At 32.7% G+C, this 57,671-nt stretch carries 50 protein-coding genes and 1 tRNA gene (1 of these 51 running past the window's edge); 22 read left to right on the top strand and 29 right to left on the bottom strand.

The genetic code is table 11. The features are described 5' to 3' along the window. Positions 1–623 carry the 5' end (the start) of an SRPBCC family protein gene (locus tag HNP99_RS15295; RefSeq protein ID WP_173854275.1) on the bottom strand. It extends 652 nt beyond the left edge of the window, so 623 of the gene's 1,275 nt are visible here — the first part of the coding sequence; its start codon is at positions 621–623; its stop codon lies off the left edge, out of view. A 317-nt stretch (positions 624–940) separates the two neighbouring features. Here HNP99_RS15295 and HNP99_RS15290 point away from each other — a divergent pair, with 317 nt between their 5' ends. Both HNP99_RS15290 and HNP99_RS15285 read left to right on the top strand, forming a co-directional pair. Next, the gene (locus tag HNP99_RS15290) at positions 941–2,980 is read left to right on the top strand and encodes a dipeptidyl-peptidase 3 family protein (RefSeq protein WP_173854273.1); all 2,040 of its coding nucleotides are present in this window, start codon (positions 941–943) and stop codon (positions 2,978–2,980) included. A gap of 343 nt (positions 2,981–3,323) precedes the next feature. Then, entirely contained in the window at positions 3,324–3,710 is a 387-nt protein-coding gene (locus HNP99_RS15285) for a pyrophosphohydrolase domain-containing protein (RefSeq protein WP_173854271.1), read from the top strand. A 75-nt stretch (positions 3,711–3,785) separates the two neighbouring features. On the opposite strand, the gene HNP99_RS15280 is transcribed toward HNP99_RS15285, so the two are convergent. After that, positions 3,786–4,853 (bottom strand): branched-chain amino acid aminotransferase, encoded by a 1,068-nt coding sequence (locus HNP99_RS15280; protein ID WP_173854269.1) that lies wholly within the window; start codon positions 4,851–4,853, stop codon positions 3,786–3,788. Between the two features lie 521 nt (positions 4,854–5,374). Here HNP99_RS15280 and mnmC2 point away from each other — a divergent pair. The 3 genes from mnmC2 (at position 5,375) to HNP99_RS15265 (ending at position 6,803) form a co-directional block, all read left to right on the top strand. Continuing rightward, positions 5,375–6,040, top strand: a complete 666-nt coding sequence (mnmC2, locus tag HNP99_RS15275) for a tRNA (5-methylaminomethyl-2-thiouridine)(34)-methyltransferase MnmC2 (RefSeq protein WP_173854267.1) — start codon at positions 5,375–5,377, stop codon at positions 6,038–6,040. A gap of 154 nt (positions 6,041–6,194) precedes the next feature. After that, positions 6,195–6,392: a hypothetical protein gene (locus HNP99_RS15270; RefSeq protein WP_173854265.1), complete on the top strand. Its 198-nt coding sequence runs from the start codon at positions 6,195–6,197 to the stop codon at positions 6,390–6,392. A gap of 213 nt (positions 6,393–6,605) precedes the next feature. After that, entirely contained in the window at positions 6,606–6,803 is a 198-nt protein-coding gene (locus HNP99_RS15265; protein ID WP_173854263.1) for a hypothetical protein, read from the top strand. Here the strand turns inward: HNP99_RS15265 and HNP99_RS15260 are convergent, their stop codons facing one another. Then, the gene (locus tag HNP99_RS15260) at positions 6,804–7,751 is read right to left on the bottom strand and encodes a LysR substrate-binding domain-containing protein (RefSeq protein WP_173854262.1); all 948 of its coding nucleotides are present in this window, start codon (positions 7,749–7,751) and stop codon (positions 6,804–6,806) included. Positions 7,752–7,846: 95 nt separating this feature from the next. Here HNP99_RS15260 and HNP99_RS15255 point away from each other — a divergent pair, with 95 nt between their 5' ends. Further along, positions 7,847–8,320, top strand: coding sequence for a Dps family protein (locus HNP99_RS15255; protein WP_173854260.1), 474 nt, complete (start codon positions 7,847–7,849; stop codon positions 8,318–8,320). A gap of 287 nt (positions 8,321–8,607) precedes the next feature. On the opposite strand, the gene HNP99_RS15250 is transcribed toward HNP99_RS15255, so the two are convergent. Continuing rightward, positions 8,608–8,769: a hypothetical protein gene (locus HNP99_RS15250; RefSeq protein WP_173854258.1), complete on the bottom strand. Its 162-nt coding sequence runs from the start codon at positions 8,767–8,769 to the stop codon at positions 8,608–8,610. Between the two features lie 53 nt (positions 8,770–8,822). On the opposite strand from HNP99_RS15250, the gene HNP99_RS15245 reads away from it, so the two are divergent. Beyond that, a complete protein-coding gene (locus tag HNP99_RS15245) occupies positions 8,823–10,481 on the top strand; it encodes a SulP family inorganic anion transporter (protein ID WP_173854256.1) in 1,659 nt (552 codons plus the stop codon). 78 nt (positions 10,482–10,559) lie between these two features. Next, a complete protein-coding gene (can, locus tag HNP99_RS15240; protein ID WP_173854255.1) occupies positions 10,560–11,195 on the top strand; it encodes a carbonate dehydratase in 636 nt (211 codons plus the stop codon). Positions 11,196–11,237: 42 nt separating this feature from the next. Here the strand turns inward: can and HNP99_RS15235 are convergent, their stop codons facing one another. Together HNP99_RS15235 and HNP99_RS15230 are read right to left on the bottom strand one after the other, a co-directional pair. Further along, on the bottom strand, positions 11,238–12,440 hold the full coding sequence (locus tag HNP99_RS15235; RefSeq protein WP_173854325.1) for an LETM1-related biofilm-associated protein: 1,203 nt from the start codon (positions 12,438–12,440) through the stop codon (positions 11,238–11,240). Between the two features lie 121 nt (positions 12,441–12,561). Next, positions 12,562–13,089, bottom strand: a complete 528-nt coding sequence (locus HNP99_RS15230) for a superoxide dismutase family protein (protein ID WP_173854253.1) — start codon at positions 13,087–13,089, stop codon at positions 12,562–12,564. Positions 13,090–13,675: 586 nt separating this feature from the next. On the opposite strand from HNP99_RS15230, the gene HNP99_RS15225 reads away from it, so the two are divergent. Further along, entirely contained in the window at positions 13,676–15,706 is a 2,031-nt protein-coding gene (locus tag HNP99_RS15225) for a BCCT family transporter (RefSeq protein WP_173854251.1), read from the top strand. Between the two features lie 239 nt (positions 15,707–15,945). Here HNP99_RS15225 and HNP99_RS15220 read toward each other — a convergent pair whose 3' ends face one another. The 7 genes from HNP99_RS15220 to HNP99_RS15190 all read right to left on the bottom strand — a co-directional run bounded on the left by HNP99_RS15220 (position 15,946) and on the right by HNP99_RS15190 (position 26,882). After that, the gene (locus tag HNP99_RS15220; RefSeq protein ID WP_173854250.1) at positions 15,946–17,736 is read right to left on the bottom strand and encodes an acyl-CoA dehydrogenase family protein; all 1,791 of its coding nucleotides are present in this window, start codon (positions 17,734–17,736) and stop codon (positions 15,946–15,948) included. A gap of 167 nt (positions 17,737–17,903) precedes the next feature. Next, on the bottom strand, positions 17,904–19,085 hold the full coding sequence (locus tag HNP99_RS15215; RefSeq protein WP_173854248.1) for an acetyl-CoA C-acyltransferase: 1,182 nt from the start codon (positions 19,083–19,085) through the stop codon (positions 17,904–17,906). Positions 19,086–19,178: 93 nt separating this feature from the next. Continuing rightward, positions 19,179–21,569 carry a 3-hydroxyacyl-CoA dehydrogenase/enoyl-CoA hydratase family protein gene (locus HNP99_RS15210; protein WP_173854247.1) on the bottom strand — a complete coding sequence of 797 codons (2,391 nt, stop codon included), beginning with the start codon at positions 21,567–21,569 and terminating at the stop codon, positions 19,179–19,181. Positions 21,570–21,687: 118 nt separating this feature from the next. Further along, a complete protein-coding gene (locus HNP99_RS15205) occupies positions 21,688–22,167 on the bottom strand; it encodes a MarR family winged helix-turn-helix transcriptional regulator (protein ID WP_173854246.1) in 480 nt (159 codons plus the stop codon). A gap of 295 nt (positions 22,168–22,462) precedes the next feature. Continuing rightward, positions 22,463–24,238, bottom strand: coding sequence for an AMP-dependent synthetase/ligase (locus HNP99_RS15200; RefSeq protein WP_173854245.1), 1,776 nt, complete (start codon positions 24,236–24,238; stop codon positions 22,463–22,465). Between the two features lie 1,285 nt (positions 24,239–25,523). Next, positions 25,524–26,102, bottom strand: a complete 579-nt coding sequence (locus tag HNP99_RS15195) for a hypothetical protein (RefSeq protein ID WP_173854244.1) — start codon at positions 26,100–26,102, stop codon at positions 25,524–25,526. A 246-nt stretch (positions 26,103–26,348) separates the two neighbouring features. Further along, positions 26,349–26,882, bottom strand: a complete 534-nt coding sequence (locus HNP99_RS15190; RefSeq protein ID WP_173854243.1) for a PaaI family thioesterase — start codon at positions 26,880–26,882, stop codon at positions 26,349–26,351. Between the two features lie 309 nt (positions 26,883–27,191). Here HNP99_RS15190 and HNP99_RS15185 point away from each other — a divergent pair, with 309 nt between their 5' ends. Further along, on the top strand, positions 27,192–27,713 hold the full coding sequence (locus HNP99_RS15185) for a complement C1q domain-containing protein (protein ID WP_173854242.1): 522 nt from the start codon (positions 27,192–27,194) through the stop codon (positions 27,711–27,713). A gap of 203 nt (positions 27,714–27,916) precedes the next feature. Then, positions 27,917–28,408 (top strand): DUF4920 domain-containing protein, encoded by a 492-nt coding sequence (locus tag HNP99_RS15180; protein ID WP_173854241.1) that lies wholly within the window; start codon positions 27,917–27,919, stop codon positions 28,406–28,408. A gap of 208 nt (positions 28,409–28,616) precedes the next feature. Here the strand turns inward: HNP99_RS15180 and HNP99_RS15175 are convergent, their stop codons facing one another. From HNP99_RS15175 to HNP99_RS15160, 4 genes are all read right to left on the bottom strand, one after another. Continuing rightward, a complete protein-coding gene (locus HNP99_RS15175; protein WP_173854240.1) occupies positions 28,617–29,390 on the bottom strand; it encodes a DUF3667 domain-containing protein in 774 nt (257 codons plus the stop codon). A 119-nt stretch (positions 29,391–29,509) separates the two neighbouring features. Beyond that, a complete protein-coding gene (gene purL / locus HNP99_RS15170) occupies positions 29,510–33,178 on the bottom strand; it encodes a phosphoribosylformylglycinamidine synthase (RefSeq protein WP_173854239.1) in 3,669 nt (1,222 codons plus the stop codon). 112 nt (positions 33,179–33,290) lie between these two features. Next, on the bottom strand, positions 33,291–34,865 hold the full coding sequence (locus HNP99_RS15165; RefSeq protein ID WP_173854238.1) for an endonuclease: 1,575 nt from the start codon (positions 34,863–34,865) through the stop codon (positions 33,291–33,293). A gap of 285 nt (positions 34,866–35,150) precedes the next feature. Further along, positions 35,151–36,668: a hypothetical protein gene (locus HNP99_RS15160; RefSeq protein ID WP_173854237.1), complete on the bottom strand. Its 1,518-nt coding sequence runs from the start codon at positions 36,666–36,668 to the stop codon at positions 35,151–35,153. A gap of 117 nt (positions 36,669–36,785) precedes the next feature. On the opposite strand from HNP99_RS15160, the gene HNP99_RS15155 reads away from it, so the two are divergent. The 4 genes from HNP99_RS15155 to HNP99_RS15140 all read left to right on the top strand — a co-directional run bounded on the left by HNP99_RS15155 (position 36,786) and on the right by HNP99_RS15140 (position 39,256). Beyond that, positions 36,786–37,217, top strand: coding sequence for a PaaI family thioesterase (locus HNP99_RS15155; protein ID WP_173854236.1), 432 nt, complete (start codon positions 36,786–36,788; stop codon positions 37,215–37,217). A 39-nt stretch (positions 37,218–37,256) separates the two neighbouring features. Then, complete coding sequence (locus tag HNP99_RS15150; protein ID WP_173854235.1) at positions 37,257–38,339, top strand: isochorismate synthase; 1,083 nt, start codon at positions 37,257–37,259, stop codon at positions 38,337–38,339. Between the two features lie 48 nt (positions 38,340–38,387). Next, positions 38,388–39,104 carry a bacillithiol biosynthesis deacetylase BshB1 gene (gene bshB1, locus HNP99_RS15145; RefSeq protein WP_173854234.1) on the top strand — a complete coding sequence of 239 codons (717 nt, stop codon included), beginning with the start codon at positions 38,388–38,390 and terminating at the stop codon, positions 39,102–39,104. A 76-nt stretch (positions 39,105–39,180) separates the two neighbouring features. Continuing rightward, positions 39,181–39,256: transfer RNA gene (locus HNP99_RS15140), tRNA-His, on the top strand. A 209-nt stretch (positions 39,257–39,465) separates the two neighbouring features. On the opposite strand, the gene HNP99_RS15135 is transcribed toward HNP99_RS15140, so the two are convergent. The 3 genes from HNP99_RS15135 to HNP99_RS15125 form a co-directional block, all read right to left on the bottom strand. After that, entirely contained in the window at positions 39,466–40,485 is a 1,020-nt protein-coding gene (locus HNP99_RS15135; protein WP_173854233.1) for a M28 family peptidase, read from the bottom strand. A 21-nt stretch (positions 40,486–40,506) separates the two neighbouring features. Then, a complete protein-coding gene (locus tag HNP99_RS15130) occupies positions 40,507–41,280 on the bottom strand; it encodes a dienelactone hydrolase family protein (RefSeq protein WP_173854232.1) in 774 nt (257 codons plus the stop codon). 109 nt (positions 41,281–41,389) lie between these two features. Then, entirely contained in the window at positions 41,390–41,842 is a 453-nt protein-coding gene (locus HNP99_RS15125) for an Lrp/AsnC family transcriptional regulator (RefSeq protein ID WP_173854231.1), read from the bottom strand. 230 nt (positions 41,843–42,072) lie between these two features. On the opposite strand from HNP99_RS15125, the gene rocD reads away from it, so the two are divergent. From rocD to HNP99_RS15090, 7 genes are all read left to right on the top strand, one after another. Further along, positions 42,073–43,356 carry an ornithine--oxo-acid transaminase gene (gene rocD / locus HNP99_RS15120; protein WP_173854230.1) on the top strand — a complete coding sequence of 428 codons (1,284 nt, stop codon included), beginning with the start codon at positions 42,073–42,075 and terminating at the stop codon, positions 43,354–43,356. Between the two features lie 12 nt (positions 43,357–43,368). Then, complete coding sequence (rocF, locus tag HNP99_RS15115; RefSeq protein ID WP_173854229.1) at positions 43,369–44,331, top strand: arginase; 963 nt, start codon at positions 43,369–43,371, stop codon at positions 44,329–44,331. 584 nt (positions 44,332–44,915) lie between these two features. Then, positions 44,916–45,515: a hypothetical protein gene (locus HNP99_RS15110; RefSeq protein WP_173854228.1), complete on the top strand. Its 600-nt coding sequence runs from the start codon at positions 44,916–44,918 to the stop codon at positions 45,513–45,515. A gap of 255 nt (positions 45,516–45,770) precedes the next feature. After that, complete coding sequence (locus tag HNP99_RS15105; protein ID WP_217424435.1) at positions 45,771–46,529, top strand: toxin-antitoxin system YwqK family antitoxin; 759 nt, start codon at positions 45,771–45,773, stop codon at positions 46,527–46,529. 125 nt (positions 46,530–46,654) lie between these two features. Further along, complete coding sequence (locus HNP99_RS15100; protein WP_173854227.1) at positions 46,655–47,209, top strand: hypothetical protein; 555 nt, start codon at positions 46,655–46,657, stop codon at positions 47,207–47,209. Positions 47,210–47,390: 181 nt separating this feature from the next. Further along, positions 47,391–47,753 (top strand): DUF3997 domain-containing protein, encoded by a 363-nt coding sequence (locus tag HNP99_RS17860; RefSeq protein ID WP_173854321.1) that lies wholly within the window; start codon positions 47,391–47,393, stop codon positions 47,751–47,753. 476 nt (positions 47,754–48,229) lie between these two features. Beyond that, positions 48,230–49,534, top strand: coding sequence for a M28 family peptidase (locus HNP99_RS15090; protein WP_173854226.1), 1,305 nt, complete (start codon positions 48,230–48,232; stop codon positions 49,532–49,534). A gap of 616 nt (positions 49,535–50,150) precedes the next feature. On the opposite strand, the gene HNP99_RS15085 is transcribed toward HNP99_RS15090, so the two are convergent. From HNP99_RS15085 to HNP99_RS15050, 9 genes are all read right to left on the bottom strand, one after another. After that, on the bottom strand, positions 50,151–50,501 hold the full coding sequence (locus HNP99_RS15085) for a hypothetical protein (protein ID WP_173854225.1): 351 nt from the start codon (positions 50,499–50,501) through the stop codon (positions 50,151–50,153). An 85-nt stretch (positions 50,502–50,586) separates the two neighbouring features. Continuing rightward, positions 50,587–51,162, bottom strand: a complete 576-nt coding sequence (locus tag HNP99_RS15080; RefSeq protein WP_173854224.1) for a Crp/Fnr family transcriptional regulator — start codon at positions 51,160–51,162, stop codon at positions 50,587–50,589. Further along, positions 51,163–51,825, bottom strand: coding sequence for a 3,4-dihydroxy-2-butanone-4-phosphate synthase (ribB, locus tag HNP99_RS15075; RefSeq protein ID WP_173854223.1), 663 nt, complete (start codon positions 51,823–51,825; stop codon positions 51,163–51,165). 260 nt (positions 51,826–52,085) lie between these two features. Further along, on the bottom strand, positions 52,086–52,556 hold the full coding sequence (locus tag HNP99_RS15070; protein ID WP_173854222.1) for a hypothetical protein: 471 nt from the start codon (positions 52,554–52,556) through the stop codon (positions 52,086–52,088). Positions 52,557–53,016: 460 nt separating this feature from the next. Beyond that, on the bottom strand, positions 53,017–53,358 hold the full coding sequence (locus HNP99_RS15065; protein WP_173854221.1) for a hypothetical protein: 342 nt from the start codon (positions 53,356–53,358) through the stop codon (positions 53,017–53,019). Between the two features lie 241 nt (positions 53,359–53,599). Further along, the gene (locus tag HNP99_RS15060) at positions 53,600–54,226 is read right to left on the bottom strand and encodes a hypothetical protein (RefSeq protein WP_173854220.1); all 627 of its coding nucleotides are present in this window, start codon (positions 54,224–54,226) and stop codon (positions 53,600–53,602) included. Positions 54,227–54,600: 374 nt separating this feature from the next. Further along, positions 54,601–55,188 (bottom strand): DUF4202 domain-containing protein, encoded by a 588-nt coding sequence (locus HNP99_RS15055; RefSeq protein WP_173854219.1) that lies wholly within the window; start codon positions 55,186–55,188, stop codon positions 54,601–54,603. A gap of 237 nt (positions 55,189–55,425) precedes the next feature. Then, positions 55,426–55,551: a hypothetical protein gene (locus HNP99_RS17795; protein WP_255505325.1), complete on the bottom strand. Its 126-nt coding sequence runs from the start codon at positions 55,549–55,551 to the stop codon at positions 55,426–55,428. Positions 55,552–56,379: 828 nt separating this feature from the next. Next, positions 56,380–57,330 (bottom strand): hypothetical protein, encoded by a 951-nt coding sequence (locus HNP99_RS15050; RefSeq protein WP_173854218.1) that lies wholly within the window; start codon positions 57,328–57,330, stop codon positions 56,380–56,382. Between the last annotated feature and the right edge of the window lie 341 nt (positions 57,331–57,671).

The raw sequence follows: 57,671 nt of genomic DNA, 5'->3' as shown, positions 1-57,671 counted from the left end.
TTTTTATTGATTTTCGAAATCTCCGTTGTAAATGTTTGTCCTAAATAATAGGTCATAGGTTTTTGTACTAATCCATCTACTTTTACATTAAAAGTATTGATTTCGTATACTAATGATTTGTCTAGGTTCTCAAGACTTTTTTCGAACATACTTCCTATAACTCGATCGACCCCTCCATTTAAAGCGGTATATACCTTGAAAGCAAAACTCATTTTACCTTTAATATTCCACGTAACTTTTGTGCCGCCTTTTGCATCTTTAAATGTCCAATAAACAGAAGATAAAGTTCCGTTGTAATTCATTTTTTGAGAAATGCTGTCGTTTTCTTTAGCAAAAAGAGTTTTCATGTCACCATCACCATCTTTAGATTCCCAAGAATATGCAGCTCCTTTACCAATGGTGTTTTCAGGGAAAATCATTTTTATTTCAGGATCTTCAGTTGCCCAAGAACCAAACTCGCTCCAGTTTTTATAATCATTTACATAGCTAAAGACTACAGCTTTAGGAGAATTTATAATTTTACTTCTTTCCACTTGAAAATCCCCTTTTTGCGTAGCAATAAATATGGACAAGGCTACTAAACTTAGTAAAAATAAAAGAAATATATATTTTAAAATTCTCATGTTAAGTGGTTTATTTGGTGTTGTAAAGTTAGAAATTTTATTAATATGCTATACTAAGTATAGAAAAAATATAAAATGCCTGCTTTTTTAATTTGTTGAGCGCATTTATAATCTTATAATGGTAAAAAAGCTTGCGATAACAGACGCTTTTCGCGTAATAAAAGTACTATGATTGTAATTCAATGAAAGCTTGTTTTTGACTGATGTTTTAATAATTCGGCAATTTATAACGCTTGCGTATGTTGATTTTTATAACTTCTTTAAAGAATATGTATATTTGTCAATAATAATATATTGAAAACTAAATACCATTAATAATGAAATTACAAAAAATAGCTGGATTAATCCTTACGGCTGGAGTTTTTGTTGCTTGTAATACACAAAAACCTGCAGCGAGCACTGCTACTGCAAAGCAAGATGTAAAAGCGTTTGATAATCTTGTAGAGCAATTTGCCGACATTAAAGTGTTGCGTTACCAAATTCCAGGTTGGGAAAATCTAACCTTAAAAGAGCAAAAATTAGTTTACTACCTTACACAAGCAGGAACTTCTGGACGTGATATTATGTGGGATCAAAACTATAGAAATAACTTAAAAATTAGAAAAGCACTTGAAAATATTTATCAAAATTATGCTGGAGATAAAGAAAGTAAAGACTGGGCTAATTTTGAAATCTATTTAAAAAGAGTGTGGTTTTCTAACGGAATACACCACCATTATTCAAATGATAAAATTAAACCTGAATTTAATCAGGCGTATTTTGCTGATTTAATGAAAACAACTAATACTGTTTTAGAAGCAGCTGTTGTAGACGTTCTTTTTAATGATGTAGATGATAAAAAAGTGAATCTTGATGAGTCAAAAGGATTGTTAGCTGGTTCAGCAATTAACTTTTATGATAAAGGGATCACGCTTAAAGAAGCAGAAGATTTTTACGCTAAAAAAACAAATGCAGATCCTAAAAAGCCACTTTCCTATGGTTTGAACTCTAAGTTAGTTCGTAATGCTAATGGTGAATTAGAAGAGAAAGTATGGAAAAGTAACGGAATGTATGGTGCGGCAATCGACAAAATTATTTTTTGGTTAGAGAAAGCTAAAGGAGTTGCTGAAAATCAAAAACAAGCCGATGCTTTAGGATTGTTGATTAAATATTACCAAACAGGAGATTTGAAAACATGGGATGAATACAACATTGCATGGCTTGACGCTACAGAGGGGAATATTGATTACATCAATAGTTTTATAGAAGTATATAATGATCCTTTAGGATATAGAGGTTCTTATGAAGGTGTGGTGCAAATTAAGGATTTTGATATGTCTAAAAAAATGGCTGTGGTTTCTGAAAGTGCACAGTGGTTTGAGGATAATTCTCCTTTAATGCCAGAACATAAAAAGAAAAATGTAGTAGGAGTTTCATACAAAACTGTTATTGTTGCTGGTGAGTCAGGAGATTCTTCTCCTAGTACGCCTATTGGTGTGAACTTGCCTAATGCTGACTGGATTCGCGCAGAGCATGGTTCTAAGTCTGTTTCTTTAGGGAATATCATTGATGCTTACTCTAATGCAGGTGGAAAAGGAAAGTTACAAGAATTTGCAAATGATGCTGAAGAAATTGCTTTGGCTGAAAAATATGCTGAAATAGGTGATAAATTACACACTGCTTTACATGAAGTTGTAGGTCATGCTTCTGGGCAAATTAACGAAGGTGTGGGTACGCCAAAAGAAACTTTAAAAAGTTATGCTTCTACTTTAGAAGAAGGAAGAGCTGATTTAGTTGGTTTGTACTATTTATACAATCCTAAAATTCAAGAACTAGGATTAGTTGATGACTGGAAAAAAACAGGAATGGAATCTTATGATAGCTACATTCGTAATGGATTAATGACGCAATTAGTTCGTTTAGACTTAGGTGCAAATATTGAAGAAGCACACATGAGAAACCGTCAGTGGGTGAGTGCATGGGCTTTTGAAAAAGGAAAGAAAGATAACGTTATTGAGAAATTAACTCGCAACGGAAAAACCTATTTCAATATTACTGATTACGTAAAATTACATGCCATCTTTGGAGATTTATTGCGTGAAGTGCAACGCATCAAGTCAGAGGGAGATTATGAAGCTGGAAAAGCTTTAGTAGAAAACTACGGTGTAAAAGTAGATCAAAAGTTACATGCTGAGGTTTTAGCACGTAACAAGCAGTTTGCTTCGGCTCCTTATAGTGGTTTTGTAAATCCAGTTTTAGTTCCAAAAATGGATGCGAAAGGAAATATTATTTCTATTTCTGTAGAGCAACCTAAATCATTTGAAGAGCAAATGCTTAATTACTCAAAAGATTTTAGTTTTTTACCTTTAGAAAATTAATACTCGAATAATTTACTGCATAAAAAAAGCCTGCTTTGTAGCGGGCTTTTTTATGCATTGAAACGAGTGAATTAACGTTTGAAAAATATTTTTATCAAAAATAAAATTCCAATAAAAAGTAAAAAACCCAATAGGATTTTATAATTCCCTTTGTAAAATTCTCTGTGTGTATTTATATCTTTTCTATAAGCAATTACCATTGCGATAACAAAAGCAATAAAAAAACAGCCAGCAAATATCAATTGTCCTTGACTAAACATAGTGTAAATTATTTTTAGCAAATTTAGTTAATAGTTTACCAATAGTTGCTAATTTGCCGTTTCATTTCTTAAAATAAAAAATCATGCAAAAACAAATCAATGCCGTCAAGGAGTTTCATACTGCATTTAAAATAGGACATAGCGAAGAACCGAAAGCCAATTTAGGCGCCGAAAAAAATAATCTTCGGTATGAATTAATGAAGGAGGAAAATGAAGAATATCATGAAGCAGTAAAAAATGAGGATTTGATCGAAATAGCTGATGCTTTAGGCGATATGATGTATATTTTATGCGGAACAATTATAGAACACGGACTGCAAGATAAAATAGAAGCTGTTTTTGATGAAATTCAGCGTAGTAATATGAGCAAATTAGATGAAAACGGAAATCCTATTTATAGAGAAGATGGGAAAGTACTAAAAGGGCCTAATTATTTTAAGCCGGATTTTTCTAAAATTTTAGCAGGCTAGTACATTTAAAAAAAAAGGCATAAAAAAAGCGATTTTCAATATATTGAAAATCGCTTTTTTGTATATTATAACGAACTATACTTTCACAGTCCAACCAAAAGTATCTTCGGTAAGTTTGTTTTGTAAGTTGGTTAATTTAGTTTTTAATTGTGCAGCGTATGAATTTGCTGTTTTAGGCAATTCGTAGTAAACATCTTGGTAAGAAAAACCAGCTATAGTACTCACTACAGCAGCTGTTCCAGCACCAAAAATTTCTTTCAAAGAACCGTCTTTTGCAGCAGCAACCAATTCAGAAACTAATACCGGACGCACATCAACTTCGATTCCGTCTTTTTTAGCCATTTCGATTAAACTTTTACGAGTGATTCCGTCAAGGATTCTTTCGCTAGTTGGTGCTGTATATAAGGTATCGTTAATTCTAAAAAACACATTCATTGTACCTGCTTCTTCAAGCATAGTATGTGTAGCATCATCCGTCCAGATCACTTGTTGGAACCCTTCTTTATTAGCTAAGCTTGTAGGGTAGAATTGTGCAGCGTAGTTTCCTGCTGCCTTTGCAGCTCCAATACCACCATTTGCCGCTCTACTAAAATGCTCTGCGATAAGTACTTTTACCTCACCAGAATAATATGCTTTTGCTGGAGATAAAAGAATCATGAATTTATAATTATCAGATGGATTAGCCATAACGCCGGTTCCAGTAGCAATCATAAAGGGTCTAATGTATAAAGAACTTCCGTCTCCTTTTTTAATCCAAGCTTCATCAATTTTTAATAATTGGTGTAAACCATTCATAAAAACATTTTCAGGTACTTCAGGCATTGCCATACGTGTTGCTGAATTATTGAAACGCTTGTAGTTTTCATCAGGTCTAAAAAGCCAAATAGCATCTTGTTCATCTTTATAGGCTTTCATACCTTCAAAAATTGCTTGACCGTAATGAAAAACGCGAGAAGAAGGATCCATTAAAAACGGCGCGTAAGGCTTGATAACTGGAGTTTGCCATTGACCATCAATATAGTCACATTCAAATAAATGATCTGTAAATACAGAACCAAAAGTTAAGTTGTCAAAATCTACTTCGTTTATCTTAGACGAAGCGGCTTTAGTGATGTCAATTTGTTGATTTTGAGTAGTACTCATAATAATATTTTATTTGTTTCGCTTTTAACGATGGTTATTTTTGGTATAAAAAGGGTCTACTTAATTATATTAGAATAAAGAAGTTTGGCTTCTGCAAAATTAAATAAAAATCAGTAATTTCCTTGCTAAAACACCATTAATTACCGCTTTTAATTCTGATTTATTGATATTATAACAAACTAAATTAAAATAGTATGTTTTATGTTAAATATGTAATATTATAAAGGCTATTTTAAACTAACTATAAAACCTTTAAGGGTAATTTAGTTAAATGTAATTTTGGTGGTTTTTAAGTCCAATAAAATAAATGCGTATACATTGTTAGGAGATTTATAAGGGATTGTTTTTGATGTAAATCCACTTTTTTCACTATTATTTTTATCGAAAATTACACTTGCAAGCAATAAATTAGAAGTAAAAAACTAATTGAGTCTAAGCGCTTTTGTATAGTTGTTTTTGAGTATTTTTGACCTAATCTAATCGCTAATTCAGTTGTTAGAGTTTTAAAAAATAAAACTATTTTGAAAAGAGAAATTATACAAACACTAGACGGGTCCACTACAATCCATATTCCGGAGTGGGATGAGTCATACCATTCTAAGCATGGAGCAATACAAGAAGCACAACATGTATTTATAAAAAACGGACTATCGTTGTTCAAGGATAAAGAATTGGCTATTTTAGAAATAGGTTTTGGAACCGGCTTGAATGCTTTTATAACCTATTTAGAAGGTGCTAAAATGAATCAAATTATCGATTATGTAGGAGTAGAGGCGTACCCAATATCATCAGAAGAGCTTGTTTCAATGAATTACGTAGCAGAATTAAATGCTTTAGATCAAGAAAATATTTTTGATCAAATGCACGGTTCGGCCTGGAATGAGAAAACCATTTTAAGTAATAGGTTCACCTTAACTAAGAGGCAGCAGTTTTTTGCAGACATAGAAGATAAAAATAAATTTGATTTGATATACTTTGATGCTTTTGGATACAGAGTACAACCAGAATTATGGAGTACTGAAATTTTTCAAAAAATGTATGACGCACTCAAGGATGATGGGGTTTTAGTAACTTATGCCGCTCGTGGAGTTGTGAAAAGAAGCATGATAGAAGTAGGGTTTGTTGTTGAAAAACTAGCTGGGCCTCCAGGTAAAAGAGAAATGTTTAGAGCTAAAAAAATCAGTTAATTTATAAAGTTAAGCAATTGATTAATAGTTAAATGTTTTATTTATGTAAAATATTTATCAAAAATATACGTTAAATTTTAATCATACATTTTTTAAATAGTGTATTTTTACAACAGTAGAAAATCAAAAAATAACCTGAAATTCTTATTTTATTATGTCTAAAATCATGTTTGATTACACAAAATCCATATTAGAAAGAGTTAGCTTTGATCCTAGTCTTTTTTGTAAAGAATTAGAAAAAGCAATTAGAACTTTATTACCATATGAAATTGAGCAATTACGAGAATGGTTGTTTGATTTTACTTTCGAAAAACCGGAATTAAAGCAATGTTTACTTATCGTAAATTCATAAATAAAAAGGAACCCATGTTTTAGGTTCCTTTTTTTATATTTAAAACTCAGCTTAAGTAATTAGTGGTATAAAAGAAGAGGGAGTAATACCGTTTTTCTTATTTTATGACAATCCGTCGATACTTTAACGTAGTTTGGCTTATATTTTGCATTATATAAAGTAACTATTTATATATTTACTTTATTATTAAAACAACCTACTAAACAAAGTGCCATGTCTAGATTGATCTATTTTTACACTAAGGATTCTCTTGAAAAAGTCAGTTTTAATCCTGATTTATTTACTAAGGAATTAAGAAAAGCAATGCGTAATTTATTGCCTTATGAAATGGAACACCTTAAAAACTGGCTTAATTTCTACACTAGTAAAAAGCCAGAGTTAAAGAAGTGTCTTATTGTTGTGGAGGATTAATTAATTTCGGCTTTTTGCCAAAGGGCTAATTACTTCTACATTTTGAAATACAATAGCGCCTTTTATAACACCAGTAATTGTACTTCTTAAAGCATCAATTATTTGAATTTTCAATTCACTTTTTGGGTAAATTAAACTTACTTCTCTAGCAGGTTTAGGCTCTTTAAAATGTCTTAACTTTAATTTGTCTGCTTCTTTTAGATCCAGTGTGTGTAAGAATGGCAACAATGTAGTTCCTAACCCTTCATCGGCTAGTTTGATTAATGTTTCAAAACTACCGCTTTCTATTTGAAAATGACTGAATTCATTTTTAGGATTGTTCTTGCATAAATTCAAAATCCCATCTCTAAAGCAATGACCGTCTTGTAATAATAAGATTTCATCTAAATTTAAGTCGGATATCTCAATTTCTTTTTTATCAAAATGTTCGTGACTTTCAGGAATGTAAGCCATGAAAGGTTCGAAGTATAAAACAATTTCTTTGATTTTTTCTTCTTGCAAAGGCGTTGCAGCTATGGCAGCATCAAGATGACCGTTGTTTAACTTGACAATAATTTCCTCAGTATTTAATTCTTCTATAATTAATTTTACTTTAGGGTATTTCTTAATGAAATTATTTAAGAACATAGGTAATAGGGTAGGCATGATAGTAGGAATGATTCCTAGCCTAAATTCACCACCTATAAAGCCTTTTTGTTGCTCAACGATATCTTGAATTCGATCAGCTTCATTAACGATATTTTTAGCCTGATTCACTATTTTTTGGCCAATTTCCGTTAGTTGGATTGGTTTTTTTGATCGATCAAAAATCAGAATACTTAATTCTTCTTCAATTTTCTGGATTTGCATACTCAATGTAGGTTGAGTTACAAAACACTTCTCAGCAGCTAGCGTGAAATTCTTATGCTCAGCTACAGCTAGTACATATTTTAATTGAGTAATTGTCATCTATAGTATTTTATGATACAAAGATAAAAACAATCAATTTGTTTTATAGTTTATTTCTAGCTTTGTTTTTTAAATTTGTATAAAAATTAACGATTATGAAAACGAATATTTTAGGATTACCAGTAAAAGAATCAGAATTAATTGTAAACGAATTGAATACATTGTTAGCAAACTTTCAAGTTTATTATCAAAATTTAAGAGGAATTCACTGGAATATTAGAGGGAAACGTTTCTTTGATTTACACGTGAAATTTGAAGAGTTATATAACGACTCTCAATTAAAAATTGATTTGATTGCTGAGCGTGTTCTAACATTAGGAGGGACGCCACTGCATACTTTTGAGGATTACATTGCAAACAATCAATTAGTAGTAGGAAAAGATATTTCTAAAGATGAAAAAGCAATTCACCTTATTGTTGCTTCTTTATCAGAACTACTAAAAATTGAAAGAATAATTTTAGATAAAGCAGCCGCTATTAATGATGAAGGTACTAATAGTATGATGAGTGATTTTATTGCTGAGCAAGAAAAAACAATATGGATGATGCAAGCTTGGTTAGAGGAATAATGGTATTATTATAATATAAAGTAAGCGCCAGATTATTAATGTATTAATAGTCTGGCGTTTTTTTTTAATGTTAAATTTTTATAAATTTTCTGCACTTGTTTTTGTTTTAACAAGTTAAACCATATTTTTGCATTAATGAAAGTAATTGCAAGTATCTTTTTATTCTTATTCATAGCCTTTTTGGCTACGCCACCTATTGTGACGATAATAGAAAAGTCATGCGATACCACATTAATTTTCAGTCTCTCTGAAGAAGAACACACCCAAAAAGAAATTAAAGTTTTTACTTACCATGAAGAAGTTCTTCCTGAGCTTTTAATAGGTAAATACAATAAAACTACATTAATACTATCTGAGAACTTGTCTAAACATGATAAGATTACTCGCAGTATTTTTTCGCCTCCTCCTGACATAGCATAGTACATACCGTTTTTTATAAATTTAAACATGAATTTGCATATCTTTATGCTTCAGTGTTTTGTATATTAATTATTATTGTATTATGACAAAGAAAATCAATCTTTTTGCTAACCTTAAATCAGATTTTGCTTCTGGTTTAGTTGTTTTTTTGGTGGCGCTACCTTTATGTTTAGGAATTGCATTAGCTTCTGGTGCACCACCATTAGCCGGGATTATCTCTGGTATTATTGGAGGACTTGTTGTGGGGTATTTAAGTAAATCACACCTTAGTGTTTCTGGACCTGCAGCTGGTTTAACAGCAATTATATTGACAGCCATCACTGATTTTGGGGCTTTCGATATTTTTTTAACAGCAGTGCTTATTGCTGGATTCGTACAGCTAGCTTTAGGTTTTATTAAAGCAGGTAGTATTTCAAACTATTTTCCTACTAATGTAATCGAAGGAATGCTAGCAGGTATTGGGGTAATTATTATCCTAAAACAATTGCCTCATGCTTTTGGTTATGATGCTGATTTTGAAGGCGATCAATCATTTGCTCAGGAAAATGGAAATAACACTTTTTCATCTTTATTTGAAGTATTTAACCACGTTCAACTTGGAGCTATTATTATAACAATAGTTTCATTGGCAATTTTAATCTCTTGGGATAAAGTTCCTTTTTTTAAGAAATTAAAATTAGTACCAGGTGCTTTAATTGCTGTTGCATCAGGAATTATATTAAATGAGATTTTTATCTCTTCTGGAAGTTCTCTTGCAATTTCAAAAGAGCATTTAGTTTCATTACCTGTTCCTACTTCTTTTGAAGAATTAAAAGGAATTATTGTTACTCCAAATTTTTCTGGATTTACAAATCCTAAAGTATGGGTTGTAGGTTTGACTATTGCTATTGTAGCTTCTATTGAAACTTTATTATGCATCGAAGCTTCAGATAGGATGGATGAGCAAAAAAGATATACAGACACTAATATTGAGCTTAAAGCACAAGGAATTGGTAATATTTTAAGTGCATTAATTGGTGGTTTACCTATGACATCTGTTGTAGTGCGTACCTCTGCAAATAATGCGGCTGGAGCCAAATCAAAAATGTCGGCTATCATTCACGGAGTATTATTACTTATAAGTGTATTGGCTATTCCAGTTATTCTAAATAAAATTCCATTAGCTACTCTAGCTACGATTTTAATCTTAGTTGGATATAAATTAGCTAAACCAGCAACTTTTTTACATTTCTGGGAAAAAGGAAAATACCAGTTCATCCCTTTTATCGCTACCTTGATTGCAGTAGTTACTACTGATTTACTTAAAGGTGTTGCATTAGGAATTGTAATTAGTATTATTTTTATCTTAAAAGGAAACCTAAAAAGAGCGTATAGTTTTAAAAAGGAAGAATATGAAGACGGAGATATTATTCATATTGATCTTGCACAAGAAGTTTCTTTTTTAAATAAAGCAGCTATAAAAAGCACTTTAAATGACATTCCAGAAAACAGTAAAGTAATCATTAATGCACAAGATACTGTTTATATTGCGCATGATATTTTGGATTTAATTAAAGAGTTTAAAGGAACTCGTGCTAAAGAAGAAAATATAAAGGTAAAACTTAAAGGATTCAAGGACGCATACGATTTAGAAAACACACCTGAAAATGCTAATCATGTTTCATTTGAGCATTATTATGATGTGGCAAAAAGAAAGATGGTTAAAAAAGAATCGGTAACAGAGACATTAGAAAATAATTAAAAAATAACTGTAGATTAATTAACGCATTTGATTTCAATAAATTTTATCGTTAGTTAGTCACTTTAAAACTTAAAAAAAATGAGTGATTTTTATAAAAAAATACTAGATAATAATAAACAATGGGTTGTTGATGCTTTAGAAAAAGACCCTAACTTTTTTGCCGACTTAGCTAAAGGACAAACGCCACCATTATTATGGATTGGATGTTCAGATAGCCGTGTTCCTGCAAATGAAATCATTGGCGCTAAGCCTGGAGAGGTTTTTGTACATAGAAACATTGCTAACATGGTTGTACACTCTGACATGAATATGTTAAGTGTTTTAGATTATGCGGTTAACGTATTAAAAGTGAAACATGTAATTGTATGTGGACATTATGGTTGTGGTGGAGTTAAAGCTGCAATGGGTAATCAGTCTATTGGAATTATTGACAATTGGATTCGTCATATTAAAGACGTGTACCGTTTACACAATACTTATTTAGACTCTATTGAAGATGAAACAGAACGTTTTAATGCTTTTGTTGAAATCAATATTAAAGAGCAAGTTTTTGATTTATCTAAAACCTCTATCGTTCAAGCAGCTTGGAAAAGCGGACAAGCTCTTAGTATTCATGGTTGGGTGTATGGATTGAATTCAGGATTTGTAACTGACTTAGAAGTAAATATCAGTTCGAATACAGATTTAGATGAAGTATTTCAATTGCAATTTTAAATATTAAATAAAAAAGCCACTTTATAAAAAGTGGCTTTTTTTTTATTCATTTTCATCTAGATTTTCATTAAATGCTGATGGTAACATCTTTGGGATAAATTTTATTAATATTGGGAGTAATAAACTACCTCCAGGTAAGAGAAAGATAGTCAATGATGGCACCGATTTACAGATGTCTAACAATTGCTTTTTAACCTTTTTCTTTTCTTTTTCGTCTAAATCTCTTCTAGTTGATAATGCTAGCAAAACCATCAATTCTTTACTTTGAACGATCTCTTTTACAAGTCGGTTCTTATTGCGAGTAATCAAAGTAATCACACTTTGTGTCGTCTGGTCATAAAAATGTTTAACAGGATTGGAATAGTTAAAATAGGCAATATCTTTTTTATTTAACGATATAAAAGAATTGGTACTATCAATGCTTTCAGTAACAAAATCGTCTGACACTGCAACTGATTGAGCAACCTTATGTAAAAAATAAGCCTCTTCGTTTTCTATTTTTCCATCGCTCCACAAAGCCATTCCTGCCATATCTATCAGATAATACTTCTCTAATTCAGAGGTAAAGTAACTCAAATTTAAATGTTCTAGATTTTGAACATTAACTTTTGAAAACTTACTGTAACGTACTGATGCCTCAAATAGCTTGATGAGCAAATCATCATAATTAGATTTTTGAGTTTTTGTTTTAAGGGATAATGAAACTAAGCTAATAACCGCTTCTTCTATCTTTTTTAAATATTTTTCGGGTATTTCACCGTGAATCAAGTATTGTCTAAAGGCTAAGATATCTACAAATAGCAGTGCATTAGTCATAATGTGAGAGAAGTTCTTACTTATAATGTCAATATTAGTTTGAACACGCTCATCAATAATTTTCTCTAGATTTAACGAGGCGGTACCATTAGGTAAAACTTTCTTAAACAAGTTGAATCCCTGCGGATGCATCTCATTGTAAAAATCGACTGCTTTATTTATAAAGGCAGTAGCATTATTTTCTTGTGATGTTAATTTGTAAACAGCATGCAAGGTATTCAGTAAAGCAACTTTTGGAATCTCATTTTGAACCCATCCTTTTGTTTGTATTGGTGTAGTAGTTTCAAACGAAATTACGTGTCCGTATATGAAACCTGTTTGTCGAATCTTGTAATAAAAATCTTCAGGACTGCTAAAAACTGTTTGAGGAACAGTACTTTGCATGCTAAAGTATTTTTCGATCCAGCCTGATGCTGATGGATTAATCATTGTGGTTATTTGAGGTGACAAAGCTAGTTATTTTTATCGCTTTGTTCATTAAATTTAAATTAAATAAGCATACACTATTTGTAAACAGCTAGTGTACGCTTATTAAAAGTATTGGGCAAAATTATTTTATAATTGCAGAGCAGGCTACTCTAGCTCCTGCATCTCCTGAAGGTTGCGATACAAAATCATCTGTTCCTTGGTGCACAATCAATCCTTTTCCAAGAATATCTTTTGTAGGATCACCTGAACCAATATTCCATTCATTAGTAGTCATGGTTATCATTCCGTTTCCATTTGCGTCAGCAGTGAAATTTCCAATATCTCCTTTGTGGTACTCACCAACACCCCATTTTCCATGCTTTTTAAAAGTAGGATTCCAGTGTCCTCCTGCTGAACTTCCATCTGCAGCTGAACAATCTGATTTTTCATGAATGTGTATTGCATGCACGCCTGGTTGCAATCCTGCTAACTTTGCGGTGAAGGTTACCATACCATTTTTTTCTACAAATGTTGCGGTACCAGAAACGTTGCTGTTACTTTTGGATTCAAAATCAATTTTTAAGTTTTTTGTATTAGCCGAATCACTATTTGTTTTACAGCCTACTACAACAGCTGCTAATATCATACAAGAAATAAGTATTTTTTTCATGGTTTAAGTATTAGTTATAAAAGCATAAAATTAGGGATTAAAGTGGTCATGTTTTATCAAAATTTTTAACAAAAGATACAACATTATGATGTAGTTGCTTTTATCTAATGTTGTAAAAGTATCTTGCGGTCATTATTCTGGTGCTCAAAATGGCAAGCTTATTTGGCAAATAAAAAACTGCATCACTAATAAATTCAGTATTTCATTGACTATTTGCTTGATAGATTGAGTAATCCAACATAATGAGCTGTTTTTTGTCAATTTTTGTTAGTTTTGCAAACCAATTTGCAATTTTTTTGATTCTTTATTTTATTTCTGTTTTAAAATGTAATACAATCAAGATAGCGATAAGTTGCAATATTTTCAAAACTACAATGGCTTTTGTCATTCAATTTTCACTGGAACTCTTTACAGGGTTCTTAGCGTATCATCAATTATTTTATGATGATTACTCAGTGAGCTAAATTTATTTTTAGCAATTAAACATCATTTTTGGGTTTGGTTTTATATTCTAAAGCAGAATTGAGCAGACTATTTTTAATACTGTGAACAAGCATTGTTTGCAGTTAACTTTATTTAACTATTTATGAATAAACTATTATCTTTTTTAGAACAGAAGTATAATTTTAAAACTGATTTCACAAAGTCAGTTGCCTTACCTAGTCTTACGATTATCATCGTAATTTCTCTTTTTTGTGGAATTTTCTCTGTAGAGGCAGAACAATTTTTTAATGTCGTTAAAGGAGTAATTTTCAAAAATTTAGGTTGGCTCTATGTGTTAATTGTTACTGTTTTTGTAATTTTCTTAATAGGTCTGGCAGTTAGTAAACTAGGTAAGATCAAGTTAGGGGCTGATGATACTAAACCAGAGTATTCCTTCTTCTCCTGGGTAGCCATGCTTTTTGCTGCTGGTATGGGAATTGGTTTAATGTACTTTGGTGTTGCCGAAACTATGGCTCATTTTGCTAATCCTGCGATCAGCAATCTTGATGTAAGTTTAAGAGCAAAGGAGGCGCAGTTGTATACGTTCTTTCACTGGGGTTTTCATGCTTGGTCAATTTATGGTGTGGTAGGATTATCTATGGCATATTTTGCGTATCGTCATAATTTGCCTATTGCTATTCGTAGTGGGTTTTACCCAATGTTGAAAGATAAAATACATGGACGTTTTGGTGATATTGTTGACGTTTTTGCTTTGTGTAGTACGTTCTTTGGTATTGCTACTACCTTAGGCTTTGGTGTTTTGCAATTAAGTGCCGGACTTGAAAGTTTAGGTGTGATTCCTAATACTAGCTTCGAGTATCAAGTAGGAATTGTAGTTGTCGTGATGTTGATTGCCATTATATCTGCTACAAGTGGATTAGGAAAAGGAGTTAAAAAACTAAGTGAAATCAATATCATAATGGCGGGTGCGCTAATGCTGTTTGTTTTAATTGCAGGGCCAACCATTTATATATTAAGTACCTTAACAGAAGGAATTGGACATTATGTAAGTAACTTTATGTCATTGACTTTTAATACATACGCTTTCGAAAAAGACAGTCAAGAGTGGTTTTCTAATTGGACGATACTGTATTGGGCTTGGTGGATTTCATGGGCTCCTTACGTAGGACTGTTCATTGCTAAAATTTCTAAAGGTAGAACAATACGTGAGTTTATATTAGCTGTTCTATTCATACCAGCACTTTTCAACTTTGTGTGGATGACCATCTTTGGAAGTAGTGCTATCTGGATTGACAAATTTGTTGCTCATGGTGCTTTAAGCGAATTTGCAAATAATCCGGACACCTTGTTATTTAACTTTTTTGGTTACTTTCCTTTAACTAGTTTGTTGAATGTGCTTTCGATTGCTATTATTTGCGTGTTCTTTATCACATCAGCAGATTCTGGAATATTTATAATGAATGGGATTTCGTCAAAAGGAGCTACAAATTCTCCTAAATGGCAAAATGCTTTTTGGGGAGTTTTGCTTACCGTTGTATCGCTAAGCTTGCTACGCTCTGGAGGATTAGCCTCTTTACAGACCATGACGCTAGTTACTGCACTACCATTCGGGATTATCATGTTGCTGCTTTGTGTGAACTTATGGAAGGCCCTATCGGCAGATAATGAGTACAGTATGACCAAGTATTCTCATGGAAGTTTAAACTGGAATGACTACCACTGGAAGGTTCGTTTACAAAAAATTCTAACCTATTCACAAAAGAAAGATATTAGGAAATTCTTGAATGAAACAGTACGTATTTCATTTGAGGAATTGGTAAGCGAATTAGAGAAGAACCAAATTGAAGCTAGTATTGTTTACCATACTACGCCTAATAATTCTATCGAACTTGTCATCAAGCACGAGCAGTTACGCGATTTTGTCTTTGGTGTGATGGCACAGCCACAAACCGTATCAGAGACTTTAGTGAATGAATTAAATATGCCTACAATTGATTCTGAGACCATGTTTTTACCAATAACGTATTTTGGTGATCATCGAATGGGATATGATATTCAGTATTTAAGTAAGGATGAAATAATCTCTGACGTTTTAAGAGAGTACGAACGTTTCTTAAACTTAGGTTCAGATGGTACGCATGATTTATTTGTAAAACCAACGGTTAGCGAATAGTAGTTCTGCTATCTATAAAAATAAAACTGCAATCCTGTATTGCAGTTTTTTTTTGCTTTGTTTTTAGCAAAAAATGGAGTTGTGAATAACCATTGTAAATCTAATTGATCCTAGTTAGAGCTAGGGTAGTGGTATGCTTTTATTCGAAAGAGAATGTCATTAAAAGTAAAAACCGCAATCATCGAAATGATTGCGGTTTTTTAAACAAATAAAATCAACTAAAAAACTTTCTTTTTTGCTTAAAAGCAATATTCGTTTTCTGCAACTAATTTAGAAGTAATTGTTTCTCTTAATGCAACTACATTCGGCATGTTAGTGTATTTAGTAAAACGTCTTAATCCCATAAGCATCATACGTTGTTCATCTCCTTCTACGAATGAGATAATAGCTTCTTTACCTTTTTGAGTAACAATATCTACTGCTTGGTATAAGTATAATCTTGCCATTGCAATTTGTTCTTGTACTTTTTCTTCACCTTCTTTCTTAGCTAATTTCTCAGTTCTAAGGATAGTACTTTCTGCCATGTAGATTTCGATTAACATATCAGAAGCCGACATCAAAATTTGTTGGTGAGAGTCTAATTCAGTTCCGAATTTTTGAACTGCACTACCAGCAACCATCATAAAAGCTTTTTTCAATTTAGCTACTAAGTCTTTTTCTTCAGCAAATAACTCAGAGAAATCAGGAGTATCGAATGAAGGAATACCTAATAATTCCTCACCAACTTTAGTTGCAGGGCCTAATAAGTCAACATGTCCTTTCATTGCTTTCTTAATCAACATTCCTACAGATAGCATTCTGTTGATTTCGTTTGTACCTTCGTAAATACGTGCGATACGAGCATCTCTCCAAGCGCTCTCCATTGGAGTATCTTCGGAGAATCCCATTCCACCATAAATTTGGATACCTTCATCAGAACAAGCTTGAACATCTTCAGAAACGGCAACTTTCAAGATAGAGCACTCAATTGCGTACTCTTCAACACCTTTTAATTCGGCATCTTGATGTGTAGCTCCTTCAGCTTCACGAGCAGTAATTCTGTTTTCGATATCTTTTGCTGCTCTATAAGTAGCGCTTTCACCAGCATAACAGCTAGTTGCCATATCAGCTAATTTAGAACGGATAGCTCCAAATTGTGAAATTGGCGTGTTAAATTGTAATCTTTCGTTTGCGTAAGCAGTAGCATTTGTGATTACTCTACGTTGTGCGTCAAGACAAGCAGCAGCAAGTTTTATACGTCCAACATTTAAAGCATTCATTGCAATTTTAAATCCGTTTCCTCTTTCTGATAACATGTTCTCAGCTGGAACTTTTGTTTCATTAAAGAAAACTTGACGAGTAGAAGAAGCTCTAATTCCTAATTTATGCTCTTCTTCGTTCATTGTGATTCCATTCGCAGGATCATTTTCTACGATGAAACCAGTAATGTTTTTATCATCACCAATACGTGCAAAAACGATGAATACGCTACAGAAACCTGCATTCGAAATCCACATTTTTTGACCTGTGATAGAGTATGTTTTTCCATCTTCAGATAAAACTGCTTTTGTTTTTCCAGAATTAGCATCTGATCCAGCACCTGGCTCAGTCAAACAGTAAGCACCAAACCACTCACCTGAAGCTAATTTAGGAACGTATTTTTGTTTTTGTTCTTCGCTACCATATAAAGTAATTGGCATAGTACCAATTCCAGTATGTGCTCCAAAAGCTGTTGAGAAAGATCCCGTTGCTCCAGAGATGTAGTCACATACTAAAACCGTGTTTACAAATCCCATTCCCATTCCGCCGTAAGCTTCAGGAACAGCTACACTTAAAAAACCTAAGTCACCCGCTTTACGCATAGTTTCTTCAGTTAAAGCATAATCTTTCTTTTCAAAACGGTCTTTATTAGGCCATAATTCTTTATCAACGAACTCTTTTACAGAGTCACGCATCATTATTTGTTCTTCATTGAAGTCTTCAGGAGTGAAGATATCTTCGCACTTTGTTTCTTTTACAAGGAATTGTCCTCCTCTAGTTACGTCTGCCATAATTTGCCCCCTAACCCCCGAAGGGGGAATTCCTACTAGGGGTCAGTAGGGTTTTAAATTCTTTAACCTAAATGAAGTTAAAGATGTGAATATATCTGTTTAAGAACTTGGGAATCTTTTTTTTGATATTAAATATTGGTAATTCCCCCTTTGGGGGTTAGAGGGTTTTACATTAACTCATAAACCCCAGCACTACCTTGACCTGTACCTACACACATCGTAACGATTCCGTATTTGTTACCACGACGTTTCATTTCGTCAAATAATTGCACTGACAATTTAGCTCCAGTACATCCTAGAGGATGGCCCATTGCAATTGCACCACCATTTACATTGATGATATCAGGATTTAAATTAAGTTCTCTGATTACTGCTAATGATTGTGAAGCAAAAGCTTCATTCAATTCAATTAAGTCAATATCATTGATAGTTAATCCAGCTTGTTTTAATACTTTTGGTATTGCTTTTACTGGTCCGATACCCATGATTCTTGGTTCAACACCTGCAGAAGCAAAGTTTACTAATCTTGCGATTGGTTCTAGGTTTAATTCTTTTACCATTTCTTCGCTCATAACCAGTACAAAAGCAGCACCATCACTCATTTGTGACGAGTTACCTGCTGTTACACTTCCACCAGCTTCAAAAACAGGTCTTAATCCCGCTAAAGCTTCCACTGTAGTTCCAGCTCTGGGTCCTTCGTCTTTGTTTACTACGTAAGATTTTGTTTCTTTTTTACCATTTTCATTAACAAACGTTTGTTCTACTGTAATAGGAACGATTTGTTTGTCAAATTTACCTTCTGCTTGTGCTTTTAAGGCTTTCATTTGCGAATTGTAAGCAAATTGATCTTGGTCTTCTCTTGAAACATTAAATTGTTTTGCTACTGCTTCGGCTGTTAAACCCATTCCCCAGTAGTAATCTTCGTTTCCTGCTTTTGCAACAGCATAATCCGGTGTTGGTTTGTAACCTCCCATCGGAATAAAACTCATGCTCTCAGCACCACCAGCAATAATACAATGCGCCATTCCTGACTGTATTTTGGCTGTAGCCATACCTATTGTTTCTAATCCAGAAGCACAGTATCTATTTACAGTAACTCCAGGAACATCTTCAATTTTTAATCCCATTAAAGAGATTAAACGACCTACATTAAGACCTTGTTCTGCTTCTGGCATGGCATTACCTACCATCACATCATCAATACGCGTCTTATCAAAATCAGGTAATTCATTCATCATGTATTGAATGGTCTCTGCTGCTAATTCATCAGGTCTTTTAAATCTAAAAACTCCTTTTGGTGCTTTACCAACTGCAGTTCTGTATGCTTTTACTATATATGCTGTTTTCATATTTTTTCTTTTAGAGATTTTTAGAAGAAAGAGCCAAGAAGAAAGAGGAACTTAGTTCAGCATCTTGCTTCTTGAATCTTTGCTCTATTTTTCTTAGTTACGTAACGGTTTCCCTTTAGTTAGCATAAATTGAATTCTTTCTAATGTTTTTCTTTCTGTACATAATGATAAGAAAGCTTCACGTTCTAAATCCAATAAATATTGTTCACTTACTAATGTAGGTTCAGATAAGTCACCACCTGCCATTACATATGCTAGTTTGTTAGCAATTTTCTTATCGTGCTCTGAGATGTATTTACCCGCTTCCATTTGGTCAGTTCCTACTAAGAACATTCCTAGAGCTTGTTTTCCTAATACTTTTACGTCTGTTCTACGAATAGGTTGTGTGTAACCCGCTTCAGCCATAAGTAAAGCATGTTTCTTAGCTTCTGCAATTTGACGGTCTTTGTTTACTACGATAACGTCTTTACCATGTTGTAACAATCCAGTATCAAAAGCTTCGTAACCAGAAGTTGATACTTTTGCCATAGCAATAGTCAAGAAATATTCTTGTAATACGTTAAGCTCTACGTCATTTTTATGGAATAAATCAGAGGCACGCAAGGCTAATTCTTTAGAACCACCACCACCAGGAATAACACCTACACCAAACTCAACTAATCCCATGTATGTTTCTGCAGAGGCAACTACTTTATCAGCATGTAAGCTCATTTCACATCCACCACCAAAAGTCATTCCGTGTGGTGCTACTACAACAGGAATAGAAGAGTAACGTACACGCATCATCGTGTCTTGGAACATTTTGATCGCCATGTTCAACTCATCATATTCTTGCTCTACGGCCATCATAAAGATCATACCAATGTTAGCTCCAACAGAGAAGTTTCCTGCTTGATTACCAATAACTAATCCTTGGTATTCTTTTTCGGCTAAATCAATGGCTTTATTAATGGCTTGTAAAACATCACCACCAATAGTATTCATTTTAGAAAGGAACTCTAAGTTGATGATTCCATCTCCTAGATCAGTGATAACTCCACCACTGTTGCTCCATATTTTTTTGCTTTCGCGAATGTTGTTCAGGATAATAAAATCATCTTGTCCAGGAATTTTTGTTTGTGCTTTTGCAGGAATACTGTAGTAATTAGTAGCTCCTTCTTTAACAGTATAGAAACTTTTGTTTCCAGCAGCAAGCATCTCATTTACCCAAGCAGCTGGTTCAAGACCTTCCGCTTTCATGATTTCGATTCCTTTTTCTACTCCAATAGCATCCCAAATTTCGAACGGACCATTTTCCCAACCGAAACCAGCTTTCATAGCATCGTCGATTTTGTATAACTCATCTGAAATTTCAGGTATTCTATTTGAAACATAAGCAAACATTCCAGAAAAACTTTTTCTGTAAAATTCACCTGCTTTATCTTTACCTTTTACAAGAACTTTAAAACGATTGATTGGTTTATCAATTGATTTAGTTAATTCAAGTGTAGCAAACGACGCTTTTTTAGCTGCTCTATATTCTAAAGTATCTAAATCTAAAGTCAGAATTTCTTTTCCTACTTTTTTGTAGAAACCTTGTCCCGTTTTGCTTCCTAACCATTTGCTTTCCATCATTTTGTTTACAAACTCTGGAAGTTTAAATAAGTCGTGTTGCTCATCATTAGGACAGTTTTCATAGATTCCGTTAGCAACGTGTACTAAAGTGTCTAATCCTACAACGTCAACCGTTCTAAAAGTAGCCGACTTAGGACGACCAATTACTGGTCCAGTCAATTTGTCTACTTCTTCAATCGTTAATCCCATTTCTTTTACCAAGTGGAATAAACTTTGTATACCATAAATACCAATACGGTTTCCAATAAATGCTGGAGTATCTTTAGCAACAACTGATGTTTTTCCTAAAAATTTCTCTCCATATATAGTAAGGAAGTCCAAAACCTCTGATGAAGTTTGTGGGCCAGGAATAATTTCAAATAATTTTAAGTAACGCGCTGGGTTAAAAAAGTGAGTTCCACAAAAGTGTTTCTGGAAATCTTCACTTCTTCCTTCATTCATGAAGTGAATAGGAATTCCGGAAGTGTTAGACGTAATCAATGTTCCTGGCTTACGGTATTTCTCTACTTGTTCAAAAACTAATTTCTTAATATCAAGTCTTTCAACAACTACTTCAATAATCCAATCAACATCAGCAATTTTTGCCATGTCATCCGTAGTATTACCTGTCGTGATGCGACTAGCAAATTTTTGACTGTAAATAGGAGAGGGCTTCGATTTCAAAGCATTCATCAAATGCTCATTTACTAAACGATTGCGAACAATTTTACTCTCTAATGTCAATCCTTTTTTAGTCTCTACCTCAGTCAGTTCTCTAGGAACGATATCAAGTAGTAAAACTTCGACACCAATGTTGGCAAAATGGCAAGCAATTCCCGAACCCATAATACCGGATCCGATTACTGCAACTTTTTTAATTGTGCGTTTCATACGTTGTTTTTATTTGTTTTTATTAGAATATGCGCTGCCTAAATGTCGATTTGGGGCAAAAAAGGCAATTGCATACGTGTTTTTGTTAATACTTATTTTAAAAGTGACTTTTTCTAATTTATTTTATAGAAGTTAAAACACTATCATTTTCTTTTTTTTCGGATACTGGAAAAATATTTTTATCAATAATTAATTCATTGATAACTTCGGCTACTTCTATAAAGTGTTGCAGCTTTTCTTCTGAAAGATTTTCTTTAACCGCTTCATTAAATTTTAAAACGGTGTTTTTAGATAAGTCTCTTTTCTCTTTTCCAAAAGGGGTTAAGTAAATTAACACTCCACGACCATCTTCGGGGTTTTTCTTTCTAATGATTAACCCTTTTTCTTCCATAGATTTTAAAGTACGTGTCAAGCTAGTGGCTTCCATACCCATTTTTGGACCTAAAGCTGTAGAAGGAGTTCCTCCTTCTTTGTCAATGCTTAATAAAGCAAATCCCGTAGCCATACTTGCATCGTATTTAGATGCTTCTTCATTATACATTCTGGCAACTGCTTGCCATGTAGCTCGAAGAATGTAATCTATAGTTTTATCTTTCATATTTTTCGCAATCGATTTCAAATATACTAAAAAAATACTATGCACGCATAATAAATTCAAATAATTTTTTGTTAAGAATGCTTAAATATAGAAAATCTTATGCTAACTTATTAGTTTGTTTTTAAATACTGTGCTGTCTTAGTATGCCGCTTTCTAGCTTTGTGTAGCTGTTTGCTTTCAAATACTAACACTCTTAATAAGTGAATTTTTTTATAAGTTCTGAATATACTAAAGTAAAAAAAAAGTCATAAAAAAACCACGAATACTAATTCGTGGTTTTTTTATTTGGTTTTGGCTAGTTGAAAATTTTATTATATAAAGCATCGTACTGTTGCAGAATAATTTTACGTTTCAGTTTTAATGTTGGTGTCAAGTGCCCACCTTCTATGGACCATATGTCAGGAGTTAGCTCAAAGCGTTTAATTTGTTCCCAATGTCCAAATTTTACATTGATGTGATCAATTTCTTCTTGAATACGAGCAATTACTTTTTCGTTAGTAACAATTTCTTCGTTAGTTGTTCCTATATCAAATTTATGAATAGCAGCCCATTCTTTTACAAAATCAAAATTAGGTTGGATAAAAGCAGCTGGCATTTTTTGTCCTTCCCCTATTACCATTATTTGTTCGATGAAACGAGATTGTTTCATTAAGTTTTCTATAATTTGTGGTGCGATGTATTTTCCTCCAGAAGTTTTAAACATCTCTTTTTTACGGTCGGTAATTTTTAAGAAACCATCTTTGTCAAATTCACCTATATCTCCTGTATGGAAATATCCGTCTACAATAACTTCGTTAGTTAATTTCTCGTCTTTTAAGTAACCCATCATTACGTTAGGTCCTTTAACAAGGATTTCACCATCGCTAGCAATTTTAACCTCTACACATCCAATTAACTTTCCTACTGTTCCTACTCTAAACCCTTTGTTTCTAAGGTCGTTTACGGAGACTACTGGAGATGTTTCTGTTAATCCGTATCCTTCCATAACCGGAATTTCGGCAGCAGCAAAAACACGTGTTAACCTTGTTTGTAAAGCAGCACTTCCAGAAACCATAAGTTCTAGTTTACCACCCAAACCTTCTTTCCATTTGCTAAAAATAAGTTTACGTGCAATTTTTAATTGAAACTCATACCAAGCACCATTTGCTCCATAAGGCTCATAACGTAATCCTAAGTCAATTGCCCAGAAGAATAATTTTTTCTTGATTCCAGTTAATTCTGTCCCTTTAGCATAGATTTTATCGTAAACTTTTTCTAATAATCGAGGTACAGCAGTAATTACTGTAGGTTTTACTTCTTTTAAGTTATCAGTAATTTTATCAATTGATTCTCCAAAGTAAATAGATACACCATAATATTGGTATAAATAAAGTAACATTCTTTCAAAAATGTGGCATACAGGTAAAAAACTTAATGCAGTAGCATTTCCTTCTTGAAATGGAATACGTTCTGCACTATATAATACATCCGAAACAATGTTTTTGTGCGAAAGCATCACTCCTTTAGGTCTTCCTGTTGTTCCAGAAGTATAGATAATTGTTGCTAAATCATCTTCTTTTACGTTGTTTTTAGCTTCTTCAACTTCATTTTGATTGCTCGTGTCTTCACCAAGAGCAAGTAGCTCGTTCCAGTTTTTACATCCGTCAATTTTATCAAAACTAAAAACTTCTTTTAAATGCGGTACTTTATCTCTAATCATATTGACTTTTGCCAATACTTCTACATCCGAAACGAAACAATAACTTGCTTCAGAGTGATTTAAAATGTATTCATAATCTACCTCAGAGATAGTTGGGTAAATAGGCACCGTTTGTGCACCAGTTTGTAAAGCCCCAATATCCATGATATTCCATTCGGTTCTATTATTAGTAGAAATCAAAGCAATTCTATCACCTTTTTTTAAGCCCATTCTTAATAGTGCTCTTGACACTGCATTGGCTTTAGCGATATATTCTTGTGTAGATGTTTTAACCCAAACACCATCAACTTTGGTAACTAATGCATCTGGAATTGTAGTAAATTTATCTTGTTGGTAGTATGGGAAATCAAACAGTCTTGTAATTTGAGTCATTATGTGGGGATATTGAATTGGGTTGCAAATTAAAAAAAAAATGCTTAGGTTTTTTGATTTTAAAAAATTAAATCAAAAAAATATTGTTTTTTTAAGTTTTTCACGAAATCGTTTTCTCTAAATGCTGATTTAAAGGTTTATTTGCGGTTACAATACTGTTTTATTAATGCGGTATTTAGAAATATTTTTCAAAAAAAACTATTTTTTTAACTTTTGAAATACTATAATTACCATTTTTTTTGTTAACTGAATTACCCAAGGGATATAAATACAGAAGGAGTACCTATTCTTTCCTAGTTTTCTGCTTGAATAAGTTCGTCGTGATTATCAATGATTTTTTTTACAATAGCCAAGCCTATTCCTATTCCCATTTTGATTTCGGTAGTTCCTAATCACTTAAAAAGATTGAATATTTTATCACCATATTTATTGCTAAAACCAATTCTGTTAGCTACAATTTTTAGGCCGAAATAATTTCTATTAGTTTATAAAAAAAACTTTTTCACAGATGAATTTATTTCTGAAACACAACTAACTGTAATGTGTTGAGAAATAACACGTTTGAAGAATTTTAAAGCATTTGAGATTAAATTGTAAATAAGTTGCCTAAATTGAAAAGGAATTACAGTGATGTCTACGTTATTTAAGATTTCAATTTGAACTTTTTTTCTTTTCTCTTAAAAATTATGTTTAACATCTTTTACTTAAGATTTTGAAGCAACAATTTTATATTTTTTTATGAAGTAGTTGTTCTGGAATTGTCGAGGAGGTCTTTTATTGGCTCACTCATTCTGTGTTATGCCTTATCATTGCTTTGTAAATAGTCTTTTACTATATAATAGGTGTAACTCTTTATAATATAATGGAGTAGAATAATTTAGCTTTACGTAATGGCTCTCGAGAATCATGACTAGAGACAAATTTGAAAGCCTGTAAATCTATTTTGACTTTCTCTAATACAATTTTTTGCGCTACAATCTATTTAGTTCTGTCAGGTAGATTTTGCTCAATTATAAGTTCAAGTTAGTTATTGTATTCATCTATTTTTTTATTGGTCTCAAATAGAGTTCATAACGATGCACTTTAAGAAGATATTGTTTTGGCTTCTAAAAATTTTAGCCCTAGATTAAATAAGATTGAAAGGATTTAACCTTTGGAAATCAATTTAATCTGTGGCTAATTTTAATTTTTTCTGCAATCCAACTTTGTAGATTTTTATTCTTCCAAAACAAATCTATGGACTTACAGTTTATAATGATTTAGTAATATCATTAACATCAATAAATTATTGTGGTTTTTCTTCGTAATCCTTAGATCTTTCACCTAAGATGTACATTTTTTTCTTTTTAAAATGAATTGAAAACTGCACTTCATTCCAATCACCATAAATTGTATTGGGATTGATTTCCTTTTCCTTAGATGAAGTAGTTGCTTCAGCTGTCTCTATTTCTGGAGTTTCTTCATATTGACCAAATTCGTCCATGCTATTAGCTTCTTCAACAGTAGTTGTATCAATGATTTTAAATGCCTTATCACTTTCGTCTGTTTTGTACCAAAGAGAGTATACAGCACTGCTAAAACCTTCTTTAAATATAGGAATTCCTTGTTTTGAACATTCAATACCCCAAGTCATACTCTTAGGTGCTTGATCATGCAATTGAAATATTCCAGTACCATTTGGGTTTAATTGTACAATTGGTTCTTTTGTTCCTTCAAATAAATAGGTCCCTGTAATTGGGTATTTTATATCTGTTTTTATAAAGTGTTCTTTATCATTAACTGTAATTGATATTGCTTTTTTTTGTGCGTAGGTATTTGTTGCAAATAAAATTGTTAGAATTAAATAGAGATTTAGGGATTTCATTTTTTATTTTTTTGGATTAAATGATAAGTAGACCTTTATGTTTTTGGGAAAGCAAATTTAGTAAACTCAACTTTATAGCAATGCTTATTTTGATTGATATTGCTATATATTTTTAAGTTTGTTTTATAGGCTTTGATTATAAGGTAGTTGTGCTTTTGTATCGAATGAAAAATTGTAATTAATATTTTCTTAAAAGTAAAAGCAATAATAAACCAATTTAAAAATGCGAATTATAGATATCAAAAATTACTTATGGGCTAATTTTTTCTTATTTCTTTTTTCTTTGAAGAAGTTTTTATCAGCAATATAAATTGTTTTTCTAATCTCACAAAATACAATAGACTGGTCTAGATTAGTTAATGTAGTTGTTTTTACTATTTCGTATTCCTTTTTCTGTGCTACATGTTTTTTTATTTCGTCTATTTCAGCTAATGAAAACGTAAAGTCGGCGTAGAGGTTTTCTTTTGCAGGCCTTTTAAAGAAAATTTCAGCTGCCTTATCCCAGACAACAAAATCATCACCTATAAGATGCATCAATTGGATCATTGGAATTGGGTCTACTGCAGCAAACATGCTACCACCAAAAATAGAATTCACATAGTTTTTATTTTTATAACTGATAGGTAGTTTGATGCTAATAGTTAATAAATCTTTAGAGACAGTAGTAATTTTGGCGGTACTTCTACGGTACATGGGTGACCAGTTAAAACCATATTTGAGTAATTTTGGTTTTCCAATGTATTTTGAGCCTACTTTGGCTATTTTTTTATAAATGGACATGATTGGGGAGATTGTTATGGCTACGAATTTATATAAAAAAATGATTGCTGTTTGAATAAATGAAAAATTATATTTTGTATTTAAAACCGATTGCTGTTTTTAGTACTAATTATCAGGTCAATTGCGTGAAGGATAGCAGCGTAAATCCTCCCATTTTTTAGGGAGATTTTAGCGAATAGCCTGACCATTGTGGTCACGCCCAAAAAAAATAATTATTTAAAACACACACAGATTATTTAATTCTTTTTTTTTATTTCGTTTGCGAGTTTTGTCTAAGTAGGTATTGGTACAACATCACCGTCTGCTCAGTTGGATGTAAATGGGGATTTAAAAGTTCGAATTGTTAACTTAGATACTGGTTTACTATCTTCAAAAGATTCAGTTTTAGTTGTTAAAGCAGGAGTAGTAAATAGGGTAACTTCTCAGCAAATATTTGATAGTCATTTAAAGTTTGTAAAAGCTACTGGTTCTGCTACAACATCTCTTGGTTTAGCGGTGGGTTGTAGTACAGGTTATAAAAGGATTGCTTTTAATACTGAATTATTTGATGAAAATAACGACTATAATACTACCTTATATAAATTTGTAGCACCAAAAGACGGTATTTATAGTTTGTACGTGCAATATGAATCATCATCATTGTTAGCTGCAACAAATGTGGGAGTAGTTATTTTTACTGATCGGTCAGGAACTGTTGCTATAGAAGCTGAAGAAGTATATACAAATGTTGCTTTTGCTACATTTTTTGTATCACCACCCACAAGAAAAATACAAACTTTAGGGAAATTAAATGCGGGTGATAAGGTTTTTTTGGAGCCTCTTCAAATTTAATAGTTACATTGATTGGAGGTGTTAAATCTTTTTTTACGATCGCGCAAATAAAATAATTTAGAAGTTCTCATCACGTTCCTATTTTGTTAAAAACTTTGGATTACTAATTGAAACGTATTTTTTGATTCAAATTTTAAGAGTTACACCACTGAGGTTTTATTTTTATAACTATTTTTGAATTTAGATAACCAAAATATAATATAATGAAGAAAACGATTGTAATTGCTTGCTCAATTCTGGCACTAGCAAGTTGTAAAAAGGAAGGAAAAGAACTTACAATGAAATCTGATATGGCTTATGCTAGCTATGGAGATAGCATCTCAGCAGATAACGTACTATCTAAGGAAGATGTTCTAGTTACTTATGAGAAATTGTCTCAAGGAGATACTGTTGCGGTTAAGTTTAGATCAAATATTAAAGCAGTATGCAAAGAAAAAGGCTGCTGGATGAATTTGGATTTACCAGAAAATAAGGAAGTTTTTGTTAAATTTAAAGATTATGCTTTTTTTGTTCCTACGGATTCTAAAAATGAGGAAGTAATCATCAGTGGGAAGGCCTACGTGAGTGTTGAGTCTATTGAAGACTTAAAACATTATGCTAAAGATGGTGGTAAATCACAAGCTGCAATTGATAGTATAACTGCACCAAAAACAAAATATTCACTACTGGCTGATGGCGTTTTAATTGGGAAATAAATTAAGAATCTTTACGTCTTGAAATCTCAAAAGAACATCATAAAAAAAGCGCTCTTTTTCAAGAGCGCTTTCTAATAGTATAAAAAGAAAATTACTTTTTCTCAATCCACAATCGTGCATTTACAAACGCTTCATGCCATGGCGAAACCTTGTAGACTAGGTCTAAAGAGAAGTTGACCTAATTCAAGATGCTCTATAGAAATAACGATTATAAATTGATAATTAAAGGTGTTTGAGTTTGACCCGTTACTAGATAAATAATAAACCCCATTATAATGATAGTCTCAATGATAGTTAACGAATAAAACATGAGAACCCTCCATATAAAACCCATGATAGAATACTTTTTTTTTGTAGCATTAAAGTAAGTCCAAGCTGGAAATAAAAAGATCAAGAATAGGCAAATACCTTTAAGAATCTGTGCAAAGTCTTTTATTCCTTGAAATATGTATAAGAGTGAAAACAAGTTTACGAATAGACATAAAACTAGAATTCCTAGTAAATTTATTCCTCCAATTATAAAATGTTCAGCTATATTGAGTTTCAATCTTCTGAAAATAAGAATTGCATTTATAGCAATTAATGGAACAAACCCTAGTAAAACTACTTTTACATTAGCCGATAAAAAATTCATGAATTTTAAACCATTGCCTATATTTCCCTTTACTGGTGAGTGGTTAATTTCATGATAATAATGCACTGTAAGAATATTTAATCCGATCAGCATTAAAATGAGATAAAAAACATTATAGTACTTGACTCTTTTACCATTAATGTAATCCAATGCTGCTTGTCCAGGTCTTGTAAAAGTTTCCTTTATTGTTAATAAAATACCTTTTTCCAAATGCAAAACACCGTGTATAATGTCATGAAACAAAAAATGTTTTAATGTAATAGGATGTGTATTATTTTTTTGCCCGCAATTTTCACAATAATTCCCAGATACTTTTTGTTCACAGTTTAAACATTGCTTGTTATTCATACGCTAATTTGTTAAATGTTTTATTCAGTCGGTAAAAGACAAGGTTTGTTGTTTTTCAATTGATAAAGCTTTCAATCATACTATTTGAAAGCTCTATCAAAGTTGAAATTTAGTACACTTTATTTATTCTCAATCCACAATCGTGCATTTACAAATGCTTCATGCCATGGCGAAACCTCATCGTTTCTATCTTTAGGATAATTAGCCCAGTTCCATTGAAAAGTTGATCGCTCAATATGTGGCATCATCACTAGGTGACGACCTGTAGTGTCACAAAGCATTGCCGTGTTGTAGTCAGAACCATTTGGGTTTGCAGGGTAACTATCGTAACCATATTTACCTACGATGTTGTAGTTTGCTTCTGGCTCTGGTAAATTAAATTTTCCTTCACCGTGTGATACCCAAACTCCTAATGTTGCTCCTGAAAGGCTTGACAACATCACCGATTTGTTTTCTTGAATCGTCACCGATGTAAAGATACTCTCGTGTTTGTTACTATCATTATGCAGCATTTTTCCGTGCACTTCATGCTCTGGATTTATTTTTTCTAATTCCATCAACAGTTGGCAACCATTACAAATCCCAACAGATAAAGTGTCTTCTCTTTTAAAGAAATTGTCTAAGGCCGTTTTTGCTTTTTCGTTGTACAAGAAAGCTCCAGCCCAACCTTTTGCTGACCCCAATACATCTGAGTTAGAGAAACCTCCAACAGCACCAATGAATTGAACGTCTTCTAAGTTTTCACGGCCAGAAATCAAATCGGTCATGTGAATGTCTTTAACATCAAAACCGGCTAAATACATGGCATTTGCCATTTCGCGTTCTGAGTTACTTCCTTTTTCACGAATGATAGCCGCTTTTGGTCGCTCTCCACCACTGATTACTGGTTTTTTACCTGTAAAATGAGCAGGGAAAGTAAACTGTAATGCTTGGTTTTTATAATTGTCAAAACGTGCTTCCGCTGTTCCGTTTTTGGATTGTTTTTGATCTAGTAAGAAAGAGGTTTTGAACCAAATATCTCTGTAGTGTGCAATATCTAATGCACAAGAACTAAATTCTATTTTGGCACTAGTGGTAACTGTTCCTAGTTTGTAGAAAGAAACACCGTTTGTATTTAATTTAGCTTCTAACTCAGCATCATTTTTTGCTTGAAAGACAAGACCAATGTTCTCAGCAAAAAGGTATTTGATAATGTCTTTTTCCTCAAAAACAGAGAAATCAATTTTGGCACCCAAATTCACATCTGCAAAACACATCTCTAGTAAAGTTGTGATCAAACCACCACTTCCTATATCGTGTCCAGCTAAAATTTGATTGTCAAGAATCAATTCTTGTATTGTATTAAAGGCTTTTTTGAAGAAAGCAGCATCTTTTATAGTTGGTGCGTCTTTTCCTATTTTGTTCAATGTTTGTGCAAACGAAGAACCGCCTAGTTTGAACTCATCTTGCGACAAATTAATGTAATAAATAGAATCCCCGTCTCTTTGAAGCACAGGTTCAACTACTTTTTGAATATCAGTACAGTTTCCACCGGCCGAAATAATTACCGTTCCTGGCGCAATTACCTCGTCGTTTGGATAACGTTGTTTCATTGAAAGCGAATCTTTCCCAGTTGGAATATTCACTCCTAATTCGATTGCAAAATCTGAACAACTTTGAACAGCTGCATACAAACGAGCGTCTTCGCCTTCATTTTTACAAGCCCACATCCAGTTAGCCGAAAGTGAAATTCCGTCTAAACCACCTTTTATAGGAGCCCATACGATATTAGATAAAGACTCAGCAATTGCCGTTCTTGTTCCTGCAACAGGATCAATTAAGGACGCGATAGGCGAGTGGCCAATTGAGGTAGCAACACCTTCTTTACCGTTGTAATCTAGGGCCATTACACCACAGTTATTCAATGGCAATTGTAAAGGTCCTGCCGTTTGTTGCTTGGCTACTTTTCCACCTACACAGCGGTCTACTTTATTTGTCAACCAGTCTTTACAAGCAACTGCTTCTAGCTGTAATACTTGCTCTAAATAAGTTGAGATATTTTTAACGCTATATTCTAAGTCGGCATAATTTCTATCAATGTTCTTATCGTTCATTACAACTTTTGGAGAACTACCAAAGAAATCTTCAAGGGCATAATCCATAGGTTTAGCACCAGTAGTTTTTGATTCGAATGTAAAACGATGATCGCCCGTTACATCACCTACTTGATACATAGGAGAACGCTCTCTGTCTGCAATGCGTTGTAAAATATCAATATTTTCTTTAGCAATAACAAGTCCCATTCTTTCTTGTGACTCGTTACCAATAATTTCTTTTGCCGAAAGGGTAGGGTCACCCACAGGTAATTTATCAAGATCAATTAATCCACCTGTTTCTTCTACTAGTTCTGATAGACAGTTTAAGTGTCCACCTGCTCCGTGATCGTGAATAGAAACAATTGGGTTAACATCACTTTCCACTAATCCACGAATGGCATTAGCAGCACGTTTTTGCATTTCTGGATTCGAACGCTGGATAGCATTTAATTCAATACCGGAACTAAAAGCACCTGTATCTGCAGAGGAAACTGCCGCTCCACCCATTCCAATTCTATAATTTTCTCCACCTAGAATAACGATTTTGTCTCCTGTTTGTGGTTTCTTTTTTATGGCTTGATCTAATTTTCCGTATCCTATTCCACCTGCTTGCATGATCACTTTGTCAAAACCAAGCTTGCGCGCATCTTCTTCATGTTCGAATGTTAGAATTGAACCTGTAATAAGTGGTTGTCCAAATTTATTTCCAAAATCAGAAGCTCCATTTGAAGCTTTGATCAGAATGTCCATCGGAGTTTGGTATAACCATTTTCTTTCTGTCATTCCGTTTTCCCATGGTCTCTTATCTTGAGCAGAGTCTTGGGACTCTAAACGAGAGTACGATGTCATGTAAACTGCCGTTCCTGCAAGCGGTAAAGATCCTTGTCCTCCTGCTAAACGGTCTCTGATTTCTCCACCAGCTCCTGTTGCAGCACCATTAAAAGGCTCTACGGTTGTAGGGAAATTGTGTGTTTCTGCTTTTAATGAAATTACTGAGTCAAACTCTTTAACTTCATAAAAGTCTGCTTTGTCAGCACTCTTTGGAGCAAACTGTTCAACGCGTGGTCCTTTTACAAAAGCCACGTTATCTTTGTATGCCGAAACGATATCGTTCGGGTTTTCTTGTGATGTTTTTTTGATTAATTTGAATAATGATGAAGGCATTTCTACACCATCGATTACAAATGTTCCATTGAAGATCTTGTGACGACAGTGCTCTGAATTGGCTTGCGAGAATGCAAAAACTTCTGAATCAGTCAATTTTCTACCAATTTTAGTAGCTAGATTATCTAGATACGTTACTTCCTCGGGGCTTAAAGCCAAACCTTCTGATTGGTTGTACCCTGCAATGTCCTCAATATCTAAAATCGCTTCAGGAGCAATGTTTATTGTGAAAAGATCTTGATTCAATGCACTGTACTTTTGCGAAAGCATAGGGTCAAAATCAGAGAAATCTTCGGCTACTGCTTTAAATTCTTCGATTCTAATAATTCCTGAAATACCCATGTTTTGAGTGATTTCAACAGCATTAGTACTCCATGGAGTGATCATTGTGGCGCGAGGTCCAACAAAAAAATCCGTCAATACGGATTTTTCTATCTTATGCGAATTGGCAAAAAGCCAGTTTAATTTTGAAATGTCTTGAGCCGAAATTTCGTTTTGCGTCTGTACTGCAAAAACTGTTTTGCTTTGGTTTTCAAAGAAATGGATCATTGTTGTGTAGTTTGTTGTATTGCGTTGCAAATTTAGTTAATTAAGATGAAAATGCTAATAAAAAAAAGCGGCAAAATTGCCGCTTTTAAAATCAATGTTATTTTGTGTTTAACTAATTGATTATGATTTTTTTAGTAGTAGTGTGCTTTTCGTCATTGATTTTAACAAGATACATTCCTTTAGGCATGTTTTTTATAGATAAAGTAGTGTTGTTACTACTGTTTTGTTCAAAAATAACTTGACCAATAAGGTTGTAAATGGTCACAGCATATTGTTTGTTGCTGTTGTAAATTATAAAATCACCATGCGAAGGGTTTGGATAAATTAGAGTTTCCTCTGCAATAGCTTCCTCAGCAGTAATTGCTGTTTTTGTGGTAGTCTGTATTGTTTTGCTACCTAAATTACTGCAAGTATCTGATGAATAAGTATCCCAGTTCGTAGTTTTGTTAAATGTAGTTGTAGGTCCTGTTACGGTAGCTTTTCTTCTTAAAGTTACATCTGCAGCAAAATTTGCGGATCCGCCATTGTATGTACCAATAATATCAATAAGTACTCCATTTTTAAACAAACCTACAGGGTCATTTCCGTTAAAAGCTAATTCTGTAGCAGTGGTGCTGATGTTTGCCGCTGTGGTTGAGAAACAACTTGAAGCCATAGCGCTGTTGACAAAGGTGTATTTGCTTCCTTTACTTAAACTACCACTCAATGTGATTCCTGTACTCCAAGATCCAGATCCATTGGTTTGTTTCTTGATGCTATACACACTTAAGTTAATGGTACCGGCTGTGGAGTTTGAAATTTCGAGTGCCTTATTATTTGAAGAACCTTCAATATATTCTGAAAAGTAAAGATCTGTAGCGCCACTAGTTGATGTATCTGCAGTTGCGTTCCATACCTTTTGTACATATTCTGGGTGGTCAATGTATGGATTTCTATTGTTTTGGGTTGCATAGATGGCATTGTTACGGGCTACTTCTCTTGGACTTACAGGGTCAAGTGTGTTCCAAGCTAATAACATGTTTAAAAAAGCAGTTGTAAAAACTTGATTGCTGGTTCCATTGAACATAGGGTAGGAGTAACCAGAAACAGTAGTTTCATAACGGGTGGCAAAATAGAAATACATGCGAGCAATGTCTCCTTTGAATTCATCAATAGGTTCAAATACAGTTCCGGTATAACCAGAGACAGCGCTAGTTCCTAATTTACTACCATTTAACGAGGTCCAAGTTGCTGTTGAAACGGTTCCGTGTGGATAATTAGAGCGTTGTCCGTTTACTTTTCCATCTGTAGGTGTGATGAAATGCGCGTCAGAAACCATAGGTGCAGTAGAATTAAAAGTAGATTGTGGTATAACATGTTCTCTGTTGTAACAATCGCCCTCTTTAGCGTATGTACCACATCTTTGGGTGCTCGTGGTACTGTAATTGTAAGGATCTGTTCCACTTGGTTTTTCTGAATACATATCTAAAACAGTACCATCTTTTTCATAAAAATTATCCACGTCAGATGTTTGGTAAGTGGTATAAAGTCCATTATAACCATTATCAGTATGGCCTTTTATAATGTTGTACAGTTGCGTTTTTAAAGTGTAGCCTGTTCCTGTAGATGTGGAGTAATAATTTGACGGAATTTGCGCCATGGTTACTTTAATACTCATAAGAAATACAAAGGAGTAGATTTTTTTCATAAAATTAAATAGATTTGGGTTGTTAATTGGGGGAAACAAAGATTTTTTTATCATGCTGTTATTCGCCGCAAATCTATCTCATTTAGGAATACAATATGTTAAGAAATTTTTAAGTTAATGATTGTTTTTAAAATATTGAACAACCGAAAAAACACAATATAACTTGTCTGATTTTTGACATATTGCGCGCAGTGATAATATAATAATGATTCTCGACTCCGCTTGAACTGATAATTAGCCTATTTTGTAAATGGTATTGGTGTTTTTTTTTTTCTTTTCCAGACATTATTTTGGAAACGCCATACTTTGATACGCGCCAAGATCTGGAGGACTTGTTCGGGTATTTCCGAGAATGTCTAGCGGAATTAAGTAAGCCGAAGTCCCTTTTGCGAAAGCAGCCGAATTCTCATCAATGTTAAGTTTGTTTTGACTGGTGTTGAAAAACTTTGGATTCTGATTTAAAATAATATTATTGTAATGTGTAGCATCAGTTTTAAATTGATATTCAGCTGTTGTTGAATTCTCAGTGTATTTTATTAAGCAATTTGAAAATTGGTAATTAAATGCTGCAGTACTTTTTTGTGCTAACTGTAATTGATTTGTATTGTTACCATAAATAATGCAATTTGTAAAAGTTGCTTTTGTAAGGTCATTTGCTTCGGGAATTGCTCCTGAAATATAATTACTGATCGCTACTGTAAGTTGTGATGAACTATTCCAGTTGTTGTTAAAGGTGCTGTGGTTAAAAGTGTAATTCCCACCATGAGAGCAAGACAATGCCGTGGTTCCTGCTGCATTGATGACAATGTTTTCAGCTGCTATAATGGCTGTTTGGGCTAAAATTCCATAGTTTGAGGAATTGTAAAACTGGCTATTTTTGATTTCAACCGTTGTCCCATCATTGTTTTGAATCAATAATCCTATTGTTGCGTTTTTAACCGTTAGGTGGTTAATGCTGTGGTTTGTACTGCCATCTGTAAGCCAAATTGCGCCCCATTGTCCAGGAACAGCTGCATATTCAGGTTCTAGACGATCGCCTTCAAAGACCACTTCGTTTTCTAGAGCGGTGCTATTAGAGGCGCTTCCGTTAATTTGTAATGAAGCATTTTTACCCACTATTAAACCTGAATCAGTATGAAAAAACACCCTGCTTCCTGCGTCAAAAATCGCCGTTTTGTTGTTAGGCACGGCAGCATATCCATAAATTACATAAGGTTTTTTATTTGTGAAATGTAGTTCATTGCCATTTATAGGATCATTTTCATCAAGATAAAATCCACTTATTTCTTGACTGTCTGCTAAGGGAAGTGTTTCTGTTGTTCCATCGGCAAATCGTTTTGGATACAAGAAAACGGCATCTTGAATTAACGTAACAAGCGGAATGGTTTGCAAGTTGGCTCCCGCATCAAATTCAATATTATCTGTATAAAGAAAATCAGTGGGGTTTGCATCAGTACTACTTGCGGTGGTTTCTATAAAAATATAAAGACTGTCTTTAGCTAATATTTCAACGTTAGAAAATAATTTACCTTCATTTCCTTGCATGCCGTCCACGGTCATTCTGTATTTTGAATCCAACCCTTTTCCTAATTTAACGGTGGGGATATTGATGTCTTTTTTGCTGGTGTTATAAACTTTTAGGCGGTAAGTACTTGAGCCTATGTTTGTAAAAACAGTGTCTAAATAGATAGTATCTTTTGAAAAAGTAAGCTGTCGTGAACTTGCCACAGTTTCAAAGTCTGATCGACATGCGCTGGCCAATAATAGGATTACAATAATAAAAGGTAAAATTAGGTAGCGCATTGTCTTTGTTTTTTTGTAAAAATAGGAAAAAACTAATTCGATTTCAGAATAAGGCTTCATTTTACTGTTTAGTGTGTCATCTTTTATTTATTTTTACATTCTTAATAAACTAAATTGATGGGATTAGATAAAGATAAAATGCTTCAATATTGCAATGAGTTCTCTAAGAATACTTTGATGGAAACATTGCAAATTGAATATATAGATGCAGGTGAGGGGTTTTTAGTGGCTAAAATGCCTGTGAACGCTTCGGTGCACCAACCTATGGGATTGTTACATGGAGGTGCTTCGGTAGCTTTGGCGGAAAGTGTAGGAAGTGCGGCTTCTCATTTTTTTATTGATCCAAAAGAACAAGAGGTACGCGGAATAGAAATATCAGCTAATCATCTAAAGAGTATTCGCGTAGGTGTTGTTTACGGAACCGCTAGGATAATTCATAAAGGAAGAAGTTTGCATCTCTGGGAGATCAAGATTACTGACGAAGAAGGAAATTTGATTTCGCTTTGTAAATTGACTAATATGGTGCTAACCAAAACACCACAACAATAGATTGATACTTGTAATGTAGGCTAATAAACGCAGAATATTATGATTGATTTTTTCATTAAAGTAAAACAGCAAGAAGCGCAACAACTGCCTTTTGTAATTTATAGAAAACCCAATAAGAATAAAGTAATAGGTTATTTTCAAAAAAATGACCATTTATATTTTGCTGAAAGCCTAGACGAAGTTGGGTTTGTATTTGCGCCATTTGAAAATAATCAAATGCTTTTGATTCCTAAAGATCAGGCGTTGAAATTAGAGTCTAAAATGAGCGTGGTCAAAATAAAAACGGTCGACAATCAAGATATACCAAAAGACAACACCGGAAAAGAAGCTTTTGAAAAAGTTGTACAAAAAGCAATTGACAGCATTGTTAACGGGGACATGAGTAAGGTTGTTTTGTCTCGAAAAGAAATTATTGCGGTTCCTGAATTTGAATTGGTTTCGGTTTTCACCAAATTAGTGCAAACGTATCCCACTGCTTTTTGTTACTGCTGGTACCATCCCAAAATAGGAATGTGGATAGGAGCAACTCCAGAACATTTATTAAACGCAAGAAAAAAACGTTTTTACACAATGGCTTTGGCGGGAACGCAGAAGTTTAAAAAGACGACTGACGTAGTTTGGGAAAAGAAAGAAATGGAAGAGCAACAATTTGTAACTGATTTCATTATTGATAATCTAAAAGAGCTGACTACGGAGGTTTCAGTATCTAGTCCGTATACGTTGCAAGCAGGTAACTTATTGCATATAAAAACGGACATTGAGGGAATCATGGACGATCATTCTAATCTAAAGCAAGTTGTCGCTGTTTTACATCCTACGCCCGCAGTTTGTGGATTGCCTAAGGCTGTAGCCAAAGAGTTTATCCTAGAAAACGAAGGCTACCAGAGGGAATATTATACAGGCTTTTTAGGAGAACTCAATAAGAGGGGAATTAAAAACGAAAAATTACAATCAGATTTATACGTGAATTTGCGGTGCATGAAAATTGAAACTAATGGAAAACCAGGTTCCACTAAAGCGCACTTGTTTATGGGGTGCGGAATTACAAAGGACAGTGATCCTACAAAAGAGTGGAAAGAGAGCGCTAATAAATCCATGACAATGAAAAAGGTGTTGTTTTAGAAGAAAGAAAAATAATACGATTACAGAATAATAATAAATAATTAGATAATGAAATTAGATATAGTAGCTTTTGGGGCACATCCAGATGATGTAGAATTAGGTTGTGCGGGAACAATATTAAAAGAGATTTCTTTAGGGAAAAAGGTTGGAATTGTAGATTTAACACGTGGAGAATTAGGGACGAGAGGATCGGCAACGATTCGCCATCAAGAAGCTACTGCGGCCGCTGAGATATTAGGGGTTTCAGTAAGAGAGAATCTAGATATGCGCGACGGCTTTTTTACTAACGATGAGCAACACCAATTAGAGGTTATCAAAATGATTCGTAAATATAAACCAGAGATTGTGTTGTGTAACGCAATCGATGACCGACATATTGATCACGCAAAAGGAAGTAAATTAGTTTCTGACGCTTGTTTCTTATCGGGTCTTGTACGTATTGAAACGGATATCGATGGAGTGAAGCAAGATGCATGGAGACCAAAATTAGTGTACCACTACATTCAATGGAAAAATGTTGTTCCAGATTTTGTGGTTGATATTACTGGTTTTTCAGATAAAAAAACAGAATCGATATTAGCTTACGGTTCGCAATTTTATGATCCAAATTCTAAAGAACCAGAATCACCAATTAGTTCAAAGAATTTTCTAGAAAGCTTGAATTATCGTTCTAGAGACCTTGGGCGTTTGGCAGGGGTAGAACATGCCGAAGGTTTTACTGTTGAAAGGTATTTGGCTGTCAATAGTTTAGGTGATTTAATATAATTTTGTTCAATTTTTTTATAAAAAATGTTTGCAGAAGTAAACTTTAGTTGTATCTTTGCCACCGCTAAGAGCAAATGGTGGTTGTAGCTCAGTTGGTTAGAGCATCGGTTTGTGGTACCGAGGGTCGCGGGTTCGAGCCCCGTCTCCCACCCAGAAAGCAAAAGCCTCTCAGAAATGAGAGGCTTTTTTTGTGGAATAAACTCAAATAATAAAAAGAGCGCTTTAAATAGATCAAAGCGCTCTTTTTTTTGCACAAAGGATAGTAGTGTAAATCCTCCCGTTTTTTTTCGGGAGATTGCAACGGATAGCCTGGTCTTGCTGTAACGATAGTGAAAGCAAGGATGTGCCCTAATAATTATAGTTATTTTTTGTCTACGACAGGCCTGTTTTCACGATTTGCTAACTCCCAAGCAATTGTAAAAGCCAGTTGGGTTCTTTTTGTCAAGGCGTCAAACTCAATTTTGTCTACAGTGTCCGTCTTTTTATGGTAATCAGCATGAACACCATTAAATAAGAAGACAGATGGAATACCATGCTTTGCAAAGTTATAATGATCAGAACGCTCGTAGAAATGATTTGGGTCGTTCTTATCGTTAAAAGTGTAGTCAAGGTCCATTTTGATGTACTTTGAGTTAGCTTGGGCGCAAATAGTGTCTAAATCACTTGATAAACGATCAGCGCCTATTAAATAAACATAGTTGTTAGAATTTGCATGTGCAACATCACTACGTCCTATCATATCAATATTAATATCGGATACGGTGTTCTCAAATGGGAACAATGGATTTTCGGAATAATAACTAGATCCTAATAGTCCATGCTCTTCGCCTGTGGCGTGAAAAAACAAGATAGAACGTTTGGGTCCGTGTCCTTCTTTTTTAGCTATAGCAAAAGCTTGAGCAATTTCAAGCAAAGCTACTGTTCCTGAACCGTCATCATCAGCACCATTGTAAACATCCCCATTTTTTATCCCTACATGGTCGTAATGTGCGGAGACAACAACAACTTCGTCTGGTTTTTCTGATCCTTCAATAAATGCCCAGATATTCTCAGAGTCATTTAAATTCTCTCCGTATTTTGCGTTTAAGAAAGCTGCGGGTACTTTTTGATAAAAAGATTCAGCTGCTTTAGGAAAAGAAATGTTGTTTTTATTGTATTGACTAATCAAGTATTTACCGGCTTTTTTTTGTCCAACGGAACCTGTTTCACGTCCTTCCATTGAGTCGGCAGCAACGATGTAAAGATGCGTCTTTAAGTCGGATACGGTAATGGAGTTCATGTATTTTGTTGGGTCGGAATTGTCAACTATCTTAGTGGTTTTTGTGGTTGAGCAAGAGGCAAAGATTGCAGCTAGGGCAAAAAGAGGAATTAATTTTTTCATAGATATTCTAATTGATTTTAATTATTTTTTTAGCACTTCATTCAAGAAAATTTTTAAGTGTTCAAAAGAGCGTTTGGCTGCTTTTTCATTGTAAGCTGCTCCTTTAGAATTGTCGTTTCCATATTCAGGGTTTGTGAAACCGTGTACAGCATCAGCATAATAAATCATTTGCCAATCGGCTTTTGTGTCGCGCATTTCTTGTTGGAAAGCTGCTACTTCAGCTGTAGAAACATAAGGATCATCAGCACCGTGACAGGCCAAAACTTTTGCTGTGATTGGTTCTGTAGGGCGTGATGCGTCTTTAGCTAAACCACCATGGAAAGAAACCACTCCTTGTACTTTTAAATGTCCGCGAGCTGCTTCAAGAACTCCAGTTCCTCCAAAACAATATCCTATTGCTACAATATTATCAGGATTGGCACCACTTTGAACCAATTGATCTAGTGCTAGTTGAATGCGGTGTTGGTAAATCGTGTAATTAGTTTTATAGTAACTTGAATTTTTACCTGCTTCGGCGTTGTCTTTTGGGTAATTACCTTCGCCATAAATATCAGCGATGAAGGCGTTATAACCTAGTTTAGACAATTCTACTGCAATATCTTTAGACGCTTTGTCAATTCCGTGCCAAGCTGGGAGAATTAAAATCCCTGGTTTATTAGCTGATTTTTTAACCGCTTGGACTGCAAAACCATTGAGAACTTGGGTGTCATCTTTGTAGGTAACCGCTTTTAATTGAGCAAAAGCGCCATTGGAACAAATCAATATTCCTAAAATAAAAAATTTTATGCTTTTCATGATGTTAAGTTTTAAGAGACAAATATCCGAAAATAAATAACGAACCTTTTTTTAGAGGACTAATTTACAGTTTTTTTAATAACTGTTTAGCTATAAGCTTACGGTGTCTCTAAAGGCTAATGTTTCTTTTAAAAGCGCAACCCAATTCAATCATAGAGTCTGTTTTAGCAATGCCGGGAATATTGTCAATTTTATCGTAAAGTAATTTACGCATGTGCTCGTGATCTTTAGCAATCATTTTGATATATAAAGTATAGGAACCTGTGATGTAATAACATTCGGTTACTTCAGGTATTTTTTTTAACTCTTCAATAATCCTGTTGGAGTCTTGGTCTTTATTAAGTGTGAGTCCAGTGAAAGCGCCCCAATCGTAACCAATTTTCTTTTCGTTAATAATGGGTTTGATTCCTGTGATAATACCGTGTTCAATTAATCTATTGATGCGCTGGTGCACCATGGTGTTAGAAATCTTTAATGTTGTAGCAATAGACGAGTAAGGCATGCGGCCGTCTTTTTCTAATTCTTTGATTATTTTTATATCGTATTCATCTACTGCTTCCATGAGAGGGGTTTTAAAGTAAGGATTTATTTTATAGTAGGTTAAAAGTAATTATATTTTTAGTTTTTGGGAGCCATTACACAACTTATTTTAATTAATTTGACTTTTAATAATTCTTAATTTTAATTTTTTGACTTTTTTTAAAGGTTTTTGAGTCAAAAGTTTTGTTTTATACGATGAATAAAATAAAATTTTATAGTTTTGTTCTATAACGATTTAAAAAAAGAAACATTATGCAAAAAACAACTCAAACACTTTCAGCAAAATCAGAAGCATTAATTGACAAAGAAAATAAATATGGTGCTCATAATTATCACCCTTTACCAGTAGTTCTTGATAGAGGAGAAGGGGTTTATGTTTGGGATGTAGACGGTAAAAAATATTATGATTTCTTATCTGCTTATTCAGCAGTAAATCAAGGACATTGTCACCCAAAAATTGTAGGGGCAATGGTAAAACAAGCGCAAACATTGACATTAACGTCAAGAGCATTTCACAATGATCAATTGGGTGTTTTTGAAGAATATGTGACTAAATACTTTGATTTTGATAAAGTATTACCAATGAATACAGGAGCAGAGGCTGTAGAAACGGCTTTGAAAATTTGTAGAAAATGGGCGTACGAAGTAAAAGGAATTCCTGAAAATCAAGCCGAAATTATTGTTTGTGAGAATAACTTTCATGGTAGAACAACAACAATTATTTCGTTCTCAAATGATGAAAACGCACGTAAAAACTTTGGTCCATTTACCGATGGATTTATCAAGATTGCTTACGATGATATCGATGCCTTAGAAGCAACTTTAAAATCAAGTAAAAACATCGCAGGATTTTTAGTAGAGCCTATTCAAGGAGAAGCAGGAGTTTATGTACCTACCGAAGGCTATTTGGCGAAAGCCAAAGCACTTTGTGAAGCGCACAACGTACTGTTTATTGCTGATGAGGTGCAAACAGGAATAGCACGTACTGGAAGATTATTAGCCACTTGTGGTAACTGTTCTTGTACCAATGGATGTGAAAACACGCCAGAGGTGAAGCCTGATATCCTTATTTTAGGAAAAGCAATTTCAGGAGGCGTTTATCCCGTTTCAGCAGTTTTAGCTAATAACCAAATCATGAATGTAATCAAACCAGGACAACACGGCTCTACCTTTGGAGGAAACCCAATTGCAGCAGCGGTTGCAATGGCGGCACTTGAAGTGGTAAAAGACGAAAAACTGTCCCAAAATGCAGAACGTTTAGGAATTATATTAAGAAAAGGCTTGAATGACATTGCTGCTAGAAATCCATTGATTACCTTAGTAAGAGGAAAAGGATTGCTAAACGCTATTGTAATTAATAGTGATGAAGAGTCTGATCTAGCTTGGGATATTTGCTTAAAATTTAGAGACTATGGTTTATTGGCTAAGCCTACCCATGGTAACAAAATTAGATTTGCTCCGCCATTAGTAATTACTGAGGAACAAATTCAAGAATGTCTTGTAATTATTGAAAAAGCGCTTAACGATTTCAAATAATCTTACACTATTATGGAAAGAGCAATAAAATTAATTAAGAACAGGTCTGATATTGGTGCGGGAACACGTGGCTCTGATATGGGAATTGATGCAATAGAAATAGCAGCTATCAATAAAAAAAGTGATTATTTTAATCTGTTTCCTTTTGAAGATGTAAAAACACATAATGAAAGTATCTATGATAAAAATAGAAATACTTTTGCCAAAAGAATTGAACATGTTGTAGAGCAATGCACACGGGTAAGTTATGCAGTAAAGCATAATCTAGAAGCTAATTATTTTCCTATTGTTTTGTCAGGAGATCACTCTTCGGCATTAGGGACTATTAGCGGTATCAAAGCCGTGTATCCTACTAAAACCTTAGGAGTGGTTTGGATTGATGCCCATGCAGATTTGCATTCGCCGTATACCTCACCATCAGGTAATATTCATGGAATGCCATTGTCAGCAGCTCTAGGAAATGATAATTTAGATTGTAAAATCAATGCGATTACTCCTGAGACGGTGCAACACTGGGAGGATATGAAAAATATTGGTGTGAAAGCAACTAAGATTAAGCCTGAAAATTTAATTTATTTTGGTGTTCGCGATACAGAAGAAGCTGAGGATAGCCAAATCAACAAATTGAAAATCAGAAACTACAAAGTTGATGAGGTTCGTTATAGAGGTTTGCAAACCTGTGTTGATGAAGCGCTTACTAAATTAGCGAATTGCGATTTAATCTACATCTCCTTTGATGTAGACTCTATGGATTGTGATATGGTCTCTTACGGGACAGGAACTCCAGTGCCAAAAGGTTTTGATGAGAACGAAGTCATTGCGATTATCAACCAAATTGTCAAGTCAAAAAAAGTGGTTTGCTTAGAAGTAGTTGAGGTAAATCCTTTATTAGATACCAAAGGAAATAAAATGGCCGAAACCGCCTTTGAAGTTTTAGAACAAGTAACCGAAACAATTGATTTGTGGATTGCTTAAATCCCTAATTAATTAAAGATTCTAATAATAAAGTCCCAAAGTCTAGCGATAGATTTTGGGACTTTTTTTATAATTATCTGTTACTAGCTCTGTAATTATAAAAGGTAAGCAGCTTTCACAGATTTTTACGGAATAATCATAATAAATCTACTGAAACCTTCAAAAGCTGCGTGTTTAATTTTTCAGTACTCAAACCAGGCAGTTGTATCAAGTTGTTTTCAGGAGCTAATCCCGTTATTCGTTGCAACCCATTTGGTCTCAAACCCTTTTATTAGGCACTGGCAGGAGCTTCCTGCGGTCGCTCTGCCACTACCATAAAAGTGGTTTGCTACCTGCATTTGGTTTTCACTGCTACCGGGGCTAGGTGAATTGTGGGTTGCAGAAAAGAGAGTGTTACCAATGTTTTTTTTCTTTCTCCTTGAATTATTTGTAAATTTGAAATGGCATTAATTGCCTCTTTTTTTAATGCGAAATAAAACGTAAAAACAGGAATGATTTCTTAAATCGAAAAAGATGAGGTTTGGATTGTACGCTATCAAAGGATGATGAAATATTTTATTTTAAAACAAAATAACTAACAATATATGAAAAGATTAATACTAATAAATTGTATTCTATTTCACTTTTTTGCAAACGCTCAAAAGACAAACATAAAAGATCCTTTTAATTTTAAAATAACTGAAGTTAAAGGGGATTTGAATAATGATAAATTAGATGATAAAGTAATCGTTATGCAGGATACTGTAAGCGAAATTGCACCTTTTAGACTCGAAATATTTTTTGCTAATTCAAAAGGGGATTATAAAAGGATGGCGACTTCTACAAAAATTATTGCTCCTCAACATCCAAATGGTAGAGATGGATTTTTAAGTGGGAATAGTCTAGAAAATATTACTATTAAAAAAAACATTCTTATTGTCAATTATGGGCTCTTACGTGGAAATTTAGTACATAAATTTAGATTCCAAAATGGTAATTTTGAATTGATAGGTTATTCTGCAGCTTATTTAGATAATCCAGAAATAATCAGAATAATAGATTTTAATCTGTCAACAGGAATAAGGGTAGAGAAATTGGGAAAGGTGGGCAGTGATGAAGTGAAAATTAAGCCTACTAAAAAAATAGTAATAAGACCATTACCTAAAATAGAAGATGTAGAGCCATTTGAAAACGATTTGTATTAAAAATACGAGATATTAAAACTTATTTCAAAAATAACACCCATAAAAGCAGTAGGAATCCATAAACAAATGCTGAATACTTGTATTAGATTAGCTGTGTACTCTTTTTGAAAAATGTTTTTGAACTTATTTACTTATTTCGCTATTTGTAATTGTTTGAAAGAATTTATCCCTAATTTTGAATTGATTTAAAAAAAACTAATAATTCAAAAGTTTTTTTTGAAACAGCTAATTTTTAAAAAACGTTATTTTACAATTATGAAGACAATCAAACCATTCTCAATCTTTTTTTTGATGTTGTTCTTATCATCATCACTTTACGCACAGCTACCAGAAGAAATTCAGTGGAAACATCTACAAAAAAACTATGCCGCCGATAGTACCAAACTAGAGCTTAGTTTAAATAATAAACTGTTGCAGGGTAAATATAAAATTCCTTTAGATAATAATAGTTTTGCCTTGTATGAAATTAAAAAAGGGTTAATATCTGGCGAGGCTTTTTGGTACACAAATAATGGCAACGTAGAATGTAAACTCAATTACAAAAATGGTGTCCGCAACGGTTTAAAAGAAAACTACGACAGTGATGGCGCCACTTGGTTGAGAGAAGAATATAAAGATGGCAAAAAAGACGGGACAAGTGAAATGTACAATAGCGGAAAGATTAGTTCTAAAAGCGACTATAAAAAAGGTAAAAAAGACGGTTTGTCTATTAGTTATAGCAATGGTCAAGTGATGACACAAACCAATTACAAAGAAGACAAACGAAATGGCCTATCAAGTACTTTTTTTAATGGGGTAATTGCCACTGAAAATAATTATCTAAATGATGTACAAGATGGATTAGGCACTATGTATGCTATGGGCAAAAAAAATATGGATGCTATATTTAAAAACGGACAAAGACACGGTGTAGCACACATGTACAAGCCAGATGGTACAGTACTCTTTGAAAGTTATTTTTTACTTGGAACAAAAGTTTCTAAAGAAGAATATGAGAACTATTTAAAAAATTAATTTAAATGTTAGTTTTTAATTTTGACAAACGAACTTTGTTTTTAAAGTTATTGTAATACCTCTTTTCTGCCATAAAAGGCATTCCGTGGAACGAAGCGATACCATAAAAATATAACAACAAACAAATGAAAAAATCAATTCTAATATTAATATGTTTCTTTACTATATTTATTAGTGAAGCACAAAAGGCTGATTTGAGTATAAAAACATTAAATGTTGATCTAAATGCTAATGGACTAATAGATGTTATAATACTAAGAACAAATAAGCTTGAACTGAAAATTGACAATAAAAACTATACAATTCCTTATGATCTTTTAGGTTTTGAATTTTTATCTCAATTAAGTTTTAGAAATAATATTCTAATAATATCTGGTTATAATAGTGGTAGTGGCGCTTATAGTTGGACTTATAAATTCAGAAATAATAAATTAACTAAGAAAATAGAACTAATTGGTTATGATGATTTCAATAAATGGATTTCAGGAAACATTACAACAAGTGTAAATACGATAACAAATAAGTGGATAGTTGATTTAGAAGAATATAACCATGCAAATGGGATAATGGAAAGTAAAAAGCACACAGGAAAAATTTTAATTAGAAAAATTGATTTGACTGACATTAAAAAACAAGATATAAATAAACTTACTGAGATTGGTATGAAATACTGGCATTAAAAATAGCCCATCTGACAACAGCTGTTATGAATTCACATGGCTTTAGTTAAATTATCGTTCAGTATCAAGTTTTCGTAAAGTACATTCGCTTAAAAATTTAAACATGAAGAAGTTCTCTATTTTAGTAATATGTCTCTTTTTAACTAGTTGCCGTTTTGGACAAAATGAATCTTGAGATGAAATAGAGAAAAACTTTTATTTAGCTAAATGGGACGATAACTCATGGATTTCATATACAAAGGATGATGATAGTATTTTTAATACTGAAAATATTGTTATCGGACATAATGTTTTTGCCGTTGGTAACAACAAAGACTTTATAGTTGGAAAGCAACATCCCTGTAAAAACAAAGAGGAACATTTTATAGATTTTGACAGCTTAATACCAAATAAAGAAATTACCAACTTTTTTATTATTGACATCCGAAATGATGATTTTAAAGTACATAGCTTTAACAATGAAAATGATTTTGACAACTGTAAAAATCATTTTGGAATTCCAAAAAGTGTACCGTATAAATTTTACGACAAGTATTTAGAATAAAAGCCCAAAAGGAAACAACACTTTTTGTAAATGCTAGGGTTTATAGATGAACATTCACAAATTTAAAATAATAATAACCTAAATATACCTCAATTTTAAAACAACTATAAGTAGCAATTATAAGTTTTATAATTCTTAGGGTTAAAATTTATTAATGATATTCTATGTATAATTGCTTCCTTCGTCTTAATGACAATGCATAATAACGTTATTATTAAAATTACTCGTGATTGCTAGCCCTGATGGGAGCGGCATCCTCGTAACGCAGTGTAGAGATACAGCGTACAGCAGGAGGGAAGTTCTTGAAAACAACGGTTGTTGTGCTCCGAAAAATAAAATGAAGTAGCGCAGTTTACTTTAGAAAACAAATGAATCGTAATCTGTTTATGTTGGTAATTTTCTTAAATTTACTGTAACAGATTAGGGGTTTTGCACTCTTATCATAAAATGGATTATTACTTATTTAAAATATAATTATGAAAAAAATTGTTTTAAGCGGTCTTGTACTTTGTTCTGGTTTACTGGTTCAGGCACAATCGATAGATAAACTGATTACGGTAAATAAGGTAACCGAAATCGAGAAAGTATTGGCGGCTGATGATATGCAAGGGCGTAGGGCTTTTACACCCGGAATTGATAAGGCGTCGGCTTATATTGAGTCGCAGTTTAAGAAAATTGGTTTGCAAACTTTTGATGGTGCAAAAGATTACCGACAAGAATTTTCGATGACCGAAGCAAGAAGAAAAAGTCTGGAAGTTACAATTGACGGGAAAGCTATTGATGCGGGTTCGATGATTTCGTTTTCGTACCAACCTGAGGTTTCTTTTACAGAGGATAGCCCTATTGCGGTGGTGAATATTAGAGCAGGAGATGCTTTTGGGCCTAAGTTTTATGAGTATTATCAAAGCGATAAAAACCTATTGGTTTTAGTAGACGAATCTTTTAGAAAGATACTTCCTAATATTCAGCACATGGGACAAATGGCTGCGACACCGGGGAAGAACACGGTAGTATTTGTTTTTGGACCTACTGAGGCGACGCATTTCTTGATTAATGCGACCAATACGATTACCACCAATAAACTAAATAATGTGGTTGGGATGTTGAAAGGGAAAAGCAAACCGAATGAATATGTTGTGTTTTCAGGACATTACGATCACTTGGGTGTAGGTTCGCCAGAGGAAGGAATGCCGCATGATGCGAAAGACTCTATTTATAATGGTTCCAATGATGATGCTGCTGGAACAACCGCGGTGATTTTGCTCGCAGATTATTTTAAGAAAATGAATAACAATGAACGCTCGATAATCTTTACTGCTTTTGTAGCGGAAGAATTGGGTGGCTATGGAGCTAAATATTTTTCGCAACACGTAGATCCTGCTCAAATAATGGCGATGTTCAACTTAGAAATGATAGGGACAGAATCGAAATGGGGTAAAAACTCGGCTTATATTACAGGTTTTGAAAAATCAAATATGGGAGAAATTTTGCAGAAAAATCTAGTAGGTTCACAGTTTAAATTCCACCCTGATCCGTATCCTGAGCAACAATTGTTTTATAGATCAGACAACGCTACTTTGGCAAAGTTAGGTGTGCCTGCGCATACAATATCGACTTCAAAAATGGATGATGAGCCTAATTATCACAAGGCTAGTGATGAAATTGAGACTTTGGATATGAACAACATGACCGAAATCATTAAAGCAATTGCCATTAGTTCGTCGACTATTGTAAGCGGAAAAGATACGCCAACGAGAGTAGATACTGCAAAGTTGAAGTAATTAAGGGTAAACGTTACAACAAGTTGTAAGCACCTCATAAACCATTAAGAGATTAAGAAAATTAAGCAATAGCACTTAATAAAACTTAATTTCTTAATGGTTTTATTTTTTGTCAAATAGAACTTGATTATTATTTAATATATTGATGCATACCTAATTTCTAATTTTAAAAGGCATGTCGATTTTACAGAGTTTAACGGAATAGTGATAACTGATCTGCTAAAATTTTTAAAATCTGCGTGCTAATTTTTTGTAATCCTCAAAGCGGACAATTGTATTATTTTAAATCTATTGATGATGCCATTTGGTAGATTGATCGCGAGTGTTTCTCGACTCCGCTCGAACTGACAGTGTGGTAACAATGAAATTATAATTAGTGAAAATATTGTCACATCGAGCGGAGTCGAGATGCTTTATGATGGCATCCTGAATTTAAATTGGTTCTCGACTCCGCTCTAACTGACAATTTGGTAACTAGGGAAATATTACTCTTGAAAGTTTAGTGTCACATCCTTTGGAGATGCTTTATGATTGAAATTTTAATTTAAAAGGTTCTCGACTCCGCTCGAACTGACAATTTGGTAACTAGGGAAATATTAATTATAAAATTGAAATTCTAATTCAGGAATTCATTTATTCTAAAACAACGCTCAGTACCTAGATAAAGTGGATCACCATGTTTCTCAGACCAAAAGCCATCTAATAAATCTTTAGACAGACAACGATAAACGACAACACCTTTAAAGGTTTTATCATTTTCGCCTTTATAATTAAAATTTATAACGAGAATGTCATTTTTGAAAAATCCTGTGCCTTTTTGTAGTTGTTCGTTATTGATAAACCATTTTGCTGTAATTCGGTTATTAATATCAAGGGCTAAAGTTAGTCTCCCTTTATAGTTATTCTCTTCGGCATCTTGATTGCTTCCTACAATATTGAAGGATCCAACTAATTCATTTATGTTCATTTTTATTCTGACTTTTTATCTGCACTTTTTATTTAACCAGTATCTTTTTTAGAAGTAATCTCTAATTAAAAATTAGGTAATTAAATTAGATTTTAGACTTTATTCTGCTCAAGGTTTCTTGAGATATATTGATATAAGAAGCTACTATTTTGTTTGGTAGACGTTTAACAATAGTTGGATTAATTTTAAATAATTGATTGTATCTTTCAGAAGCATCTAAAGTGGTAAATGACATTAGTCTTTTTGAATTATTGACATAAGCTTTTTCTAAATAGATACTATAAAATTCCTTCCATTTAGGAATAGTTTTCATTAGATGTCTAAAATCATCATGACTAATGTATAAAATTTTGCTTTTTTCAATGACCTGAATTGTTTCTTGAGCTGGCTCATTAGTTATAAAACTAACAAGAGCCGTTGCCCAATGGTTTTCAAAGGCAATATAACGAGTAACTTCTTTATCAACATCATTGATGTAAAATATTCTTAGGCAGCCTTCCAGGATGAAATAACTAACTTCACTCACTTTTCCGTGAGCAAGTAAAATTTCATTTTTATCCTTTTCAATTGGTTTAAAATAAGATAGAATGATTTTTAAGTCATGCTCATCTACATCAATATTTTTTTTAATGTAGGTAGTAAGTTCAGGATAATTTGTCATTTAATTGTAGTCTCTGACAAATTTACGATATTCCATAATATCTTTAATAGATAAAACAACCAAATCGTGTTCTATTCCAAATTCGATTATGGTATCTCTGTTTGCCATTGTTCCGTCGTCATTCATTAATTCGCACAATACTGCTTCGGGTTTCAAACCAGCTAATTTCATTAAATCAATGCTACCTTCAGTATGACCTGCTCTATCGAATACGCCATTATCCCTTCCTCTTAATGGAAAAATATGCCCTGGTCTTGCTAAATCATTGCTTTTAGCATTATCATTGCAAGCGACTTGGATGGTTTTTAATCTATCTTTTGCTGAAACACCTGTGGTTACACCTTCTTTTGCTTCTATAGTAACGGTGAACGGTGTTTGAAAACTACTTGTATTTTCTTTAACCATATAGGGTAAGTCAAGTAAATCAGCTTTTTCATTAGTTAAACATAGGCATACTATACCACTACATTTTCTAATCATGAGCGCCATACCTTCAACAGTCATATTATGAGCAGAGAATATTAGGTCGCCTTCATTTTCTCTGTTTTTATCATCTACTAAAATAACCCCACCTCCATTTTGCAGCTGTTTTAGTGCTTTCTCTAAACGTTCTTGACTATTTTTATCAATTTTTGGCAAGGGTTTCAATTGTGTAATTTCCATTTTTTCTATAAATTATTTGATGCAAATCTAAAGTAGTTTTTCATCAAAAAATTTGATGTAAGTCAAATAATTAAAAATTTTAAGGTATCTCTTTTTTTAAATTAGTATACATTTTTCGTTTTAAAATAACGTATAATATTTTGGTGCTTTTAGAAGGTTAAAAGTTCGTAAATGCTCAATTTTTGGTTTATCGAATATCTTATGCTAAACGGTAATTCCATTAAACCTAGCTTGTTCAAAATAATTTTATTTCTAGATTTTTATTCTTGAAATTCAATATCTAATACATCTTTGAGTCTATTTAGGCTTTGTTTAGATATTTTTGCAAAAAAAAGTCCAATAAAAAAATATCTAATAATTAAAATTTGTCCAATTCCAACTAAAATAAAAATTAAAATATCATTTGGATTTTTATATGTTTCAAATATGAGAGCAACAATAGGCATCACACATATTATGCTAAATATAAATTGGAAGACTTTATTTATTTCAACATTCACATAACCATTTTTAGTGTCAATTTTTCCTGTCATTACACAGAAAACTCCTTTTCCAATTTCGGAAGTAATAATTTTAAACTCATCGCCATTTAAAATCCCTCGAAAAGATTTGTCGGTAAAGTTAGATGTCATTTTTTCTGAATATTCAGTTCTTCTTTTTAATCTTTCTATAGTTTCGGCTTTGCTATCCAGTAATTTAAACTTTAAATTTTTTGTTGGGAATATTTTCATTTGTAATTATTTTAAAATTAGATAAAATGTATTGTTAATATAATATAACTGGAACTTTGTAAACTTGATGTGAAGCATTGACTTTAGTAAATCTAGGTAGATTAAAATAGCTGTTAGCAGTTGGCGTATATTCCATTTCGGGATATTCCGACCTTATTAAATTTAATTACTTTTCGAAATGTTTTATTCCAAATAACAAAATTGCAGTTTTTGTAAATTTCAAGTATCTTTTTGACCAATTCTGTTTTTTCCATTTGAAATGCTTCTTTTCTTGAAAGCATAAAGTAAAGATGTTTATCCTCAAAAAAATCACTCAAAATGGCACTAATTTTTTTTCGTTTACGCTATTTTCAGTACCTAAAAATTTCCATTCACTTTCAGTATCTTTAATCTTTGTCCACTTAATTTTATATAAATGTGTTTTACTTGATTCGTAAATTAATCTTTATTCCATAAGTTTTTATTTCAATTTATAATCTTCGAAATTCACTTCTACTTTATTAAATTTTTTTGAGTTGTCTAATATTGAGTTTATTCTTGAAAGACATTTTTGATTATTTTCGGCAATTATAAAAGCTAAACCCCAAATATCTTTTGAAAGAAAAAATTCGCCTAAATTAGATTCTATATTAATTATGATTTCAGCATTCATCCATAAATCAGTTATATCTGTAATCTTTGGCTCTAGTTCTACAATTGTATTTAATAAATCGGGAATAAAATTATCGTTTTTGTTATTATTAAAAAATTCTATAAGTAGATTTTTTGAACCATATTCAGGGCGAAAATAATATTTGTACATTATGTTTTCTTTATAATTTCACGAATTTTTTGGCGCTTACTGCTAACATTTTACAAATTTTAGAAGGCTAAAAGTTTGTAAATGCTCAATTTTTGGTTTATCGAAAACGTCTCACGATTTGGATAATTGGCGAATTTCGTAAACGAGATTTTTGGCTAAGATAAAATTTCTTGCGAAAGATAAACGTGAATTTACCACAGATCGCGCTATTTTTGAAAACCCTTTTAGTTGTTTGTTTTTTTTAACTTATCCAAATCTGCCATTCTTCTAATATTTTCCAATTCCCATTAATTTTTTTTAGATAAATAGCTGTTCCACTTCCACATAAATGACCACAGTAATGATTTAATTGTAAGTATGCTTTATCATTATCAACAGAAAAAATGGGTATCGTCATTTCATAAAAGTTATATAATTCTCCTTTTTTTCTTTTATTAATTTCTCTTTGTTTTGTTGTGAAATTAATGTTATCACTTTCTTTAAATTCAATTTTAATTCTTTGAGAATTTATGTTTTGTTGAAGTAAAAATAAAGAATCTTTAATAGTGAAAAACATTTCGTTTTTGTTATAATTCAATAAATTTTGGATGGAAATACGATTAAAAGATGGCGGAGGTGGTGGTGGTGGATGAATTGAGTTATTCTTTTTTCTTTTTTCCGCGATATAAATATTCAGTTTAATTAAATCTTCACAAAACATTTTAGAAGCTTTTCCATTTTTCAAAACATTTAGACTATCTTCTGAAATCACAGTTCTTACAATATCATTAATATCTTTATTTTTGAAGGAACTTAATTGAGCTTCGTTATTTTTTTTACATTTCATAAACGAAAAACAAAGAAGTAATAGTAAGAATGTTTTTTTCATTGTTTAATTGATTTCCTTTTGTTTACGTATTTTTTTATGATTATCCGTATTTATCACAATCCCGTAATACCTACTATTACTAGTCTTTCGAAGAGTTTTTCTCTAAAATTTCTTGCTTTATTTTTACCATTGCAGTAACTAAGTTTAATATTAAAGCTTCTTTGACCAATTTTTGACTTAATATGAACTATTTACCAGAAATATTGATTATTAGGGAATCATTAAGCTGACTGTTTAAGCTATGTTGAATGAGTAATTGACTTAGTAATACCCTATGAGCAATAGTAATCAAAGTAAAATACAGATTTGCTTTAATTTTAAAAATTTAGATTTTCAATAGTTTGTTTGGTCTTTTCTATTATTCCAAAATAAAATTACAACCCAAGTGATTCCTTTATTAATTGCAGATTTGTAGCGCTATAGTTAATTTTTAAAGCTTCTTGGTGTCCCTTATCAGACATTTTGCTCCATGTTTTAAGAATGATATTTTTCATTTTTTCCCTGTCGTGTTTTTGTACAAATGGGTCTAAATAAAATTCTAAAAAAACCAAACAAATTACATCTTCCAGTAATTGGGTTTCTTCGTCTTTTTTAAGTTGCTTTTTCTCAATCAAGAAAGAAACTCTAGTAATAAAGGCAGCATCATAACCCACTTTTTCTAAAATTGATGCCGTAGTGCCCGCATGAAATTTTTTCAATTCTCCCCTCCATGTTAAGTATCCTACACGATCCATTGGGTAACTATTGCGTGCTATTTTCCACCTGCAAATGTGCTGGGCTTTGGAAGCAATTTGTACTTCCTCTGAAGCTTCAGGATAAAATTCCATCAGTTGAGTATACATTCTATTCGAATATAATAATTCTTTTGGATAACTTTTTGATTCGAATAGTTCGCTATTTGGGTCTTGTGCGTTTTCAGCATCAATCAACTCACAGGCGGTATAAAATGGCGTTTTTGTCATAAGGAAAGAGATATGATCAAAGATACGTATTTAATCTAAAAAGTCAGCAGAAACGTCTCTATCAACTATTTTCAAAGGACGAGAGGCAGTTGCGTATTCTTCTCCGTTTAAGTTTAATTCGTCTATTAATGAAATTTTTTTTGGTATAATATTATTTTTGATATACCATTTTTAAATTAGATGTAGACAAGTCGTTAGCAGTTTTTTCCTGCGAAGTATATTTATATAATCACGATACTAGACGTAACTTGGTTCTTCTCTAAAAACGGTGATTTGATGTTTTTCTTGTAATGGTTTAGATATGAATTTTTTACAAAAGTTGAAACCTACCATGTCGTTTCCAACTACTATTATATTAATCATAAATAAATCAAATGCTACTTAATAAATGCACGTATAATACTTAATAATATGTTGTTAATTAAGCAGAATATATTCAAAATCGATGGTCTACTATAATATAATGGTAATAATGGATAAAATATAAAGAAAATGAAATGGCAAGACTCTGTTTTATAAGATCTGGGGTAATGCTTTAAAATGAGTATGCGGGTAATTATAAATACCGCAAAATCATAAATTAAATAGTAGTAGCTACTACTTAATTAGTGAATTACGGCATAAGTTTGTTAGGGTTGGTTTATACTGAATTAGGATACAGTAGGCTAGTATTTTTTTCTAAACCAGAAAGCAACGTTTACTAAGGCAATCAAGGCAGGGAAACGAAAAATCTGACTTAGTATATCGAGAATAATTATAATTGTTTATTTATTTTATTTATTGATAGAACACATGATACAGTTAGACACATTACTGCAATATTTTTTATTATTTTTAAAGGATTTCTTAATCTCTCTATATATTCATTAAATGTGTACTGCTGATGCGAATAAAAATAATTACCATCAATATTATTTAAAAAAATCCAGTACAATACACAAATAATTAAATATGGAATTGCGAATCTAAAAAATAGTTGAGGGGCTATAAAATTTTTCTCTTCCAATAATTGGATTAAATAGCAGTATGAAATTGTAATAAAAAAAAGTATTATAGCAAATACATAATAAAACAGTTCTTCCAACCCTGACCAAATTCCAGCGTGATGAACATCATTAATGAAATACAAATATTCGACAGTAACTAAAAAAGCTGTAAATAACACTTTTTTATAGGATAGTTTTATCTTCATTATTTATTGGATATAGGTTTTATTATGTGGTAACCTTCTGAATATTCATTTAAAATTAAATAGAAATTAATGTTTTTGCTTCCGTAATAAGTTAGAAATAAATCTTCTTTTTCGCCGTTAAATTCCATTTTTTGAAAAATTTTCAATGTATCTTTTTCTTTAATAAAGTTAAAATAGGCATTGCCATTCCATATGATTTCATTGCTCCCTATACTATTAGTTTTATGAAAATAATCAGCTAAAAGAGTGTGAGTAAATTTAGATCTGAATAATTCTTCTTTTTGTGTACTTAAAGTAAGGTAAATTGGTAAGTTTAAATCTTTACCATACAATGCGTACCATTTCCCATCAATTAAAAAGATAGCTTTATCAATTTTATCCTCATGATTTTTACTATGGTCTTCCCAAAGATAATCGTAATAAAAAAAATCTATTGATATCGCTTTGTTCATAAGCAGTTTAAATTCTTTTTGGACTTTTTTAGTCCCCCATTCGGTATCGCTATTTATATCAATATATTTTTTATTAACTTTGTTACCATCAGTTAACCAAGTGCAATAGCTATCTTGGTTTATTAAGTATGCATTCCTAATATTAAAGTATGTATCCGGAATGCTATCTACTAGTTTAGCATTTTTATCCAATTTATAAAATAAACTTTTTCCATTTGAACTTGGTCTAAGGTTACTATGTAGAACGACAAAATCACTATTTTCCGCAAAGATTGGTTCTTCAAAAGAATCTTTTTCAGACCAACTGCCTTTCAATTTTGTTATTTCGTAATTTAAAGATTTTGTAGTCGTATCTCTAAACGCTTTATAGCTTTTATAACTATCTGGTAATTCAGGTTGGTCAATACTATTTCTAAATAAGAAAACATAAAAAATATTTAAGAAAAGAATTATCGTTAACCCAATTATAAAAAGTGTGTTTTTTTTGTAAATATTCATATTTTTGAGAATATATCCTATTAGTAAAGCGATTTATTATTTATTTAAGTGCTAACGTTTCACGACTTCTAAAGGCGACGAACTCGGTAACCGCATATTGTCTACTAATAAAATATTTCTTACCATTTTTTGTAAACGCAGTTGTGCGTTAGTTTTTTTAATCATTATATTCTTTGTTTTCAATTAAAGGTAGAAAATTTTTAAATCTGTGAAAATATTCCTTTTTATATTTTTCAATTTTTAATAGTTCTTAGATTCAAGTGATAAATGCAACACTCCTTATTTGTTTAAATAAAGCCTACTGATAAGACTTGAAGATCTAGATCTTCAAGTCTTATCAG

It is taken from the genome of Flavobacterium gelidicaeli, assembly GCF_013294005.1.
GTDB lineage: Bacteria > Bacteroidota > Bacteroidia > Flavobacteriales > Flavobacteriaceae > Flavobacterium.
Note: the sequence above shows the minus strand (reverse complement) of the source record. Positions and strands in the feature narration are given on the sequence as shown.

Coding starts and splice junctions, on each gene's coding strand:
- ribB (WP_173854223.1), bottom strand. CDS start 51,825: ATGGAAATTACACAATTGAAACCCTTGCCAAAAATTGATAAAAATAGT.
- HNP99_RS15080 (WP_173854224.1), bottom strand. CDS start 51,162: ATGACAAATTATCCTGAACTTACTACCTACATTAAAAAAAATATTGAT.
- HNP99_RS15290 (WP_173854273.1), top strand. CDS start 941: ATGAAATTACAAAAAATAGCTGGATTAATCCTTACGGCTGGAGTTTTT.
- HNP99_RS15210 (WP_173854247.1), bottom strand. CDS start 21,569: ATGAAACGCACAATTAAAAAAGTTGCAGTAATCGGATCCGGTATTATG.
- HNP99_RS15250 (WP_173854258.1), bottom strand. CDS start 8,769: ATGTTTAAATTTATAAAAAACGGTATGTACTATGCTATGTCAGGAGGA.
- HNP99_RS15085 (WP_173854225.1), bottom strand. CDS start 50,501: ATGAACATAAATGAATTAGTTGGATCCTTCAATATTGTAGGAAGCAAT.
- HNP99_RS15260 (WP_173854262.1), bottom strand. CDS start 7,751: ATGACAATTACTCAATTAAAATATGTACTAGCTGTAGCTGAGCATAAG.
- bshB1 (WP_173854234.1), top strand. CDS start 38,388: ATGAAATTAGATATAGTAGCTTTTGGGGCACATCCAGATGATGTAGAA.
- HNP99_RS15200 (WP_173854245.1), bottom strand. CDS start 24,238: ATGACTCAAATTACAAGACTGTTTGATTTCCCATACTACCAACAAGAT.
- HNP99_RS15100 (WP_173854227.1), top strand. CDS start 46,655: ATGAAAAAATCAATTCTAATATTAATATGTTTCTTTACTATATTTATT.
- HNP99_RS15225 (WP_173854251.1), top strand. CDS start 13,676: ATGAATAAACTATTATCTTTTTTAGAACAGAAGTATAATTTTAAAACT.
- rocF (WP_173854229.1), top strand. CDS start 43,369: ATGGAAAGAGCAATAAAATTAATTAAGAACAGGTCTGATATTGGTGCG.
- HNP99_RS15195 (WP_173854244.1), bottom strand. CDS start 26,102: ATGAAATCCCTAAATCTCTATTTAATTCTAACAATTTTATTTGCAACA.
- HNP99_RS15105 (WP_217424435.1), top strand. CDS start 45,771: ATGAAGACAATCAAACCATTCTCAATCTTTTTTTTGATGTTGTTCTTA.
- HNP99_RS15130 (WP_173854232.1), bottom strand. CDS start 41,280: ATGAAAAGCATAAAATTTTTTATTTTAGGAATATTGATTTGTTCCAAT.
- HNP99_RS15255 (WP_173854260.1), top strand. CDS start 7,847: ATGAAAACGAATATTTTAGGATTACCAGTAAAAGAATCAGAATTAATT.
- HNP99_RS15270 (WP_173854265.1), top strand. CDS start 6,195: ATGTCTAAAATCATGTTTGATTACACAAAATCCATATTAGAAAGAGTT.
- HNP99_RS15150 (WP_173854235.1), top strand. CDS start 37,257: ATGATTGATTTTTTCATTAAAGTAAAACAGCAAGAAGCGCAACAACTG.
- HNP99_RS15065 (WP_173854221.1), bottom strand. CDS start 53,358: ATGTACAAATATTATTTTCGCCCTGAATATGGTTCAAAAAATCTACTT.
- rocD (WP_173854230.1), top strand. CDS start 42,073: ATGCAAAAAACAACTCAAACACTTTCAGCAAAATCAGAAGCATTAATT.
- HNP99_RS15125 (WP_173854231.1), bottom strand. CDS start 41,842: ATGGAAGCAGTAGATGAATACGATATAAAAATAATCAAAGAATTAGAA.
- HNP99_RS15155 (WP_173854236.1), top strand. CDS start 36,786: ATGGGATTAGATAAAGATAAAATGCTTCAATATTGCAATGAGTTCTCT.
- HNP99_RS15280 (WP_173854269.1), bottom strand. CDS start 4,853: ATGAGTACTACTCAAAATCAACAAATTGACATCACTAAAGCCGCTTCG.
- HNP99_RS15235 (WP_173854325.1), bottom strand. CDS start 12,440: ATGATTAATCCATCAGCATCAGGCTGGATCGAAAAATACTTTAGCATG.
- HNP99_RS15245 (WP_173854256.1), top strand. CDS start 8,823: ATGACAAAGAAAATCAATCTTTTTGCTAACCTTAAATCAGATTTTGCT.
- HNP99_RS15215 (WP_173854248.1), bottom strand. CDS start 19,085: ATGAAAACAGCATATATAGTAAAAGCATACAGAACTGCAGTTGGTAAA.
- HNP99_RS15190 (WP_173854243.1), bottom strand. CDS start 26,882: ATGTCCATTTATAAAAAAATAGCCAAAGTAGGCTCAAAATACATTGGA.
- HNP99_RS15110 (WP_173854228.1), top strand. CDS start 44,916: ATGAAAAGATTAATACTAATAAATTGTATTCTATTTCACTTTTTTGCA.
- HNP99_RS15285 (WP_173854271.1), top strand. CDS start 3,324: ATGCAAAAACAAATCAATGCCGTCAAGGAGTTTCATACTGCATTTAAA.
- HNP99_RS17795 (WP_255505325.1), bottom strand. CDS start 55,551: ATGATTAATATAATAGTAGTTGGAAACGACATGGTAGGTTTCAACTTT.
- HNP99_RS15070 (WP_173854222.1), bottom strand. CDS start 52,556: ATGAAAATATTCCCAACAAAAAATTTAAAGTTTAAATTACTGGATAGC.
- HNP99_RS15055 (WP_173854219.1), bottom strand. CDS start 55,188: ATGACAAAAACGCCATTTTATACCGCCTGTGAGTTGATTGATGCTGAA.
- HNP99_RS15220 (WP_173854250.1), bottom strand. CDS start 17,736: ATGGCAGACGTAACTAGAGGAGGACAATTCCTTGTAAAAGAAACAAAG.
- can (WP_173854255.1), top strand. CDS start 10,560: ATGAGTGATTTTTATAAAAAAATACTAGATAATAATAAACAATGGGTT.
- HNP99_RS15175 (WP_173854240.1), bottom strand. CDS start 29,390: ATGAATAACAAGCAATGTTTAAACTGTGAACAAAAAGTATCTGGGAAT.
- HNP99_RS15090 (WP_173854226.1), top strand. CDS start 48,230: ATGAAAAAAATTGTTTTAAGCGGTCTTGTACTTTGTTCTGGTTTACTG.
- HNP99_RS15135 (WP_173854233.1), bottom strand. CDS start 40,485: ATGAAAAAATTAATTCCTCTTTTTGCCCTAGCTGCAATCTTTGCCTCT.
- HNP99_RS15060 (WP_173854220.1), bottom strand. CDS start 54,226: ATGAAAAAAACATTCTTACTATTACTTCTTTGTTTTTCGTTTATGAAA.
- HNP99_RS15165 (WP_173854238.1), bottom strand. CDS start 34,865: ATGAAAAAAATCTACTCCTTTGTATTTCTTATGAGTATTAAAGTAACC.
- HNP99_RS15160 (WP_173854237.1), bottom strand. CDS start 36,668: ATGCGCTACCTAATTTTACCTTTTATTATTGTAATCCTATTATTGGCC.
- HNP99_RS15180 (WP_173854241.1), top strand. CDS start 27,917: ATGAAGAAAACGATTGTAATTGCTTGCTCAATTCTGGCACTAGCAAGT.
- HNP99_RS15265 (WP_173854263.1), top strand. CDS start 6,606: ATGTCTAGATTGATCTATTTTTACACTAAGGATTCTCTTGAAAAAGTC.
- HNP99_RS15230 (WP_173854253.1), bottom strand. CDS start 13,089: ATGAAAAAAATACTTATTTCTTGTATGATATTAGCAGCTGTTGTAGTA.
- purL (WP_173854239.1), bottom strand. CDS start 33,178: ATGATCCATTTCTTTGAAAACCAAAGCAAAACAGTTTTTGCAGTACAG.
- HNP99_RS15205 (WP_173854246.1), bottom strand. CDS start 22,167: ATGAAAGATAAAACTATAGATTACATTCTTCGAGCTACATGGCAAGCA.
- HNP99_RS15050 (WP_173854218.1), bottom strand. CDS start 57,330: ATGAATATTTACAAAAAAAACACACTTTTTATAATTGGGTTAACGATA.